General features: G+C 36.3%; 53 protein-coding genes and 1 pseudogene (2 of these 54 cut by a window edge). 20 read left to right on the forward strand and 34 right to left on the reverse strand.

The features are described 5' to 3' along the window. The 3 genes in view from ABD682_RS13505 to ABD682_RS13515 are tightly spaced (at most 21 nt apart) and all read left to right on the forward strand, a layout consistent with a single transcriptional unit that may run on beyond the window. On the forward strand, positions 1-170 hold the 3' portion of the coding sequence (locus tag ABD682_RS13505; protein WP_344742071.1) for an APC family permease. Its footprint begins 1,561 nt before the window's first position; the window shows 170 of its 1,731 coding nt (coding positions 1,562-1,731); its start codon lies beyond the left edge, outside the window; it ends in the stop codon at positions 168-170. 21 nt (positions 171-191) lie between these two features. After that, the gene (locus tag ABD682_RS13510; protein ID WP_344742072.1) at positions 192-473 is read left to right on the forward strand and encodes a protein kinase family protein; all 282 of its coding nucleotides are present in this window, start codon (positions 192-194) and stop codon (positions 471-473) included. Continuing rightward, positions 451-1,743 (forward strand): APC family permease, encoded by a 1,293-nt coding sequence (locus ABD682_RS13515; RefSeq protein WP_344742074.1) that lies wholly within the window; start codon positions 451-453, stop codon positions 1,741-1,743. The genes ABD682_RS13510 and ABD682_RS13515 overlap by 23 nt, the downstream gene beginning before the upstream one ends. Here ABD682_RS13515 and ABD682_RS13520 read toward each other — a convergent pair whose 3' ends face one another. The 12 genes from ABD682_RS13520 to ABD682_RS13575 form a co-directional block, all read right to left on the reverse strand. Next, positions 1,744-2,511 carry a patatin-like phospholipase family protein gene (locus tag ABD682_RS13520; protein ID WP_344742077.1) on the reverse strand — a complete coding sequence of 256 codons (768 nt, stop codon included), beginning with the start codon at positions 2,509-2,511 and terminating at the stop codon, positions 1,744-1,746. It abuts the gene before it with no gap. Between the two features lie 4 nt (positions 2,512-2,515). Further along, the gene (locus ABD682_RS13525) at positions 2,516-5,515 is read right to left on the reverse strand and encodes an efflux RND transporter permease subunit (protein WP_344742078.1); all 3,000 of its coding nucleotides are present in this window, start codon (positions 5,513-5,515) and stop codon (positions 2,516-2,518) included. A 2-nt stretch (positions 5,516-5,517) separates the two neighbouring features. Continuing rightward, entirely contained in the window at positions 5,518-6,417 is a 900-nt protein-coding gene (locus ABD682_RS13530) for an efflux RND transporter periplasmic adaptor subunit (RefSeq protein WP_344742079.1), read from the reverse strand. 11 nt (positions 6,418-6,428) lie between these two features. After that, positions 6,429-7,712: a TolC family protein gene (locus ABD682_RS13535; protein WP_344742080.1), complete on the reverse strand. Its 1,284-nt coding sequence runs from the start codon at positions 7,710-7,712 to the stop codon at positions 6,429-6,431. 140 nt (positions 7,713-7,852) lie between these two features. Further along, positions 7,853-8,251, reverse strand: coding sequence for a heavy-metal-associated domain-containing protein (locus tag ABD682_RS13540; protein WP_344742082.1), 399 nt, complete (start codon positions 8,249-8,251; stop codon positions 7,853-7,855). Between the two features lie 18 nt (positions 8,252-8,269). Then, complete coding sequence (locus ABD682_RS13545; RefSeq protein ID WP_344742083.1) at positions 8,270-10,006, reverse strand: efflux RND transporter periplasmic adaptor subunit; 1,737 nt, start codon at positions 10,004-10,006, stop codon at positions 8,270-8,272. 1 nt (position 10,007) lies between these two features. Continuing rightward, positions 10,008-10,739: a heavy-metal-associated domain-containing protein gene (locus tag ABD682_RS13550; RefSeq protein WP_344742084.1), complete on the reverse strand. Its 732-nt coding sequence runs from the start codon at positions 10,737-10,739 to the stop codon at positions 10,008-10,010. Positions 10,740-10,741: 2 nt separating this feature from the next. Then, positions 10,742-11,971, reverse strand: a complete 1,230-nt coding sequence (locus tag ABD682_RS13555; protein ID WP_344742086.1) for a permease — start codon at positions 11,969-11,971, stop codon at positions 10,742-10,744. Between the two features lies 1 nt (position 11,972). Beyond that, on the reverse strand, positions 11,973-13,208 hold the full coding sequence (locus ABD682_RS13560; RefSeq protein WP_344742087.1) for a TolC family protein: 1,236 nt from the start codon (positions 13,206-13,208) through the stop codon (positions 11,973-11,975). After that, on the reverse strand, positions 13,205-16,921 hold the full coding sequence (locus ABD682_RS13565; RefSeq protein WP_344742088.1) for an efflux RND transporter permease subunit: 3,717 nt from the start codon (positions 16,919-16,921) through the stop codon (positions 13,205-13,207). Before ABD682_RS13565 ends, ABD682_RS13560 begins: the two co-directional genes overlap by 4 nt. Before the next feature lie 105 nt (positions 16,922-17,026). Next, on the reverse strand, positions 17,027-17,440 hold the full coding sequence (locus ABD682_RS13570; protein ID WP_344742089.1) for an HYC_CC_PP family protein: 414 nt from the start codon (positions 17,438-17,440) through the stop codon (positions 17,027-17,029). 146 nt (positions 17,441-17,586) lie between these two features. After that, positions 17,587-19,236 carry a sodium/sugar symporter gene (locus tag ABD682_RS13575; RefSeq protein ID WP_344742090.1) on the reverse strand — a complete coding sequence of 550 codons (1,650 nt, stop codon included), beginning with the start codon at positions 19,234-19,236 and terminating at the stop codon, positions 17,587-17,589. A 205-nt stretch (positions 19,237-19,441) separates the two neighbouring features. Here ABD682_RS13575 and ABD682_RS13580 point away from each other — a divergent pair, with 205 nt between their 5' ends. The 4 genes from ABD682_RS13580 to ABD682_RS13595 all read left to right on the forward strand — a co-directional run bounded on the left by ABD682_RS13580 (position 19,442) and on the right by ABD682_RS13595 (position 24,157). Continuing rightward, the gene (locus ABD682_RS13580; protein WP_344742091.1) at positions 19,442-20,305 is read left to right on the forward strand and encodes an aldose 1-epimerase; all 864 of its coding nucleotides are present in this window, start codon (positions 19,442-19,444) and stop codon (positions 20,303-20,305) included. After that, complete coding sequence (gene galK / locus ABD682_RS13585; protein WP_344742093.1) at positions 20,302-21,450, forward strand: galactokinase; 1,149 nt, start codon at positions 20,302-20,304, stop codon at positions 21,448-21,450. The genes ABD682_RS13580 and galK overlap by 4 nt, the downstream gene beginning before the upstream one ends. Positions 21,451-21,461: 11 nt before the next feature. Then, positions 21,462-22,484 (forward strand): UDP-glucose--hexose-1-phosphate uridylyltransferase, encoded by a 1,023-nt coding sequence (locus tag ABD682_RS13590; RefSeq protein ID WP_344742094.1) that lies wholly within the window; start codon positions 21,462-21,464, stop codon positions 22,482-22,484. A gap of 113 nt (positions 22,485-22,597) precedes the next feature. Next, positions 22,598-24,157: a hypothetical protein gene (locus ABD682_RS13595; protein WP_344742096.1), complete on the forward strand. Its 1,560-nt coding sequence runs from the start codon at positions 22,598-22,600 to the stop codon at positions 24,155-24,157. A 55-nt stretch (positions 24,158-24,212) separates the two neighbouring features. Here the strand turns inward: ABD682_RS13595 and glyA are convergent, their stop codons facing one another. Then, positions 24,213-25,484 (reverse strand): serine hydroxymethyltransferase, encoded by a 1,272-nt coding sequence (gene glyA, locus ABD682_RS13600; protein WP_344742097.1) that lies wholly within the window; start codon positions 25,482-25,484, stop codon positions 24,213-24,215. Between the two features lie 204 nt (positions 25,485-25,688). Here glyA and fahA point away from each other — a divergent pair, with 204 nt between their 5' ends. From fahA to ABD682_RS13615, 3 genes are all read left to right on the forward strand, one after another. Then, the gene (gene fahA / locus ABD682_RS13605) at positions 25,689-26,969 is read left to right on the forward strand and encodes a fumarylacetoacetase (RefSeq protein ID WP_344742098.1); all 1,281 of its coding nucleotides are present in this window, start codon (positions 25,689-25,691) and stop codon (positions 26,967-26,969) included. Between the two features lie 121 nt (positions 26,970-27,090). Next, the gene (locus ABD682_RS13610; RefSeq protein WP_344742099.1) at positions 27,091-28,266 is read left to right on the forward strand and encodes a hypothetical protein; all 1,176 of its coding nucleotides are present in this window, start codon (positions 27,091-27,093) and stop codon (positions 28,264-28,266) included. A 183-nt stretch (positions 28,267-28,449) separates the two neighbouring features. Next, positions 28,450-29,229, forward strand: a complete 780-nt coding sequence (locus ABD682_RS13615) for a hypothetical protein (RefSeq protein ID WP_344742100.1) — start codon at positions 28,450-28,452, stop codon at positions 29,227-29,229. 60 nt (positions 29,230-29,289) lie between these two features. On the opposite strand, the gene ABD682_RS13620 is transcribed toward ABD682_RS13615, so the two are convergent. From ABD682_RS13620 to ytxJ, 3 genes are all read right to left on the reverse strand, one after another. Further along, entirely contained in the window at positions 29,290-30,741 is a 1,452-nt protein-coding gene (locus tag ABD682_RS13620) for an MltF family protein (protein ID WP_344742102.1), read from the reverse strand. 113 nt (positions 30,742-30,854) lie between these two features. Further along, entirely contained in the window at positions 30,855-31,259 is a 405-nt protein-coding gene (locus ABD682_RS13625) for a gamma-glutamylcyclotransferase family protein (protein ID WP_344742103.1), read from the reverse strand. A 62-nt stretch (positions 31,260-31,321) separates the two neighbouring features. Then, positions 31,322-31,741 carry a bacillithiol system redox-active protein YtxJ gene (gene ytxJ / locus ABD682_RS13630; RefSeq protein WP_344742105.1) on the reverse strand — a complete coding sequence of 140 codons (420 nt, stop codon included), beginning with the start codon at positions 31,739-31,741 and terminating at the stop codon, positions 31,322-31,324. 162 nt (positions 31,742-31,903) lie between these two features. Here ytxJ and clpB point away from each other — a divergent pair, with 162 nt between their 5' ends. From clpB to ABD682_RS13655, 5 genes are all read left to right on the forward strand, one after another. Then, on the forward strand, positions 31,904-34,510 hold the full coding sequence (clpB, locus tag ABD682_RS13635) for an ATP-dependent chaperone ClpB (protein ID WP_344742106.1): 2,607 nt from the start codon (positions 31,904-31,906) through the stop codon (positions 34,508-34,510). A 341-nt stretch (positions 34,511-34,851) separates the two neighbouring features. Next, on the forward strand, positions 34,852-35,604 hold the full coding sequence (gene deoC, locus ABD682_RS13640; RefSeq protein ID WP_344742107.1) for a deoxyribose-phosphate aldolase: 753 nt from the start codon (positions 34,852-34,854) through the stop codon (positions 35,602-35,604). 81 nt (positions 35,605-35,685) lie between these two features. Continuing rightward, entirely contained in the window at positions 35,686-36,357 is a 672-nt protein-coding gene (gene deoC, locus ABD682_RS13645) for a deoxyribose-phosphate aldolase (RefSeq protein ID WP_344742109.1), read from the forward strand. Between the two features lie 2 nt (positions 36,358-36,359). After that, complete coding sequence (gene deoD / locus ABD682_RS13650; RefSeq protein ID WP_344742110.1) at positions 36,360-37,058, forward strand: purine-nucleoside phosphorylase; 699 nt, start codon at positions 36,360-36,362, stop codon at positions 37,056-37,058. A gap of 6 nt (positions 37,059-37,064) precedes the next feature. After that, entirely contained in the window at positions 37,065-37,604 is a 540-nt protein-coding gene (locus ABD682_RS13655) for a GNAT family N-acetyltransferase (RefSeq protein WP_344742112.1), read from the forward strand. A gap of 77 nt (positions 37,605-37,681) precedes the next feature. On the opposite strand, the gene ABD682_RS13660 is transcribed toward ABD682_RS13655, so the two are convergent. From ABD682_RS13660 to ABD682_RS13700, 9 genes and pseudogenes are all read right to left on the reverse strand, one after another. Next, positions 37,682-38,521 carry a 5-oxoprolinase subunit C family protein gene (locus ABD682_RS13660; RefSeq protein ID WP_344742113.1) on the reverse strand — a complete coding sequence of 280 codons (840 nt, stop codon included), beginning with the start codon at positions 38,519-38,521 and terminating at the stop codon, positions 37,682-37,684. Positions 38,522-38,525: 4 nt separating this feature from the next. Then, positions 38,526-39,260, reverse strand: a complete 735-nt coding sequence (gene pxpB, locus ABD682_RS13665) for a 5-oxoprolinase subunit PxpB (protein WP_344742115.1) — start codon at positions 39,258-39,260, stop codon at positions 38,526-38,528. 1 nt (position 39,261) lies between these two features. Next, positions 39,262-40,002, reverse strand: a complete 741-nt coding sequence (gene pxpA, locus ABD682_RS13670) for a 5-oxoprolinase subunit PxpA (protein ID WP_344742117.1) — start codon at positions 40,000-40,002, stop codon at positions 39,262-39,264. Continuing rightward, entirely contained in the window at positions 40,002-41,234 is a 1,233-nt protein-coding gene (locus ABD682_RS13675; RefSeq protein ID WP_344742118.1) for an Nramp family divalent metal transporter, read from the reverse strand. Before ABD682_RS13675 ends, pxpA begins: the two co-directional genes overlap by 1 nt. Continuing rightward, complete coding sequence (locus tag ABD682_RS13680) at positions 41,234-42,355, reverse strand: DUF2891 domain-containing protein (RefSeq protein WP_344742119.1); 1,122 nt, start codon at positions 42,353-42,355, stop codon at positions 41,234-41,236. The genes ABD682_RS13675 and ABD682_RS13680 overlap by 1 nt, the downstream gene beginning before the upstream one ends. A gap of 39 nt (positions 42,356-42,394) precedes the next feature. Beyond that, positions 42,395-43,096, reverse strand: a pseudogene (locus tag ABD682_RS13685) (YifB family Mg chelatase-like AAA ATPase); the annotation flags it as partial. Positions 43,097-43,604: 508 nt separating this feature from the next. After that, positions 43,605-44,318 (reverse strand): hypothetical protein, encoded by a 714-nt coding sequence (locus ABD682_RS13690; RefSeq protein ID WP_344742120.1) that lies wholly within the window; start codon positions 44,316-44,318, stop codon positions 43,605-43,607. Between the two features lie 86 nt (positions 44,319-44,404). Then, positions 44,405-44,554 (reverse strand): hypothetical protein, encoded by a 150-nt coding sequence (locus ABD682_RS13695; protein WP_344742121.1) that lies wholly within the window; start codon positions 44,552-44,554, stop codon positions 44,405-44,407. 10 nt (positions 44,555-44,564) lie between these two features. Beyond that, positions 44,565-45,191, reverse strand: a complete 627-nt coding sequence (locus ABD682_RS13700) for a recombinase family protein (RefSeq protein WP_344742122.1) — start codon at positions 45,189-45,191, stop codon at positions 44,565-44,567. Positions 45,192-45,753: 562 nt separating this feature from the next. Between ABD682_RS13700 and ABD682_RS13705 the strand changes: the two genes are divergently transcribed. Continuing rightward, positions 45,754-45,915 carry a hypothetical protein gene (locus ABD682_RS13705; protein WP_344742124.1) on the forward strand — a complete coding sequence of 54 codons (162 nt, stop codon included), beginning with the start codon at positions 45,754-45,756 and terminating at the stop codon, positions 45,913-45,915. A gap of 53 nt (positions 45,916-45,968) precedes the next feature. Here the strand turns inward: ABD682_RS13705 and ABD682_RS13710 are convergent, their stop codons facing one another. From ABD682_RS13710 to ABD682_RS13745, 8 genes are all read right to left on the reverse strand, one after another. Beyond that, positions 45,969-46,454: a hypothetical protein gene (locus ABD682_RS13710; RefSeq protein WP_344742125.1), complete on the reverse strand. Its 486-nt coding sequence runs from the start codon at positions 46,452-46,454 to the stop codon at positions 45,969-45,971. Positions 46,455-46,592: 138 nt separating this feature from the next. Next, the gene (locus ABD682_RS13715; protein ID WP_344742127.1) at positions 46,593-47,924 is read right to left on the reverse strand and encodes a thioredoxin family protein; all 1,332 of its coding nucleotides are present in this window, start codon (positions 47,922-47,924) and stop codon (positions 46,593-46,595) included. A gap of 167 nt (positions 47,925-48,091) precedes the next feature. Next, positions 48,092-49,249, reverse strand: coding sequence for a hypothetical protein (locus tag ABD682_RS13720; protein WP_344742128.1), 1,158 nt, complete (start codon positions 49,247-49,249; stop codon positions 48,092-48,094). 161 nt (positions 49,250-49,410) lie between these two features. Next, complete coding sequence (locus tag ABD682_RS13725) at positions 49,411-50,238, reverse strand: toxin-antitoxin system YwqK family antitoxin (RefSeq protein WP_344742129.1); 828 nt, start codon at positions 50,236-50,238, stop codon at positions 49,411-49,413. 471 nt (positions 50,239-50,709) lie between these two features. After that, on the reverse strand, positions 50,710-51,048 hold the full coding sequence (locus ABD682_RS13730; RefSeq protein ID WP_344742130.1) for a hypothetical protein: 339 nt from the start codon (positions 51,046-51,048) through the stop codon (positions 50,710-50,712). A 203-nt stretch (positions 51,049-51,251) separates the two neighbouring features. After that, the gene (locus ABD682_RS13735; RefSeq protein ID WP_344742132.1) at positions 51,252-51,638 is read right to left on the reverse strand and encodes a mannose-1-phosphate guanylyltransferase; all 387 of its coding nucleotides are present in this window, start codon (positions 51,636-51,638) and stop codon (positions 51,252-51,254) included. 29 nt (positions 51,639-51,667) lie between these two features. Then, the gene (locus ABD682_RS13740; protein WP_344742133.1) at positions 51,668-52,525 is read right to left on the reverse strand and encodes a DUF6090 family protein; all 858 of its coding nucleotides are present in this window, start codon (positions 52,523-52,525) and stop codon (positions 51,668-51,670) included. Between the two features lie 171 nt (positions 52,526-52,696). Beyond that, on the reverse strand, positions 52,697-53,884 hold the full coding sequence (locus ABD682_RS13745) for a tyrosine-type recombinase/integrase (RefSeq protein ID WP_344742134.1): 1,188 nt from the start codon (positions 53,882-53,884) through the stop codon (positions 52,697-52,699). Between the two features lie 305 nt (positions 53,885-54,189). Between ABD682_RS13745 and ABD682_RS13750 the strand changes: the two genes are divergently transcribed. The 4 genes from ABD682_RS13750 to ABD682_RS13765 all read left to right on the forward strand — a co-directional run bounded on the left by ABD682_RS13750 (position 54,190) and on the right by ABD682_RS13765 (position 57,148). After that, positions 54,190-54,960: a DUF5131 family protein gene (locus ABD682_RS13750; RefSeq protein ID WP_344742135.1), complete on the forward strand. Its 771-nt coding sequence runs from the start codon at positions 54,190-54,192 to the stop codon at positions 54,958-54,960. Positions 54,961-55,182: 222 nt separating this feature from the next. After that, positions 55,183-55,455, forward strand: a complete 273-nt coding sequence (locus tag ABD682_RS13755) for a hypothetical protein (RefSeq protein WP_344742136.1) — start codon at positions 55,183-55,185, stop codon at positions 55,453-55,455. A gap of 213 nt (positions 55,456-55,668) precedes the next feature. Then, positions 55,669-56,889, forward strand: coding sequence for a BT4734/BF3469 family protein (locus ABD682_RS13760; RefSeq protein ID WP_344742137.1), 1,221 nt, complete (start codon positions 55,669-55,671; stop codon positions 56,887-56,889). Beyond that, positions 56,873-57,148, forward strand: coding sequence for a MarR family transcriptional regulator (locus tag ABD682_RS13765; protein WP_344742138.1), 276 nt, complete (start codon positions 56,873-56,875; stop codon positions 57,146-57,148). The genes ABD682_RS13760 and ABD682_RS13765 overlap by 17 nt, the downstream gene beginning before the upstream one ends. A 36-nt stretch (positions 57,149-57,184) precedes the next feature. Here the strand turns inward: ABD682_RS13765 and ABD682_RS13770 are convergent, their stop codons facing one another. Further along, on the reverse strand, positions 57,185-57,671 hold the final stretch of the coding sequence (locus ABD682_RS13770; RefSeq protein ID WP_344742140.1) for a recombinase family protein. 1,148 nt of this gene lie beyond the right edge of the window; only the last 487 of its 1,635 coding nucleotides appear in the window; its start codon lies off the right edge, out of view; it ends in the stop codon at positions 57,185-57,187.

Raw genomic sequence — 57,671 nt, forward strand, 5'->3', positions numbered from 1 at the left:
CTTCAATTAATGTTGAATTTATTGAAGAACCCGGAATTTTCGGACCGGAAAAAATTAAAGAATTATCCGAACGCTGGCGCATACCAACTAATTTTATGTTCATCGCCTCTCCCGGATATAAATTTCCCTACAAAATTCAGGAGTTAGGTGAAGTCAGATTAATTATTTAAAAACAAATTGAAAAAAAGAAAATGAGCTTATTATCAGAAAATGTGATCCCCGGGAATTATGGTAAAATCTTTAGCACAGATGCGAAGACTACCTCTGATTTGTTGAAAATTCAAAAAATTATTCTTCAAATTGAGGGCATAAAGGATGTCATTTTAGATGAAACCGTTTTTCCAAGAGAATTTACAGTTCATACATCAAAATTAGTCTCTGTGGAAAGCATCGAAAAAAAGGTGAAAATTCTTGGTTTTCATGCCATTCCAAAGGCGCTTTTAGACTTAAATGCGAAAAAAAGAGACGATTAAATTAAAAGATGCTGTTGCCATTGGTATCGGTGGTATGGTTGGTGGCGGTATTTTTGCCGTTCTTGGGTTAGCCGTATCACTGGCTAAAGGAGGTACCCCTATCGCCTTTCTTTTTGCAGGTATTATTGCCCTTTTTACGTGTTACTCCTACTCCAAACTTTCTCTTATTTATCCGGACCGCGGTGGAACTGTAAAATTTATTAATCAAGGTTTTGGACAAACTATTTTCAGCGGTGGTATAAACAACCTGCTTTGGGTAAGTTACATCATCATGTTATCACTCTATGCCAGTGCGTTTGGTTCTTATGCTACCAATTTTTTTCACATAACAGGAAGTCAAACCGCTGATTTTCACATTTTTGTAACTGCAGTAGTTTTGTTGGCAACCATCATAAATTATTATAGTTTAAAGGTGGTTGGTAACATTGAAAGTCTGGCCGTTTTTGTGAAATTATTTATACTCTTAGCCTTTGTTGGACTAGGAATTTATGGTCTCTTCGGAAATGCAAATTTACATCAGTTATCTCCTGAAAATTGGGTGGCTCCTGTTAAACTGATCACAGGCGGTATGGTCATTTTTGTGGCTTATGAAGGTTTTGAACTTATCGCAAATGCAGTACCAGACATTATCAAACCTAAAGTGAATGTTCCACGAGCTTATTTTATTTCCGTGGGATTTGTAGTATTGTTATATGTTACCATTGCAATAATAACCGTTGGTTCACTAAATTTTGATGTGATCAGCAAAGCTAAGGATTATGTTTTGGCGCAGGCCTCTAAACCTTTAATCGGACAGGTTGGTTTTACGATCATGACCATCGCAGCCCTTATTTCAACGTTCTCGGCCATCAATGCCACACTTTATGGCGGTAGCCGCGTAAGTTATGAACTAGCAGAGGATGATGAGTTACCGCATGCCTTCACATATCAATGGTGGAATAAACCAGTTGGCCTCGTTATTACCGTTGTACTGACTTTATTTACAGCCAATTTTTTAAACCTTGAAAGTATTTCCACTTCCGGGAGTGCCGGGTTCCTGCTCATTTTTGCAACGGTAAACTATGTGGCTTACAAAGAATCCGATAAAATTAAATCAAAAAAATACATAACCCTTATTGCAGCTATTTTGTGTTTGATCGCGTTTCTGGTATTATTGATCCAGCAATTTCAAACGGAAAAAATTGGTGTGTTGATTTCCCTGAGCATTATTTTGTTTTGCTTCATTGTGGAATGGATTTACAAAAGGTACAAACACCATGGTTCAGACTAATTATCTGGCTAATTTTTCTTTGATCTCAGGCATATAATGGATAATAGATTCATAACCTATTTGGAATAATTCATCAGATTTTTTAACATCGAACAAGCCATATTTAAAAGATTTTTTTATTTCGATGGCAACATCACAGGAACTGAAACGATGTTGTACAGTTCCCCAAATAGCTAGCTGTAAACAACGTTCTACAAGGCCTCTTACGCCTTTGATTTCATCTTTGCCTTCATGGGGACATAAACTAATGCCTATAATTTTATCGCAATGTTCCACAAGGGGCTCAACCGGAAGGTTATTTAGCAAACCACCATCCACATAGGTATTGCCCTTAATTTTAACCGATTTGAACAACAAGGGCAAAGCACAGGAAGCTTCAATAGCTTCAAATAAATAATCCCCTTCGGAGATAATTTCAAACCGACCACTGTTCAAATTAGTAGCACAAACGTGCAAGGGTAATTTTAAATTTTCAAATTTATTTTTCTTAAGAAATGTTTCAAAAAAAGTGGTTAAGGCGGAAGGCTCAGTTAGACCTGTTTTAATAAAATTGACCCGAAATGCCCTTAAAAATATTTTTTGATGTACGATATCCAAAATTTCTTTTGGGGTGTAACCTGCACAATATAAAGCTCCTATAACGCTTCCTGCACTGGTTCCGGAAACTCTCTCGGGGAAAATACCATGATCATTCAAAGCTTGTAATACGCCAATATGTGCGGCACCTCTGGCACCTCCTCCGGAGAGGACAATTCCTAAATTTTCCATAATTTTAAGCCTTTATGAGTTTTAAAATTGTTGGTAAAACTACAAGTAATAACGGTAAAGCAAAAATTAAACCGCCAATCACCGCAATAGCCAGGGGTTGGTGTAACTGGGCTCCTGTACCAATACCCAAAGCTAAAGGTGTTAATGCCATGATTGCAGCAAGCGCCGTCATGAGTTTTGGACGAAGTCTAAGAGCGATGGCATATTCGATTTTTTCAAGGTGGGATTTGTCTTCATCCATTTCCTGATACTGCCGATATGTAAAAATTGAATTCTCACCTATAATTCCCACGATCATTATAATCCCTGTGTAACTACCCACGTTAAGTGGGGTTCCGGTAATATACAAACTCGCCAAACAACCTGCCACGCCTAGAATGGCAATAACAATTATAGCCAAGGCAACCTTGACTTTTCTAAATAGAAATAAAATAACAACAAACACCAATAAAACGGCCGAAATCAGGATATACATCAATTCTTTAAATGCTTGTTGCTGCTGTTTATACGCACCTCCGTATTCCATGCTGTAACCCTGGGGTAATGATATGTTATCGCTAAGCCGTTTTTTAATATCTTTTAAAGTTGAACCCAAATCACGCTGATTTAATCGCGCTGTAACGACACCCATAGATTTTTGATTTTCACGATTGATCTCGGCCACACCTTTCCCCATTTTAATAGTGGCTACGCGACTTATAGGAACACTGGAGCCATCAGGAAGCATAATATCGGTGTTTTTTATATCATGAATTGTTGTTTGATAAGCATGAGGATAAATCAATCGAATATTGATCATTTGCTGTTTATCTAGCACATAACTCACCACGGTACCTTCAATCTGCGTTTGTAATTGTAGTTGAAAATCGGACACCGTTAACCCTAATTGCGCCAGCACCGGAACATTAGGTTGGATCGATATCTTTGGTCCGGCAACAATAATACCATCATTAACGTCTGCCGTACCTTTAACTTTATCAATTTCTGAACCGATTTCCTGAGATAAATTTTGAAGTTTATTCACGTCATCACCAAATACCTTTACCTGAATGGGTTGCACAGAACTCATTAGGTCGCCGAGCATATCACTGATTACCTGACCAAAATCTACGGTTAATTGAGGAATCTGTGCTTCTACCTGTTGGCGGATTTCATCTGCGACCTGCGTAGTCGTCTTGTTTCTATTCTTTTTTAGCTTTATCAAATAGTCACCTCTGTTGGGTTCCGTAATAAAAAATCCCATCTGGGTTCCTAAACGTGCCGAATAAGCCTCCACTTCCGGTTGATTTTTCAGGATAAGATCTACAACCTGAAGCATGCGATCGGTTTCTTTTAAGGTGGTTCCGGGCGGACTGTAATAATCCATCACAATACTTCCCTCATCCATTTGAGGTAAAAATCCTGAAGGTAATTTAGAAGGAATTTCGATCATGATGGCAACACACAATAAAAGAAAAGCCAAACCGATCCATGGTCGCTTCAAAATAACATCGATCCAACCGGTTTTTGGTTTATAGGTTTTTTTAGTTTTGGTTTTTCTTGAAAACAAGATAGCGAGCACCGGAACAAGTAGCCAGGTTACCAGGAACGAAGCAGTTAAGGCAATGATCATGGTGAAGGCCATAACCTTGAAATAAGCGCCCGCAACACCCGTCATCAATACAAATGGAATAAAGATTACAATCGTACTTAAAGAGGATCCAACCATGGCGGGAAACAAGTGAGAAATGGATTCATGTGCCACCCAATGCATGTTCTGTTCAGGATGGTCCTCTCGTATCTTATGAACTTGCTCAATAATGATAACGACATCATCTATCATCAAACCAATTGCCGCTGCAACAGCGCCTAAGGTCATGATATTGAATGTATACCCAATACTATCGAGGATTATTAGCGTAAGTGATAGCGATACCGGAATAGTAAATAATACGACCATACTCGCCGAGAAAGACCTTAAAAACAAAATCACCACAACTAAAGCCAAAACCAGCCCGATCCAGAGCACATCGCGAATACTTGAAATGGTAGTATTCACAAAATTGGCCTGCTTATAGTATGGTTTAAGTACCATACCTTTTGGTAATTTATTGGCCAATTCCTTTACTTTTTTCTCGATATTAGTATTGATGTCAATGAGGTTCGCATTAGGCTGTTTTACCACTGCGATAATGGGAACATTTTTACCATTTGCTAGGATCTTGACATATTCTTTAACTTCTGAAATTTCAATATCAGCAACATCCTTTAGCCTAATTAAGTGCGTTGGACTATTGATGATCACCAGATTTTCAAGGTCATCAATACTATCTACGGCGTTATCCGTAAGGGTGAGATACATGCGATCATAATCTGTTAAAAAGCCGTTTGACACTAGTAAATTTGAATTCACAACAGCTTTTTGAATAGCGTCAATGGAAATACCCAAAGATTTGATGACCTCGGGTTTCAGAACCACCCGAAACTCCTTGTCTTTTCCACCCTGAACCACGATATCAGAGACACCTTGAGTGGCTGCTAAATAGGGTTTCACCTGAAATCGGGCTACTTTTTTAAGATCAACCTGGGAATACCCATCACCTTCCAAAGAATACCCCATGACTGGCAGAATGGACGGATTCATTTTTTCTACCGAAAATTTTGTGCCGGGAAGAATGTCTCCTCGAGATTGATTGATAAAAGATTCGATCTGTTGTTTTGCCGTGTAGATATCCGTATTCCAATCCAAGAACACAGAGATCTCACAACTTCCCCTAGAGGTTGTACTTCGGATGGTTTGTAAGCCTTCGGTACGTCTGATAATATTTTCCAAAGGAATAGTTACAGTCGTTATCATTTTATCTACCGGTTGTTGACCGGCATCTGCGATGACCTTGATCTTTGGAAAAGTAATATTGGGGAATAATCCCGTTTTTAGATTTTTGTAGCTGAAAATACCACCAAGAAGTAATAGTATCCCAATAACGAGAAGCGGAAATTTATAATTAGAATGAATTTTCTTCATGATTAATGAATGCTAACTAAAGTTGAATCCTGCATTTGATATGCTCCTTTTGCGATAATTACGTCTCCCGGTTTTAGTTCTTCAGGTTTTACCTGAACCAAAGAGTCACTTTGCAGCATAGGCGTTACCGTTTGTTTTACTGCCAAACTATCGTGAAGCACTTTCATAACCCAAAAATCAGTAATTAATTCGTTGGTTTGTAGCGCACTTTTCGGAATACATACTGCTTGTTTCGCTTCTTTAAAAACGGTTTTGACCTGAACATTTAAATTTTCCGGGAGGTCGCCGTTTGGCAAGGCAATTAAATACACCTGTGATTGTGCCATAGGATTTATGGTAGGTAAAACACCCGTAATTTTCGAATGAATCGATTCACCATTTTGAAGCAAGATCTCACAGGGTGTACCCATCGTGATATAATCCTCATATTCATAAGGCACATTCACTTCAACAACCAGAGATTTGGGTTGTACCACCGCAGCTAAAACATCGCCTTCAGCAACATAATCATTGGTAGTTATATTTAATTGAGTAATGACTCCCGTGGCATTACTTGGAATCCGGATGGGATCTAAGTATTTTCCTAAACTACTATCAATGGCCACGGCTTCCTGTAAGGCATTTTGCTCCTTAGTACGCACAGAAGAAAAAGTTTGTCCTTGTTTTATAGGATCCCCTATCTTAAAAGGCATCCAAGAAATATATCCCGTTACATGAGCTCTTATATTTTCCTTTTTTTGATAGCGCGTAACGCCGTTGAACTCCAAATATTCTTTAATATCTAATGGTTTTACCTGCACACCGGAAACGTTCATAGGAACCTTTTTCTTCGGCGTAGTATTTTCAGTATTCTTACATGCCACAAAGGCACTAAAAAACAGGGTTATAAAGAGGTATTTCATGTGTTTTTTCATTACCAGTTGATGTCGTTATATTGGTTTATTAACAGCCAATAATTGGTTTGCATTTGTAATTTGGTATATGTCTTAAGTTTGTAGCTCTCCACAACTTTTAAGTAATCTACAATGGATACCTGGCCAAGCATGAGCTTTCCTTTGTATATATCCAGAACCTTGGCTTGTTTTTGTATTTGAACTTCCAAATTAATCATATTATTATTTAATGTATTAATTTGATTTTCAATACTTTGAAATTTATTATTTAAAGTGTTTTTTAAATTTTGTTTGTAGTATTCCAGAGTCTCTGTTTTTAATTGGGTTTGCGCTTCTTTAATTTTTTGTTGATGTCCATCATAAATTGGAATAGTTAATTTTATACCGGCACTCGCGCCGAATTTGTGATCGATATTTGGGATTTCTACAGCATTCAAACCCGTATTGGCATAAGCACTTAATTGCGGTTTGTATTGATTATCGAACACCCTTTGATCTGCCACCAACTGCAGACTGTCATTTTCATACTTTTTCTGATAGAAATATTGCTTTGGCTGTGAAGTAAATTCTAAATTTGGCTTAACCAAAGAGTCAAGTTGTTCAACAGGAATACCACTCATACTATACAACTGATTTATAGACGCTTTTGAATTACTCTCAATTTGTTGACGTTCCAGACGTTTATTTTCTACCTCTAATTCCAGTAACATGTAATCACTATGAGCTAAAACGCCTTTTTTAACTAATAAAGACACTACCTGAAGCCGATTTTCAAGATCTTCAATAACCTGCTCTACAAATTTTTTTTGAAGTTGAAATTGATAAGCCATCACGTAAGCATCCTTGATATTCTTCTTTAAATTATGAACTATTTTATCAGAAGATAGTGCTATACTTCTATTTTGAATTTTATTTTGAAAAAGTAAATTATCCGTCTGTGCCTGGTTAAATAGATTTTTAGTGATATTGATTTGAGCAGCATACAGTCCACCATTCGTGATACCCACATCATAACCGAAGGCATTTGGCGACGGATTTGTGGTAATATCAATAACTTTACCTTGATTATTAAAATAAGGTGACACCATGACCTCTGATGTGGCATCAATTTTAAATCCTTGATTTTGGGCCTTGATCATATCATTTTGAAGGGCTCCAACCTTCAGTAAATTGGCATTTTCTTGTAATTGCGGTACATGGGTTTTAGCAGCTTCTACAAAATAATCCAGGGTTCCTGTTTTTTTTTGAGACCAGCAGTAAAAACTTAAGAAACAGGAAAAAAAAAGTAAAAGTATGCGGTTCACGGCGTTACATCTTAATTAGTTACGGGGTAAAAATAACGACGAATTCTTAAGATGTTCTAAAGTGTAAAATCTCCGGAGTTTATAGTATTAACAGAATGCCTTGAAATAGAAAAGCATCCCGAAGGATGCTTTTTTTTAATTTACTTGGATAAGCTCATCTTCATCTCATGATCATATTGGCAACACATCGGTAAATCCTTATAAGCAGCATCATCTGCCATCATTTTATCGGTATCATAACCGACACCGGCGATCGCCTTATGAATGGCCATATCATTGGTTTTTGATGCGTTAAAAGAAACTTCAATTTCTTTGTTGTCCACATTCCAATCGGCTTTTTCTACGCCATCTACACCGTTAACCGCTTTTTCAATGGTGGCTTTACACATGGTGCAATTACCACGTACACCGAAGTGAATGGTTTCAACATCATTTGATGCCATTTCTGTACCGGGTTTGTCATTGTTTTCTTTTGTTGCGTTCTTGCATGAGGTCAGCATGGCCGACACTAAAAATACACTTAAAAAAATCTGTTTCATTGTTTATTATATTTAGGGTTATTGTATTATTTGTTTTACTTCGCCACAAGTTAACATGGCTTTTCCAAAATAGGGATTTCGAATGGCCGCTTCTTTACTCAACCAATAGGCTCCATGATTATTATCGGCCATCGGGCAAAATATGTTATATACTTTTTCATTTACTCCAAAGCTTTCCACAGCCTGCAATAGATCATTGGATAGACGTTTGAAATAGCTTCGCTGTGATTCAATATCTGAACTTTTAGTTAAGCGCTCACTAGTAGCTGTCATTGTCTTCTTTAATGGCATCCAAACTTCGTGAGCTTCCGGTTTTTTCAAAAGCTTCATATCTACCTTGTTCAAAGCGTTTAAAACGTCTTTTGATCTATTATTAACCTTCAAAGCATCACCGGCAACCATTGCATCTTTCAACCTGATATAGGCTTCAAAAACAGATTCCAGTTGATTCTTGAAATCCATAGACACTGCTATTCTTTTTCCTTTCATATTACTTGTAGAATCCATCTCCTTGGAATTCTCAGATTCCTGATTCATCATCGATTTTTTACCTTGTAACTGCGCTGCAGCATCAACTGTAAAGGCGCCTTGGGTAACAATATGCTCTCCTGCATTCAAACCATTTAACACCTCGTAAGTTTCTCCAATTCGATTTCCAAGTTCTATCTCTCGCATTTCAAATACAGGTTCATTAGGATCTGTTTTTACGTAAACTACGGACCGTTCCCCTGTCCATAGCACTGCAGAAGAAGGAATAGTTAAAGCTGTTTGTCCTTTCACAGAAACATCATTTACCGTAGCAGTGACAAACATACCGGGCTTAAATCGATTCTCTGAATTGTTCAAAACCACACGCAGTGTTACGGTTCTTGTCTGGGCATCTAAAACCGGTGAAATAAAATCTACTTTTCCTTTGAATGATTTACCCGGATAAGCAGCCGTTGTTATCGTTACAGATTGTCCCTCATCAAACAAACCGATCTGATTCTCATAAACATCAAAATTGGCCCAAACTGAATTCAAATTCGCGATTTTAAGTAACGGCTGACCTTCTTTTATATAATCTCCTTCAGAAACTAATTTTTCGGTAACCGTACCGGAAACCGTGGCATAAACAGGCAGATTTTCCTTGATCTCACCGGTTTTCTCAATGGCATTGATCTGGGCGTCGGTAAGTTTCCATAACTTCAATTTGTTGCGCACGGCATGATACAACTCCGGTTGTGAAGCTTTCAAACGTTCGGCTGTTAACAATTCCTGTTGCGCTGCATACAATTGTGGCGAATATAAAATAGCCAGAAGCTGTCCACTTCGCACGGATTCACCTTTATAATTCACATAAAGTTTATCCAGTCGTCCTGAAAAATAACTCGCCTGAACCGTATTGGCTTCTTCATTTTCCACAATTTTTCCGGATAATTTTATTTGATTTTCGGCCAACATACCATTTCCAACCACTGTTGTTTGAATATCAGCTAAAGCCATAGCATTGGCTGAGAGTTCAAATGAATTAGGACCAATACCGCTTCCTTTGGAATCTGCCGGAATTAATTCCATACCGCAAATCGGGCAGTTTCCGGGTTCGGGCTGCATGATCTGTGGGTGCATGGAGCAAGTCCACATTTGAGTCTGCTCAGTTTCTGCATTGTGGTCATGGATTTCTTCGGAAGTATTGGAAGCAGACCTGCCAAATAACAACCAACCCAATAGCAGACCGGCTATTAAAACACCAATATAAATACCTATTTTTTTCATTTTAAAGCATATTAATTAGCATCAGGATCGCCATAACGATCATGATAAAGTTTTCTATAAATGTGGCCTCCGTCATGGGGAGTTTAAGTGCTGTACCTAAACAGGCACATTGAATCGCTTTTTTATCGAGCAAGGTTCTGGTAACGCCAATAGTCGTGATACCCAAAACAACTAGCGTTACAACTAAAGCGATGGTAATTTCAAAGCGCATTAAAAACATGAGTCCTAGAGCCGTTTCAATAAAAGGATATACTTTACCATAAGCCGAAATTCGCTTAGCTAAAGGGTCATACATACTAAAAGATTCCGGAAAACCTTTCAGATCAAGCATTTTAAAGAAGCTGAAAACAATATAGAACAAGCCCATAAAATCGAGCATAAAAGCAGACCAGCCCCAATTATTATAATGCAACAAAATACTGGCTGCACTGATATAAAAAATAATCAGTAACAAGGGTTTTAACTGTTTTAGTTTACTCTCTTCCGCAGGCATTCCCACTGTGTTTTCAGTATTAAAGACCTGTTTTTCATGGGCAGCCGAGATCGTGTATTTATCTGGTAAAGCCTTATTTAAAGTGGCTGTATCCACGTGAGAATCCATAGTGAGCTCAGCAGCACCTTTTTCCAGATCCACTTTAACTTCAGTGATATGATCCACCTTTTTCAGGTATTTTTCTACGGAAGCTTTACAGCCTTCACAAGTCATTCCAGTGATATTATATTTATGTGTCATATTTACAGTATTAAGAATTTTAAAATCCAACCAATTATTAGCCATGCATAACAGATCATCGCTAGTATTTTCAATATTTTTTCAAACAACTGGCTTTTAGGAGCCATGTGTCCCATACCTTGTTTTACATCTTTATGTTTAAAAAATCCAATGTAAACGAGATATCCGGTAACGATTAAAAAGCCAATATTCAAAAAGGTGGTATAATTCCATTGAAAATAGTCACTGCTCTCCATGCGTACTCGCGATGGATCGGGCATCAAATGGAACCACTCAAAAACATACTGCAGAATTAATGTTGCTCCTACCAAAGACAAGAACAATAAAAGCAACATGAACAATGACATTTTCCAACCGTAGTATTTCGCATTAATACGCAATACAGGAAACACTACCAAATCGCTAAAAATAAAGGCCATAACACCGGCAAAACTCACCCCTTTTCCAAATAAAAGTGCCGCAAGCGGAATATTTCCCATAGAACCAATAAAGGTCATAAAGGCAGCGACTGGACCTACAACTACATGTTCCAGGATTTCTAAAAAGGAATAATGTGTTACATCGGGACCACTGTTTATAAATAATGTTTGAAAGAAGGAATTCGGCACAAAAACGGCTATAATACCGGCCACAGTGAAACCCAGCGTGACATCTTTCCACACCATACCCCACTCCATCTTATATTTTTTAGCCACTTTGGCCCAGCTCGTTTCTTTAACGATCTCTTTTTTCCAGTCTTTGGAATCATCCATAGCCATATCATCATCTTCTTCCTGGCGCAACTTTTCACGCGCTTGTTTTACCAATTTCTTTGGTTTTATCAGTTTGATGAGTAACCAGCTAAATAATATCACAATAATGCCGCCAATGTATTCACCAACGAAAAATTGCCATCCCAGAAATATCGCAATGATAATTCCTAATTCGATCACCAAATTGGTTGAGGCGATCATGAATGCTACAGAAGACACAAAACTGGCGCCTTTTTTAAACAAAGATTTTGTAGACGCCAAAGCCGCAAAACTGCATGAGCTACTAATGAATCCGAAGAAAGTTCCCAAAAGAACACTCTTAGACTCGTTAACGCCCATCGTTTTTTGCATGCGTTTTTCGGTGACAAATACTTGAATCATACTACTTATGACATAACCCAGAATAAACGCCCAAAGCGCCATCCAGAAAAATCCAACAGAAGTGTAGGCCGCCTCGGCCCATTGTTTTAAAAAGGTCATATTAACTTGCTATATAATTTATGTTTGTTGTTTGTATATAATAATTTGTAACGGCTTCGATCATCTGCAACTGGAACTTTAATTGAAGCTCCTGAATGTCTAATACATCGTTAAAATCGATCGTTCCTGTTTCGTAATTTTTTATGAGGATTTTTTCAGCATTCCTTGCCTGATCTAAATTTTCTTTTTGCGTGTTATAGGTTATTCGCGCTGCATTTCGGTCTGCGATAGCTTTCTGCAGCAAACTTTCTAAAGTATTCCTGCGATTTTGCTGTGCCGCTTTCAATTCTTGTTGTTTCAGCGTATGCTGCTTCGAGGTCGATCTATATTTCTGATTGAAAATGGGGATCGATACCGATACCATAGGCATTAAAATATCTTTACCATTATCAGAGAAATCCATATTCGGACGCTCAGCAACATTGATGTAATCCAGGCCAAATCCCAGCATCGGTTGGCTTTCGCTTTTGTTAACCAATTCCGATTGCGCTACGGAAGCGTATAATTTGTCGTATTTCAATAATTCAGGATGCATATCCAGATTTGGTGAAATACTATCCATTTCAGCATCAGGTAATTCCAATACTTTTGGAATTTTGATCTTAACTCCGGAATCACGATTTATTAACTTATTCAAACTAGCTTGTTCCGAGGTGATATCCTGTTTAATCACGGCTTTTTGTTTTTTCAAATCATTCTCACGCATTTGAAGTTTTAATACCGCTACCGCGGAACCTTTTCCGGTTTCAACGGCGTTCAGGGCCATGGTTCTGTACGTTTCTAAAAGTTCAATATTCTCATCTAAAACATTTTGTTTCGCGTGAAGCGCATACAATTTGTAATAGTGCTTCGAAACTGAAACAACCAGTTGTCGTTTTGCGATCACCAGATCTTCATACTCGGCGTCTGCCATGGATTTTGCATAGTTCTCTCGCGCAGTAATGGTCCCAAACCATGGAATCATTTGTTTTACCGAGACTTTGAAACGCTGCGGTCCTGTGCGGGTTTCGGGTTCGCTCACAAAATACCCAAGTCCAAATTCCGTATTTGGTAAGGTATTTACTTCGTTTACCTTCTCTGAACTCAAATTATACTGCAGTTCTACCTTATAAATCTCGGGATTGTTCATGATGGCTTGCTGAATGAATTCATCCAATTCCTGAGCGTTCATTGAAAGTACGCTTCCAAAAACGGCCAGTACAGTACATAATTTTATATTTCTTGATAGTTGTTTCATTCTTGTGTACGTTTTAGTTGAACTTCTTGTCTCCAGCTATATAGAACCGGTACTACAAATAATGTTATTAAAGCCAAAAGCATACCTCCAAAACTAGGGATTGCCATAGGAATCATAATATCGCTACCACGACCTGTAGAGGTAAGCACTGGTAATAGCGCCAAAATTGTCGTGGCAATAGTCATAAGACAGGGGCGAATACGTTTCTCGCCGGCTTCAATTACTGACGCTCTAATACCTTTTAGAGATTCGGGAGTGTTGCGTTCAAAAGTTTGATTCAAATAGGTTGCCATAACCACACCATCATCTGTTGCAATTCCAAATAAGGCAATAAAACCAACCCATACCGCAACACTTAAATTAATGGTATGCATTTGGAATAGGTCACGAAGATTCTCCCCAAAGAAACTAAAGTTCAAAAACCAGCTCTGTCCGTATAACCAAATGAGAATAAAACCTCCGGCGAAAGCAACAGCGATCCCTGAAAACACCATTAAAGAAGTACCTACCGAGCGGAACTGGAAGTATAATATCAAAAAGATGATCAATAAGGCCAGTGGCACTACAAGCGATAAGGTTTTTTCCGCACGCAACTGATTTTCATAGGTTCCTGTAAATTTATAACTGATGCCTTTTGGAACAACCAGATTTCCATTTTCGATTTGTTTTTTAAGGAAAGCCTGAGCCTTTTCAACCACATTTACTTCAGCATAGCCGTCGAGTTTATCAAACAAGACATAACTCACCAAAAAGGTATCTTCACTTTTGATTACCTGCGGACCCTTTTCATACCGAATACTGGCTACATCACTTAATGGAATTGGGCTACCATTTGGCACAGGAATATAAATTTGTTCCAGATCCTCCGGATTATCGCGTAATTCCCTTGGATATCGTACACGAACGTCATAGCGTTCCCGACCCTCAACAGTTTGGGTAAGCTCCATACCGCCAACAGCTACTTTTAACGTGTTCTGAACATCCGCAATTGTCAGTCCGTATCGGACCAGTTTATCTCTGTTTATATCAATAAGTAAATAGGGCTTCCCGACGATCCGATCAGCGAAAACAGCTTCTCTCTTAACACCTTCAACTTGTTTTAAACTATTCTCCAACTGCAAGCCAAAAGCTTCCATTTGTTTAAGGTTCTGACCTTTAACCTTGATTCCCATGGGTGCACGCATTCCTGTTTGCAACATGATCAAACGGGTTTGGATGGGTTGTAATTTGGGTGCTGAGGTAACTCCGGGCAGTTTTGTAGCAGCCACAATAGCCTTCCAAATATCGTCGGGTGATTGGATTTCCTTTCGCCAATTGCGGAAAAACTCTCCGTCCTCATCCGGAATCAATTGCTCTTTAGCATTTATAAATTTCCAGGCCGATTTCGGTTCCCCCGAAAGGGTATCTCCGCTTTTTAAAATAAAATTACCCTGATCATCCACTTTAAACCGTTGCCGTTCACCTTTATCATTCAACATGTATTCAGGTTTATAAGCAATAATATTTTCATACATCGAAAGCGGAGCGGGATCTAAAGCCGACTCGGTGCGTCCGGCTTTTCCAACAACAGTTTCAATCTCAGGAATACTGGCCACGGCCATATCTAATTGCTGTAATACGCGTTTATTTTCTTCCACACCGGCGTGAGGCATAGATGTGGGCATTAATAGAAAAGATCCTTCATTTAGAGATGGCATAAACTCTTTTCCGGTATTTTTCATGATCACAAAACCAAGAATAACCATAACAACCGGTATGGAAAGGAAAAGTAATTTGTGGTCTAAGCACCAGCTTAAAATCCGTGTATAATAGCGGCGGAAAAGCACAAAAACTCCAAGCAAACCAAAACAAATAAAGCCAACAAAAATGACATTTATAAAAATATTTTGTTCCACGCCTAAAGGACGCCAATATTTAGCCAATAAGAATACGATAGCTAATACAGAAATAATCATATTGCCTAAATTGGCTTGTTTTTCAGTAATTCTATTTTGAATCCGAAGTATTCCAACAGCGCCGAAGGCCATTAGCATGATTCCGAGACCATAACCGAAACCTAATCCCACAAGACCAAAAATTATCAAAGCTATTTGAATGGCATATTGCGTGAAACCTTTTAGTTTACTTTTTCTGAAGATGAAGGCTGCAAATGGTGGAATTAAGAATAATGCCACGATAATAGATGCCGTTAGAGCGAAGGTTTTAGTGAACGCTAAAGGTCGGAATAATTTACCTTCTGCCCCGATCATCGTGAAAACCGGAATAAAACTTATAATGGTAGTAAGCACGGCTGTCACGATCGCTCCTGATACTTCTGCAGTTGCATTATAAACTACCTGGTTTACAGATAATTTTTCTGAGTCTTCCAGAGCTTCGTTCTCGTCTAAATGCCTAATGATGTTCTCAGAAAGAATAACGCCGACATCCACCATGGTCCCGATAGCGATAGCAATACCGGATAAGGCCACAATATTGGCATCAACACCAAATAATTTCATGGCGATAAATACCATTAGTACCGCAACCGGTAATAAGCCAGAGATCAAAATGGAAGCTCTTAAATTATACACCATGATAATAATCACGAGTATGGTGATTAATATCTCCATGGTTAAGGCCTCATTTAAGGTTCCCAGGGTTTCTTGAATAAGTTGCGTTCTGTCATAAAAAGGAACTATGGTAAGTTGTGAAGTTCTTCCATCAAGTAAAACCTTTGAAGGTAGTCCGGAGCTTAATTCTTTAATTTTATCCTTCACATTAGTGATTACCTCCATTGGATTAGCGCCATAACGGGCTACCACCACACCACCAACAACCTCCGCACCTTCTTTATCCAAAATGCCACGACGAGCTTTCGGGCCCAAATTCACTTTAGCAATATCCTTTATTCTCAGCGAAGTAAAATCCTTGGAAGCGATCACTGTATTTTCAATATCCTTGATCGATTTGATATATCCCAGACCACGAACGAGATACTCGGCTTTATTGATCTCCAGGGTTTGAGCACCAATATCCTTGTTTGTTTCCTTAACCGCTTTTACAACCTGATTAAGTGACACATTGTATTGTCGCATCATTTCAGGATTAACATCGATCTGATACTCCTGAACATAACCACCTATGGATGACACTTCTGAAACACCACCGGCAGATGACAGACCGTATTTCACATAAAAATCCTGAATACTGCGAAGTTCCTGTAAGTTCCAGCCGCCGGTTACATTTCCATCCTTATCGCGTCCTTCCAGAGTATACCAGAAAATCTGTCCGAGACCGGTAGCATCCGGACCTAAAGTAGGATTTACACCCTCCGGTAATACACCGCTAAGAAGCGAGTTTAGTTTTTCAAGAATCCTGCTCCGACTCCAATAAAAATCAACATCTTCATCAAAAATGACATAAATACTAGAAAACCCGAACATGGAAGAACTTCGAATGGTTTTCACACCCGGAATACCCAATAAAGAGGTTGTTAAAGGATAAGTAATCTGATCTTCAATATCTTGAGGTGACCGACCGTCCCATTTGGTGAAAACGATCTGTTGGTTTTCACCGATATCCGGAATTGCATCTACAGCAACAGGCTTGGTTGGTAAAAACCCAAGATCCCAGTTAAACGGTGCACTGATCGTGCCCCATCCGATAAATAGAACGAGTAATAAAACGGAAACGAGTTTATTCTCTATTAAGAATTTTATGCTTTTATTTAGCATACAATGTGATTATTAAACAGTTAAACAGGACGTGTAAAAACACGACATACGAGGTTTGTCCTGAAATACACGTAAATCAGGAAACATCTGAGTAACAGTTTAAAATCAAATTAAATAGGTCTCGTCAAGTTTGTATATGTTCTTGACGACAAATGGCGGAGAATACGCTGTATAAGAAGAAACTTCTTTTTCGGAAGTTTGAAATAAATTATAATAGGTTTGAACAAAAGCAGCTACAAAAATCTGCTTTTCAAAGGATATTTTTTGAAGATTAAGTTGAAGTTCGTCCTGACCATTTACAAGGGATTGCTTTTCACTACAACAATTCTTTTTAACAGTGGAGCAATCGTTAGTTGCCGGCTTTTCCATGGTCATACCACAACCTTTAGCTTTATGAAAAAAAGCGGTCTCTACTAATTTATCACCACAAAAGTGCATATCCACGGTAAAAGAAAGCGTGGAAAAGAACACCAGCAGTGCCATAGTAGAGGCTAATATTTTGAACAGGGCTTTTTTCATAATTGAAACAAAGTTACAAAATTTTAAAATAATACGCTTTTTTTAACAAAACATAAAGATTTAAGGCGCTACGAATAAGCTATTTATAAATAAAAAAACGCCATGGAAACCACAGCGTTCTTTCAATAATATTTATTTTAATTCTTTTACCAGAACAAGCTGTAAAGCACAGTAAGAATGATCATTACTGCAAATGCTCCGATATTGAATACCGGTCCGGTTTTGAAATAACCTTTAGATAATAGTATGCCTTTAGGATCATCTTGTCCTTTATTCTGAGTATAGCTCACCAGGGCAATAACACCCATAGTAAGTAAGAAGGTGTAACCCATTTGATTCATAAATGGAATATCAACGAATAATGGTGAATCTACCCATCCATTTGGGCCTACTTTAAAGTACATCGCAATAGGAATAGATGCCAATGCACCGATGATCGCTGCCTTGTTTGTAGTTTTCTTCCAGAATAAACCTAAGATGAATACTGCTAAAATACCCGGGCTTACAATACCTGTATATTCCTGAATGAACTGGAATGCCTGATCTAGATTTCCTAATAAAGGTGCAATAGCACAAGCAATAATTAAGGCCACAGCAGCAGAAGTACGTCCTACGTTTACAGTGGCTTTATCACCTGCTTCCTTATTGATATACTGCTTGTAAATATCCATGGTGAAGATGGTAGATGTTGAATTCAGCATCGATGCTAATGAGGATACAATGGCGGCGGTTAATGCAGCAAAAGCAACGCCTTTTAATCCAACGGGCAAGAATTGTAATAACCATGGATAAGCTTTATCTGCCTGACCAAGCGATGGTAAATTATGCTGAGCTACATCGCCTAAACGAGCCATAATTGCAGGATCGTTTACCATTAAATAAGCTGCAATTCCGGGAATAACAACAACTAATGGAATAATCAATTTTAAAAAGGCTGCTAAAAGGATACCGCGTTGCGATTCTTTAAGTGATTTTGCCGCCAATGTACGTTGAATGATATACTGGTTAAATCCCCAGTAATATAAGTTAGCTACCCACATACCTCCAACAAGAACACTGATACCGGGTAGGTTACTGTATTCAGGATTGGATTCATCTAAGATCATCTGAAAATGATCTGGAACTTCATTTACTACCATTTCCAAGCCTTTCCAAACACCTTCTCCATTAGAGACTGTGCTTAAGGCCAAATACGTGGTCACCAAACCACCAATGACCAAAAACACCACTTGGATCACGTCGGTCCATGCTACGGCAGAAAGTCCACCATAAAGCGAATAAGCGGCTGCAAACAAAGCTAAACCAATAACACCGTAAACTAATGGAATTCCTAGAATAGTATTTAAAGCTAAGGAACCAAGATACAATACGGTAGTTAGGTTAACGAATACATAAAGCGCAATCCAAAAGACCGCCAGGATCGTTTTTAGGTTTGTAGAATAACGTTGTTCAACGAATTCCGGAATGGTATATAAACCTTTTTTAATAAAAATGGGTAAAAAGTATTTACCCACAATAATCAACGTTAAGGCTGCCATCCATTCATAGGAAGCAATAGCTAAACCGGATGCGAATCCGGAACCGGACATTCCAATAAATTGCTCTGCTGAAATATTGGCTGCAATCAAGGAGGTACCGATGGCCCACCAGGGTAAAGATTTACTCGCTAAAAAGTAATCTTCCGCATTTTTTTGGTGGCCCTTTTTATCTCGGGAAACCCAAAGTCCAACACCTAAAATTAAAACGGCGTATGCGATAAAAACGGCGTAATCCCAAAAATCAAATCCTGTAGTCATATTTATTAGTTTAGTTAGTTTTACGAATCAAATATAACCAAATTATTAATACAGAAAATAATTAAATGTAAAAAATACATTTAATTTCTAAAATTTTAACTACATTAGCTTCGAAAAAAGACATTTATTGAACTAAATTAGACTAAAATTATACGCATTGTTTACAGGAATCCAGAAATATAACAACGATAAAAACCAAAAAATTTTGGAATTATCAAACGATCAAAATTCGGCAATAGCTAAAATTTATTTAAATGAAGGCGCCAGTTTACAGGAACTAAGTTTGAATAACCTAACCCTGATTGAAAATCTGGAACCTTTAGCCTACAGCGATGTTTACGCCTCTTCGCTCTTATTTCCCTTTGCCAATCGTATACGAGATGGACTTTATAAGTTTCAAGGAAAAACATATCAGTTTCCTATTAATGAATCTGGTAATAACAATGCACTGCACGGTTTGGTCTTTAATAAAACCTTTACGGTTTCAAATATTACAGAATCTGAGAATTCCGTAATAGCTGTTCTGGAATACACGGAATCAAATCCTCCGGAAAGCTTTCCTTTTCAGTATAAAATCGAATTAAAATATACGCTTACAACTACAGAACTTTCACTAAAGGTTTCAATTAAAAATTTAAGTGATAAAACATTTCCATTTACCCTGGGCTGGCATCCTTATTTCATTACAGAAAATTTGAACGCTAGCAGTCTCCATTTCAAAAGTTCAAAAAAGATGGTATTTAACGAGCGTATGATCACAAAAGGAACGAAGCCTGTAGATCAGGATGGCCATTTTTCATTAAAAGAAAAACAACTCGATGATTGTTGGGAGTTAGATGCCACGGAAGTGCTTTTTAAAACACCCGGTTATACCCTGTTAATTAACTCATCAGAGGCAAACAGCTATTTACAGGCCTACACACCACCACGAAAAAACACAATCGCTATCGAACCCACTACCGGTGTTTCTGATAGCTTCAATAATAAAATAGGCTTAAAGGAATTACATCCGAAAGATACTTATAGCCTAACTTGGCGACTACAACTAAACAAAAACGAAGCATTATGAACAACGAACTAGCTGAAACAATTACAAATGCATTTCAAGACAAATATGCGGCATCGCCCCTACTCATTTTTTCCCCCGGAAGAATCAATATTATTGGTGAGCATACCGATTACAATGACGGTTTTGTATTTCCTGCTGCCGTAGATAAAGGTATTTATGCGGCCTTTAGTAAAAGTAATTCCGGAAGATCTGAAGTTACTGCTGCAGATTTTAACGACACGATTAGTTTCTCTGTGGAAAGTTTGTCTCCAATGGAAAAAGAAAGCTGGGGCAATTACATTCTGGGTGTGGTATCGGAAATTCAGAAAAAAGGTAAAACGGTGGAAAACTTTAATATGGTCTTCGCCGGTGATATTCCCTCGGGATCAGGTATGTCTTCCTCTGCAGCCCTCGAGAATAGTGTGGTTTACGGCTTAAATAATTTATTCGATCTGGGTTTAAGCAAAACAGAAATGATCCTCATTTCGCAAATGGCAGAGCACAACTATGTTGGTGTAAATTGTGGTATCATGGATCAATATGCAAGCATGTTTGGAATTAAAGATCATGCCTTACTTCTTGATTGCAGAACGGTTGAAGCTAAACCTTTTAAAATAGATTTTGAAGATTACGAATTGATGCTCATTAACACCAATGTGAAACACAGCTTGTCGGATAGTGCTTATAATGATCGAAGAACCGTTTGTGAAAACATTTCCAAAATGCTTGGCGTTAAAGCCCTACGTGACGCTACGGAAGCTGATTTGAAAACGATCGAGGATAAAGTAAGCGATGAGGATTATCAAAAAGCGCTTTTTGTAATTCAGGAAAATAATCGAGCTCAGGCAGCATCAAAAGCCATGGAAGCCGGAGACCTAGAAGCTTTGGGTAAATTGATCTACGGCTCTCATGAAGGTTTGCAATTTCAATATCGTGTAAGTTGTGCAGAGCTTGATTTTCTGGTAGAAAAAGCGAAAGAACACCAGGGAATCCTTGGCGCTCGTATGATGGGCGGCGGATTTGGTGGTTGTACCATCAATCTGATATCCAAAGATTTTGTAAACGAATTTAAACATGATATCGCCCGGGAATACAAAGAAACGTTCAATAAAGCTTGTTCCATTTATTCTGTTGAATTAGCTGATGGAACACATGAAATCAACTAACTAAACATATTATGACAACTGATTTACAAGACTATTCACATAAACGCTTGAATATTTTAACGGGCGAATGGGTTTTAGTTTCGCCACATCGTGCTAAACGTCCTTGGCAAGGACAAAATGAAGCCGTGAGTAATGAAAAGCGCCCTACTTACGATCCTAAATGTTACTTGTGTGCAGGAAATACGCGCATTAACGGAGAACAAAATCCGAAGTATGAAGATATATACATATTTACGAATGATTTTGCAGCCTTACAATCCGATTCGCCTTCATTTTCTGTTGAAGACGGTCTGTTGGTCGCTCAAAGCGAGCAAGGCATTTGCAAAGTGATTTGTTTTAGCCCGGACCACTCCAAAAGCTTAGCCGATATGGAACCGAAGGATATTGAAAAAGTAGTTCAAGCCTGGCAGCACGAATACAAAACACTCGGTGAAAAGGACCTTATCAATTATGTTCAAATTTTTGAAAATAAAGGCGCTGTCATGGGTTGTAGTAATCCGCATCCACATGGCCAGATCTGGAGTCAATCCACACTTCCCAACGAAGTTGATAAAAAGAATACGCAGCAATTAAACTACTTTAACAAACATAAAAGCAGTTTACTGGGAGATTATTTAACTCAGGAATTAGAGAAACAAGAACGCATCATTTATGAAAACGATGCTTTTGTGGTACTCGTTCCTTTTTGGGCTGTTTGGCCTTTTGAAGCGATGATCGTTCCAAAACAGCACCGCAGACATCTTTTAGACCTGGAGAACAACGAACCCTTTTTATTTGCTGAAGCTATCTCTGTTTTAACTAAGGCCTACGACAAGATTTTTAATACCTCATTCCCCTATTCCAGTGGGATTCATCAAGCACCAACAAATGGTGAAGATAATACTCATTGGCATATGCACATGAGCTTTTATCCGCCATTATTGCGCAGTGCCACGGTTAAGAAATTCATGGTGGGTTATGAAATGTTTGGATCGCCACAACGCGATATCACGGCAGAATCTGCAGTAAAAATGATCAAAGCGTTAATAGCATAATTTCATTAATTAAAAAAAGCGGGTACATTTCACGTTGAATTTAGGATTATTAAAATGACTTTTAATTCTTAAACTGAAAAGTTCTATTTTAGCTGAATCAATTGTGATGTCCCATGCTGAAAAAACTATTTTATTTCATAGGCCTGATGAGCTTTCTGATGTTTTGGAGTTCCTGCCGAAAGGATTTCAATTTTACGCCGAGTTCCGGTCAGCTCAGTTTTTCAAAAGATACTGTATACCTTGATACGGTTTTTACCAATATTGGTTCAAGCACCTATAACTTAAAAGTTTATAATCGCAGCTCAGATAATATCGCTATTCCTTCTATTAGGTTGTCAAACGGATTGGCTTCGAATTACCGACTTAGTGTTGATGGTATGGCCGGAAAGGAATTTGAAAATGTAGAATTATTAGCCCACGACAGCTTATACATTTTCATTGAAACCACAGTTGATATTAATAATTACGCCAGTACAAATGGTCGTTTTTTATATACAGACGCTATTGAGTTCGGCTCTGGAAATAGCATTCAAAGTGTGCCTTTGATTACCCTGGTTAAGGATGCTGTTTTTATATACCCAAACAGAGATAATACAACGAAAGTTATTGAAACGCTTACCCTGAATGTTGATGGACAACCTACAGAAACCGATCTTCAAGGCCGGGAATTATTACCGGAAGAACTTCATTTTACTAATGAAAAACCTTATGTGATCTATGGTTTTGCAGCAGTTCCCAGCGGAGAAACCTTAATCATTGATGCCGGTGCGCGTTTACATTTCCATGCCAATTCCGGACTTATTGTGAAAGAAGGTGCTAGTTTACAGGTGAATGGTTCATACAGCAATGACCAGGATTTATTGGAGAATGAAGTTATTTTTGAAGGTGATCGTTTAGAACCTCAATATGCCGATGTTCCCGGACAATGGGGTACGATTTGGTTGTATGATGGCAGTATCGATAATAACATTAATTACGCTACCATAAAAAATGCTACCATTGGAATTTTGAGTGATGGCAATCCTAATGACACTAACGATAAATTACATATTTCAAATACACAGGTTTATAACAGTTCCAGTTTTGGGATTTTGGGCAGAAACACTTCTATTTCAGGTGAAAATGTTGTTTTGAATAATGCCGGTTTATCGGCTTTCGCCGGAACGATCGGTGGTAAATACAACTTTACGCATTCCACTATTGCTAATTACTGGTCTGGAAGTTTCAGGCAGTTTCCTGCTTTATTATTGAATAATTATGTTTTAGATGAAAACAATAATGCAACGTTAGCAGACCTCACCGAAGCCAACTTTAATAATTGTATTGTTTACGGAAATGACAATCCTGAATTTATTTTAGATGAAGTTGAAGATGCTGCTGTGGTGTTCCATTTTAAATTTGATCATTGCCTCCTAAAATTTGATAATTCGAGTAATGCTTTCACCGGACCAAATTATGATTTCAGTGACATCTTATTATACAATAGTAATACATTCAATGAAGATCCTGATTTTAAAGATCCTCAAAATAATCAACTTATTATTGGCGAAAATTCAGCCGGAATTAATCAAGGTTTATCAGACTTCGCCACGCAAGTTCCTTTAGACATCCTTAACGTAGATCGTACAACATCTCCTGATCTAGGTGCTTATCAGCATATTACTTTTCAATAAAAAAACGTCCGGCAAGTTGCCAGACGTTCTTTAGTTTATTGTATGTATTCAGTCTTTAAACGAATAATGGCTTATCTTTCATCATGGCGTTCACTTTGGCTTTAACAGCTTCCAGCGTCGCTTCGTCTTCATAATTTTCGATCACCTCATCAACCAGATCAACGATAACTTTCATATCATCTTCCTTTAAACCACGGGTCGTTACGGCAGCTACGCCCAGACGAATTCCGGAAGTCACAAAAGGTGATTTATCATCAAACGGCACCATGTTTTTATTGGCGGTGATATCTGCTTTTACAAGCGCCTGTTCGGCATCTTTACCGGAAATATTTTTATTGCGAAGATCGATAAGCATCATGTGGTTATCAGTACCTCCGGAAATGATGTGGTAATCTTTTGCAACCAATGCTTTTGCCATGGCATCAGCATTTTTCTTGATCTGTAATTGGTAATGCAGGAATTCATCTGTTAAAGCTTCACCAAAGGCAATTGCTTTAGCCGCTATAATATGCTCTAAAGGTCCGCCTTGATTTCCGGGAAATACAGCAGAATCTAAAAGTGAAGACATTTTTCGTAAACTACCGTTCTTCAAGGTAATTCCGAAAGGGTTATCAAAATCCTTACCCATCATGATCATACCGCCTCGAGGCCCACGTAACGTTTTGTGAGTCGTTGTAGTTACAATGTGGCAATGTGGCAACGGATCATTCAAAATACCTTTGGCTATTAATCCGGCCGGATGAGAAATATCGGCTAATAAAATAGCTCTAACACTATCAGCTATAGTTCTAAAACGTTCAAAATCGATGTCTCTGGAATATGCAGAAGCACCTGCAATAATTAATTTAGGTTGCTCTTTTGTGGCGATCTCTTGAATTTTATCATAATTCAAAACACCGGTTTCTTTTTCAACGCCATAAAAAACAGGATTATATAAACGCCCGGAAAAGTTTACAGGAGATCCGTGGGTTAAATGTCCGCCATGAGACAAATCAAATCCTAAGATCTTATCCCCGGGTTTTAAACAAGCATGATAAACAGCTGTATTAGCCTGACTTCCCGAGTGTGGTTGCACATTAACATACTCGGCTCCAAACAAAGTTTTAGCGCGATCTATGGCTATCTGCTCTACTTCATCTACCACTTCACAGCCACCGTAATAACGTTTTCCGGGATAGCCTTCAGCATACTTATTAGTTAAAACGGAACCTGCCGCCTCCATGACCTGTTCGCTAACAAAATTCTCAGAAGCGATGAGTTCAATACCATGTAACTGGCGTTCGTGTTCGGCTTCAATAAGTTCAAAAATCTGTTCGTCGCGTTGCATATTATATAGTTCTTTTATGATGATGTGCAAAAATAGCAAATACAATAGTTTTTCGCATTAAAAAACACCTATTAGAAATTAACTTTTCAACTGTTTTATTAACGATTGAAGTAAGTTTAGATTTTTGACGATTTTTTCCTTTAAAATAAAAAAATTGTGTAGGTTTGATGAGAATTGAATAAAAAGAATAAATTACAGATATATATGCCAATATCCGCTAATAATCCAGATAGAAAATCGTGGTTACACGTTGATAAGAATTCAGATTTCCCGATCCAGAACATTCCTTTTGGTGTGTTTTTAACCCGGGACGATATTATTACCATTGGTACGCGTATAGGAGATACAGCTATCGATCTTGGAGCCTTGCATCAGCTTGGATATTTTGACGGTATTCCTTTAACGGATGATATATTTTTACAAGATACCTTAAACGATTTTATAGCAGACGGACGTAAAACCTGGCGTGCCGTAAGAAATAGAATCGCTGAGATTTTTGATAGCAATAACACTACTTTAAAAGATAACAAACACCATAAAGAAATTGTTTTATTTCGATTGGATGAAATAGAAATGCAGGTTCCTGTGCAAATCGGTGACTACACTGATTTTTATTCAAGTATGGAACACGCTACGAACGTTGGAACCATGTTTAGAGGACCTGAAAATGCGTTGATGCCAAACTGGTTGCATATTCCAGTAGGCTACCATGGTAGAAGTTCTTCGGTGATTCCATCGGGTATTCCGGTGCATCGTCCGCAGGGTCAAACACTTCCTGAAGGTGCAACAGAACCAGTGTTTGGACCAAGTAAATTAGTGGATTTCGAATTGGAAATGGCTTTTATCACGACAGATGCCAATGATCTGGGTGAACCTATTCCAACCGAAGAAGCAGAAGAATATATTTTTGGATTGGTATTGTTGAATGATTGGAGTGCCCGAGACATTCAAAAATGGGAATATGTACCATTAGGACCATTCCTGGCTAAAAACTTTGCCTCCTCTATCTCGCCCTGGATCGTAACGCTGGATGCTTTAGAACCTTTCAGATGTGAAGGTCCGAAACCTATTAAACCTCAACTGGATTATTTAAAATACAGGGGTAAAAAGAGTTATGATATCCATCTGGAAGTAGCCATTCAACCGGAAGGTGCTAAAGAAACCATTGTAAGCCACTCCAACTTCAAATACATGTATTGGACCATGGTACAGCAACTAGCACATCATACCATAAACGGTTGCCCTGTAAATTCGGGTGATATGATGGGTAGTGGTACCATTTCCGGGCCTACGCCGGATTCTTATGGCTCTATGTTGGAACTAACCTGGAGAGGTGAAAAACCATTGAAAATGAAAGATGGTACAGAGCGTAAATTCATCAATGATAATGACACCGTGATCATGCGAGGTTATTGTGAGAAGGATGGCACGCGTATCGGATTTGGAGAAGTTTCAACAAAGCTATTACCTATCTATAAAAAATAAGATTTTACGCACAATACCTTTATAGATTTTACATTTTAACTGATATATTTGCGTTTTATCTATGTTTTAAGTACTTTGGCACCGATTTTGGATCAATCAACCAAATCTTAAAACATGTCCCATGAAAAAAACACTACTTTCTACTCTTGTATGTTTCATTGTTTTGTCTTGCAGTACAAGGCGACAAATGGAAAAGGCCGTAAGCGTCGGTAATTACGATCAGGCCATCTCCAGTGCTATTGATAAACTTAGAGTAAATAAGGATAAGCGCAGCAAATCTGATATTATTGTGCTTTTGGAAAACTCGTATCGAAAGGCCACCGAACGCGACCTGAACGATATCAAATATTTAAAAGCAGACACGAATCCGGAAACATTTATCAAAATCTATGATAAATATGTGGCTCTGGATAATCGTCAGGAACGAATAAAACCTCTTCTGCCATTATATGTAAATAATCGTGAGGTAAATTTCAATTTTAAGAATTACAACACTAATATTGTAGCTTATAAAAATAAAGCGTCTGATTATCTCTACGATAAAGCGCAAGGCTTATTGGCAACAAACAACAAGTTAGACGCCCGGGATGCCTATAACAGTTTAAACACCATTCAGGACATCAACCCGAACTACAAAAATGTGCTTCAACTTATGGATGTAGCACATCAAAAAGGATCTGATTTTGTTTTGGTAGATATGGTAAATGAATCCGGTAAAGTAATTCCGCAACGTTTAGAAAATGACTTATTGAACTTCAGTAATTATGGTTTAAACAACTTCTGGACAGTATACCACAGTGCGCCTGAAGAAGGTGTTAATTACAGCTATAATATGAAGGTTGGATTCCGCCAGATTAATATTTCACCGGAACAAATTAAAGAACGTCAGTTTACCAAGGAGAAACAGGTTGCAAACGGTAAAAAAGAACTGATTAAAGATGGTAAGGTGGTAAAAGATAGTTTAGGAAATGCCATCAAGGTAGATAACTACAAAACGGTAAGCTGTACTTATTATGAATACCGTCAATTCAAATCATCTCAGGTGGTAGGTAATGTTGAATATTACAACTTACAGAACAATCAGCTAGTTGATGCCTTTCCTATCAGTAGCGAATTTGTTTTTGAACATATTTACGCAACATCAAATGGAGATCGGAGAGCCCTGGACACGAATTTAATACCGTTTTTAGAACGTCGAGCGGTGCCTTTCCCTACAGAGGAACAAATGATCTATGATACTGGCGAAGATTTCAAACTCAAACTCAAGAGTATTATCAACAGTTATACCTTCAATTAAGTATTAAAAGGGTTCTATTAAATTTGAACCCTTTTTTTTATTTCATGTTAAAAAAATACGTACATTTAACTCTCTTCTTCTATCAAAAGAAACTGACCTTCAATAGTTTGGTACCCAAAAATAATCGTGTTCTACTTACTTCACGTTAGGGAAATTATTCAACAATAACCAAACTAAAATCTTATGAAAAAATTCGTAGTAATTATTCTGTTTGCTTTTTTTAGCATGCCCCTACTTGCTCAAAACGACCTTTACATCGTAATGGAGCTGATGCATGTAGACAATACCCAGGAAGGCGATTATGCCCAGACCGAACAGTTCTGGAAAAAAATTCATGCCCAGCGGGTTGCAGATGGCAGTATTCAGGGATGGGATCTTTGGTCCTTACTCCCGGGAGGCGAAGATCAGGGCTATCAATATGCGACCGTTACCCTCTTTAATTCTCCGGAAAAAATGTTCGCTCCCGTTGATTTTATGAAGTACGCCAAAGCGGCTTATCCCAACATGTCTGAAGACGAGCTTAACAAAAAGCTTTGGGGTGCCTCAAAAACCCGGGATCTGGCCGTGCGGATCTTTATGCATCAAATTGCAACAACTACAGGAGGTCCAGGACTAAAAGTTGGCACAGTTGCTACTTTTGATTTCATGAAAGTACCTCTTGAAGGCTATAATGCCTACGAAACTGCGGAAAAAACACTCTTCCAGCCTTCGCATCAAAAAATGGTGGATGACGGCGCTAAAGCAAATTGGGGCCTTCTACGATTTATGATACCCATTGGAAGTGACACTTACGCTTCTCACCTAACGGTTAACATGTTCGAAAATATGGAACAGTATTTAAATGCGGGTAATTATCAGGGGCAACAACCCACTGAAGATCAGCAAAAGGCCATGATAAAAGGTATGGCAACACGCGATATGAAGTTCGTTTATGTAGCCACTCTCAATGAAATGGTTCGTTAATCAAACGAATTTCTCTTTTAATCACCCGAAGTATTGAAGGGATTGCTTTGGGTGATTTTTTTATTCTTTGATAACCTGTTTGTAGAGTTCGTAACGTTCGAAAATTTGTAAAACGTAATTATAAGGTTCAATACCACGGACATAACCGTATTTCACAACAGGATCGTTATAGCTTTTAGGTTTACTCATACTTAAAATCATTGATTCCACATTATCATCCCATTTTTCACTATCCAACCCATGCTTTAAAGCTAAACGCTGTGCATCTTTCACATGAAATAATCCACAATTATAGGACGCCATGGTAAACTTAATGCGCTGAATCGTATCGGTTACCGTTTCGAAATTCGACCATAATTGCTCTAAGTATTTGGTACCACCTCTAATGCTTTGCTCAGGATCTGTTCTATCGGTAACCCCCAGTTCTTTAGCTGTTGCGGGCATAAGTTGCATCAAACCTTCAGCGTTGGCCCACGAACTGTCATTAGGATCAAATCGCGATTCCTGATAGATCTGCGAGGTAAGCAATCGCCAATCCCAATGCAGTTGTTTAGCATATTTTTTAATGATCTTATCAAACGGACTTATTTGCTTTTCATTCAAACTATAAAATTCGCTTTTTACCCTGCTGCGGAAGGCCTTTTTATTTTTAAAATACTTGTTGTAAATCACATTGTAATCAACCTTCCTTTTCATGATTTTCAACCAGGCATTTGCTGCTTTTAACAGTTGCGGTGAACTAAAACGTGTTGCCCAGGCTATACGTTGCGAAAAACTAACCGGAACACTAATATCAAGCACCGGATAATTCGCGGCCATGATACTGGCGATGTTCTTATCTGAAATCGTATACTTGAATTGGCCTTTTGCAACTTTTTCAATAATCTGATCTGTGGAGAGCTCTCCGGGCAATTCTTTAATATAAATGGGACCGCCTAATTCTTCCGAAAGATTCTGAATGCGTTCTTTATAAGCTGAATTGGAACGAATATAAACGGTATCATTCAATAATTCAATGGCATCATGTACCAGAGCATTTTCCAATTTATGCCAATTCATGGTGCGCCAGGTATCAGGTTTCTTTTGAACTAAAACCTGTTTGGTAAGATAGAGGTAATTTGTGAAAGCGACTTCTTTTTTTCTTTCTCTGGTAATCGTTAATCCATGAGCAATGATATCTCCTTCTCCATTATTTAGTTTTTCAAAAAGTTCATCAACGTTATTAACAACAATTAATTCCAATTCTACATTTAACTGTTTCGCGAAACGCTTTAGTAATTCGTATTCGTAGCCCATTGGTCTTCCTTTGTATAAAAAATAGGTTGTTGCGCTGTACACCGTTAATGCGCGCAGTTTCCCCAATTCTTTAATGTCCTTGAGATCCCAGTTAATTTCAGAGTGCTTTTTTTCACTCGTTTTAGTTTTGGCATCAGAGTTGACGCAGGAATTTATAATCAGGAAAGTACTAAAAAACAGTATAAGACTTTTAAGGAGAGGTAATTTTGAAATCATGGGTGGTTGGCTTCACTATACAAGCTCATTTAAGCCTGTGGTTATCTCTCAATATAACCAAGTTTAGCTTCTATTCCAAAATTCTAATGTAACACCTTGATAATGAGAGTTATTTATTTTTTGAATTCTAAATAATTCCCTGAAGTAATTTGTTGAAGTCCATCAACCGAAAGATTATAAAGATAAACCCAACAAGGGAGTTCTGTGATTCTATCCAGGATGACCGATACTAAGACTTTTTTAAATAAATGAGGCTTTTCGTAGGCTTCACCTATGCCTTCATAATCATCCAAAACAGAAAATACCTTGTTTTCATTTTTAAGTCGAAAAACATGCCCGTAAACAAGATCAGATTCCCGATCGCTCAATACAGCTCCCGGGAACCAGGAGACATTGAATAATTTTCCTTGAAAATAACCCTCGCCCAAATAGTCACTATGCGCCCGAAGAAACCGGGCCATATCGTTACTTTGATTCCTCAGCAAGGATCCATAAACAAAAAGACAGGAATTATTCATCTTAATTTGTTTTTTTAAAGATAAACAGGATTCCTAAAACTTTAAAAAAAGCGTAAACGATTTTAGATGTACTCGTCTAAATTGATCTCATTTATTCCGCTATGCGAATCGTGCTTAACCACCGAACCATTTCTAACAATTAAAAGCTGTGGTGATTCGTGGCGGATACCAAAAGTATCAGCAACTGCATTTGAAACACCTCTGTTTTCAATCAGATCCAAATAAAAAAGATCAGCCTGGTTTTCAGAGAGATCATAAGCATTCTTGAATCGATTCATGACCATACTACTGATACCACAACGCGTAGAATGCTTAAAAATAATCTGGGTTTTTGATTTTGAATTTTCTTTGATTTCAGCTATTTGAGATGCTTCCGATAAAGGAGTCCAGGGCAAATCCTGATCCATTGAAGCACTGTTTGAGCCTTTGAATAATTTACGAATCAAACTCATGTTTTGAATTTTTCTTTTACAATTTTTCATTAAGTCGCAACAATTTTGAAAGCTTACAAACTGACGAAAAGTCACGATATTCTTGAAACTAGAGGACATTTTGTCTTACCAAGTACCATGGTAAGGTTATTGACCATAGTACGCTGAACAAAAAGATATAAATCCTGTTTCAGGAGTGCAAATATAAAAATTATGAACTTAAATAATTATACCATAAAATCGCAGGAAGCCATACAGCAAGCGCAGCAACTTGCACAAAGCTATGGTCATCAGCAAATAGAAAATGAACATCTTTTCAAAGGTATCTCTGAAGTAGATGAAAACGTGTTGCCCTTCTTATTAAAAAAACTCAATGTGAATGGTATTACACTGCACCAGGCTTTAGATAAACAATTAGAAAGTTTTCCAAAAGTTTCCGGTGGCGACCTTATGTTATCCCGTGAAGCTGGAAAAACATTGAATGAAGCGGCAGTCTATGCTAAAAAAATGAAGGATGATTTTGTGTCTATAGAGCACTTGATCCTTGCCATATTAAAATCGAGTAGCCCTATCTCAAGAATGTTAAAAGATCAAGGGGTAACAGAAAAAGATTTAACTGCCGCTATTCAGGAATTGCGAAAAGGTGAAAATGTGACTTCTCAAAGTCAGGAAGAAACCTATAATGCCTTGAATAAATACGCTAAAAATTTAAACCAACTGGCCAAAGACGGAAAGCTTGATCCGGTTATTGGACGTGATGAAGAAATCCGACGAATTCTACAGATCCTATCCAGACGTACCAAGAACAACCCAATTCTTGTTGGTGAACCTGGTACCGGTAAAACGGCAATTGCTGAAGGATTAGCGCATCGTATTGTTGATGGCGACATTCCAGAGAATTTAAAGGAAAAACAAATTTTTGCTTTGGATATGGGAGCTCTCATTGCGGGAGCCAAATATAAAGGCGAATTTGAAGAGCGTTTAAAAGCCGTAATTAAGGAGGTAACATCAAGCGAAGGAGATATCGTATTATTTATTGATGAGATTCATACACTGGTTGGAGCCGGTGGCGGTCAAGGCGCTATGGATGCCGCAAATATTCTGAAACCTGCCCTCGCCAGAGGAGAACTTCGAGCCATTGGCGCAACTACTTTAGATGAATATCAAAAGTATTTTGAAAAAGATAAAGCTTTAGAGCGTCGTTTTCAGAAGGTAACCGTTAACGAACCCGATACCGAAAGTGCCATTTCCATTTTACGTGGTATTAAAGAAAAATACGAGACGCACCACAAAGTGCGCATCAAAGACGATGCTATTATAGGCGCCGTGGAGCTTTCTCAACGTTACATCACAAACAGATTCTTACCTGATAAAGCAATCGATTTGATGGATGAGGCAGCCTCCAAAATGCGTATGGAAATAAATTCTAAACCAGAAGAATTAGATGTTTTAGATCGAAAGATCATGCAATTGGAGATCGAGATCGAGGCCATTAAACGTGAAAAAGACGAAAATAAACTTAAAAGCTTGCGCGCCGATCTGGCCAATTTTAAAGAGCAGCGTAATGAGATCAACGCGAAATGGAAAAGCGAAAAAGAAGTTGTTGATAATATTCAAAATACCAAACAAGATATAGAAAACTATAAGCTTGAAGCCGAACGTGCTGAACGCGAAGGTGATTATGGGAAGGTAGCAGAGTTGCGCTATGGTAAGATTAAAGAAGCCCAAGAGCAACTTGAAGGCTACCAAAAACAATTGCAGGAACAGGCTGATAATTCGCTAATCAAAGAAGAGGTTACTTACGAAGATATCGCGGAAGTCGTTGCCAAATGGACAGGTATTCCTGTTCAAAAAATGCTACAAAGCGATCGAGAAAAATTATTGAATTTAGAATCAGAACTACATAAGCGTGTCGTTGGTCAGGATGAGGCCATTGAGGCTGTAAGTGATGCTGTAAGACGCAGTAGAGCCGGTTTACAAAACCCTCAGAAACCTATTGGAACCTTTTTATTCCTGGGAACTACAGGCGTTGGTAAAACGGAGTTGGCAAAAGCTTTAGCCGAATATTTATTTGACGATGAAAAGGCTATGACACGAATTGATATGAGCGAATATCAAGAACGTCATGCCGTGAGCCGATTGGTTGGTGCGCCTCCCGGATATGTAGGTTACGACGAAGGCGGACAATTAACGGAGGCTGTTCGTCGTAAACCCTATTCCGTGGTACTACTGGATGAAATTGAAAAAGCGCATCCTGATACCTTCAATATTCTGTTACAAGTATTAGATGAAGGGCACTTGACGGATAACAAAGGACGTTTAGCCGATTTTAAAAATACGATCATTATCATGACTTCGAACATTGGTAGCCAGATCATCCAAAGTCATTTTGATGCAGCGAAAGACATCGATACAGCTATGGAATCTGCTAAAGTTGAAGTTTTAGGATTATTGAAGCAAAGTGTACGTCCGGAATTCCTGAACCGTATTGATGAAACCATTTTGTTCACACCTTTGAGCAAGGAAAATATCGAGGAAATTGTAAACTTACAGCTTAAGTCGGTAAGTAAAATGTTGGCCAAACAAGGCATTACTTTTGATGCTACTGCAGAAGCCAAAGCCTATTTGGCAGACAAAGGCTATCATCCCGAATATGGTGCGAGACCTGTAAAACGAGTGATCCAGAAGGAAGTGCTAAATGCTTTAAGTAAAGAAATACTTTCAGGTAAAATTACCACGGAAAGTATCATCCTACTTGATGCCTTTGATGATCAATTGGTGTTCAGAAATCAAGGTGATTTAGTATCAGAAGAATCATGAATTCAAAAAATTATTGGCGTGTAATGTAACTATTTGTTAGATAAAGCGTCATTAAATTGGTTGGTTAGTTGAAAAGCAACATAAATCTTTTTTGAAGAGGCGTGTTGCTTTTTTTTTATGCGTAAATTATGTATAACTCATTATTTTAAAAGTAAAATAAGTAGGTATTTGAAATTTATAATTTTGTGCATTTCAACCTATTACCAACTAGTTATCAACACGTTTTGTCGATAAAATTCGACTGTTTAAACGGATTTTTCGAGTAAAATTATTACCTTAGCCACGTAAAACCCCAATTTTACACAAAAACCTAAACCTAAATCTAAAACCTACTTATTACAATGAACATTTATCAACACATTGATTTCACCCTGTTGGAACCTACAACCACAGAGAGTGAAATTATCGATTTATGTGTTGAAGCCAAAAATTTTGGTTTCAATTCTATTTGCATTAATAGTTGTTATGTATCCATAGCAAAAAAGTTACTCAAATTTACTGATGTTAAAGTAAGCACCGTAATTGGCTATCCCCTAGGAGCCATGGCAACAGCTTCAAAAGTATATGAAGCTCAAAAAGCCCTTGAAGATGGTGCTGATGAAATTAACATGGTTATCAATCTTGGATATTTAAAAAGCGAGAAATACATTTCCATGCTTCAGGATATCAGTAAGGTTAAACAAGCTATTGGCACAACCCCCTTAGTTGTAATTATTGAAATTTCTGAGCTTAATAAAAATGAAATTATCAAAGCTTGTGAACTATGCCTTGAAAGTAAAGTTGACTTTATCAAGACCTCTACCGGTTTTTCCAAAAATGGAGCAACCCTAACCGCGGTAAAAATGATCAAAAAAACCTTAAAAGATCAGGCCAAAATAATTGCCTCCGGAGGTATTGAAGACTTTGAAACAGCCATTAAATATGTTGAGGTTGGCGCGGACCGCGTAGCATCATCGTATATCTCGGGGTTAAAAAAAAAGTCTCAACAATTAAGGAACAAAGCGATCTTTGAGAAATACATGGAAAACAAGAAAAACAATGATCTCATTTCTGAACCTCAAGGGCAAATTGCCTATCGAAAGGAATCACGTTAAATTAATAACAATATTTCCCGTAAACCAATTTATGTCATAATTGTTTAATACATTTGAGTAGTGTCAAAGACTTTTTTCACTATGAAATCGTTAAACAGTTACATAGATCATACCCTTTTAAAATCTACGGCTACAAAACAGGATATTCAGATTCTTTGTAAAGAAGCAATCGATAATCAGTTTTTTTCCGTTTGTTTAAACAGTTGCTATGTCGCTTTAGCAAAATCAGAGCTTAGCGACAGCGCTGTACGGGTATGTTCAGTAGTAGGATTTCCACTGGGCGCCATGAGTTCACAGGCCAAGATAGAAGAAGCCAATGGCGCTTTATATGATGGCGCTGATGAAATTGACATGGTCATGAATATAGGGCTTTTTAAAAGTCAGGATTACAAGGCTGTGGTCAAGGATATTCAGGGTGTTAAAAATCTCATGCCAGATCGGGTTCTAAAAGTTATTATTGAAACCTGCTACCTCAAAGATTTTGAAATCACTAAAGCTTCAGAACTAGTCATTGAAGCCGGAGCAGATTTTATAAAAACATCTACCGGTTTTGGACCAAGAGGCGCTTCCATTCACGATATCAAACTTATCAAAAGTGTTATCCGACCTGAAGATCGGATAAAAATAAAAGCTTCAGGTGGTATCCGAGATAGCAAAACTGCTATGGAATACATTGACCTGGGGGTTGATCGTTTGGGAACCTCTTCGGGTATCGCCATGATGTCTAATCAAACCTCAAATTCAGATTATTAATCATGAGTGTACACATTGAAGCTAAAAAAGGAGCTATCGCAGAAACCGTTTTACTTCCCGGAGATCCTTTACGTGCAAAATGGATTGCTGAAACTTTTTTTGAAGACCCCGTATGTTTTAACACAGTGAGAGGTATGTTGGGCTATACAGGTCTGTATAAATCAAAACGCATTTCGGCAATGGGCACCGGTATGGGCGTGCCCTCTATTTCTATTTATGCTCATGAGCTCATCACAGAATACAAGGTTAAAAACCTTATTCGTGTGGGAAGCGCCGGATCTTATCAAAAAGATATAAAGATTCGCGATATTGTCATCGCCATGTCCGCCTCCTCTAATAGCAGTATTAACCAAATACAATTCAACGGCTCCAATTTTGCACCCACTGCTAATTTTGACTTATTTCAAAAGGCGATCGAAACAGCCAAACTTAAAAATATTTCTGTGAAGGCAGGAAACATTTTAACTTCTGATGAATTTTATAGCATAAATCCGAAGGATTATAAATTTTGGGCTGAATACGGTGTTCTTTGTGTTGAAATGGAAACCGCAGGGCTCTATACCATTGCAGCCAAGCTCAAAGCCAGAGCACTTTCTATTTTAACCATAGCAGACTCTTTAGTAAGTGGAAAACACACTAGTTCTGAGGAACGCCAAACCACCTTTAAGGACATGATAGATATTGCTATTGAACTTGCTTAAAATTCCATGATCCAGGTTACAAACCATCTCTTTTTAACGCCTATTGACAACCAACATCAAAAGACATTGATGGAACTCATGAAGCAGATCTATCCCCCGCCATATAAACATTTATGGGTTAACGAAGATTCAAGCTGGTATCTGGAAAAGTGTTTTTCCAAAGAAAACCTAATCACTGAACTTAAGGAAAAGGATTCATTTTACAGCTTTGTAATTTTCAAACAACAACCCATCGGTATTCTACGATTCGTCTACAATTCACAAATTCCCGATCCAGGTAATTCAAAGGGCGTTTTTTTACATCGGTTGTATTTACATCCTGATTTCCACGGGAAGGGCATCGCACAAAACTTAATGGGCTTTGTTGAGGAAGAAGCCATTCAAAATGACAACCATTTCATTTGGTTAAAAGCGATGGATACGCAAATGCAAGCGATAAAATTTTATAAAAAATTAGGGTTTAAAACTATAGGCACGGAACGGCTCGATTTTAAATTAATGCTTAGAGATTTTAGAGGTATGATCGTTATGAAGAAAGCTTTGTAGAGGTGTTTTCTATTCAATTAAGCCTTGGTAAAATATTAAATTTAAAGTTGAATTAATTATTTACAACTTTCTATTTATCAATATTTTAATAAATTAAATTTTATTTTTTGACCCTGATACTTTTGTGCTAATACAGAAATTGCTTCTTTAGTTAATTGCATTACCCTTGGATAACCACCTGTGGTCTGACAATCCTTCATTAAAACGATCAATTTTCCTGAAGGCGTCAACTGCACAGTACCGGGAAAAACACCGGAAGTTAAAATGGGCTCTAAATTATTAGAAAACGTTTCATCCAATTGATAAGCCATACGACTATTGTTTTTTGAAATAAGAAAAGACATATCTAAAAGTTTCTTTTTCTGCTCAGAATCTAAATACTCGTATTCCGGCCCTTCATGAACATCAATAATGTTAGAATCTAAGTAAGCAGTGTCGACTTTTAAATGAGAGTGCGACAGGGTTATACTTCTTTCTACCTTAGAAATTATTAAACCATCTCCTTTTTTAATAACATTCTCCCGGGTTACGGGACTATACATGCTTCGACTTTCTAAAATATTCGGGCTACCAAAACCCCCTGAAACACCTAAATAAGAACGAAAACCGCGTTTAGAAGCACTAAAAGACAAGACAGAGCCCTGAGACACCTTTACGATCCTGTTAAGCTCTACAGGCCTCTCATCCAACTTAGGTTGCATGTTCGCCCCTGTAATTGCGATGTAAGTATCCACATCAAAACGCAGTGTTGATCCGGTCATGGTTTGCTCTAAAACAGCATCTTGAGGATCATTTCCCAATAATGCATTAGCTAATCGCGCAGCGCGCTCATCCATAACACCCGAGTAAGGCACCCCAAACTCCTGAAATCCAAAACGGCCAAGATCCTGAACTGTAGTGTAAAATCCAGTCGACAAAACTTTAACCATGTATCACCTCACTTTCTAGCTCATAAACACCGCTTTCAACAAGAATCTTTACATCGTGGTATTTCTTTTTATCTACAGGTACGAACATCACCTGGTCTCCGGGTTCAGCAAAGCACGGCCGATCTTTTTCAACATCAAAAAAGTTTACAGGCGTATTGCCAATAATATGCCATCCTCCGGGACTTTCAATGGGATATACCCCGGTTTGATTTCCACCGATAGCAACGGCACCTTTAGGTACTTTTAATTCCGGCGCGGATTTACGAGCCATATGCAATTCCTCAGGAAGACCACCGAGGTATAAAAACCCCGGCAAAAACCCAATAAAATATACAAGATAAGGTGCTGCCGTGTGCGTTTTAATAACAGCTTGTTTAGACCTATTTTTTGAACGCGCCAAGACATCCAGGTCTATACCAAATTCAGCTTCATAACAAACTGGAATCTTCCATAGTTTTGAGGTTTTCTTAACCTGTTTTTTTGTGTTGTTATAGATTTTGTCTATATACGCAATTTCATGGTTTAAATTTATTATTTTTGAATCATAACTTATTATTAATGAATTATATGTATGTTTTAATTCAATGATTTGTTTAATATTGCTATTTTGGATTTCAGCCTTTAAACTAAGGATATCCATTAAAATATTTCGATCAATTTTCTTTTCCCACTCCACCAAAATAGCAGGGTCTCCGTAAGGTTTATAAGCAGTGATTTTAGACTTCATTTTAACGAATTTTATACCCTAATCGAGTTAATTTTTCATGAAGATATTTTATTAAATCCGGAGCATTGGGATGATCTCCGTGAACGCAAAAAGTATCGGCTTCAATAGGAATTTGATGTCCTGAAACGGTCACCACCTGATGATGCAGAACCATATTTTGGATGTGTTCAAAAACAGCATGATTATCGGTAATGAGGGCATTGGGTTCAGACCTTGAAACAAGTGTTAGGTCATCATGATAATTTCGATCTGCAAAAGCTTCAAATGAAATTGGAATCTTTTGTTTTCTTGCCAGGTCTGCTATTACCGATTTATAAGGAACATATAATTTCATAGGCAAAGCGATACTTTGCACCAATTCAATAATTACATTGGCAATATTCTCGTCAACTGCTGCCAAATTATACAAAGCACCATGTGGTTTAATATGATGCAAACGTGCATGAGTTTCCTCTAACACATCCATAAAATCATCCAGTTGGTGTTTTAAAGCATAAAAAAGGGCGGAATATGAAATATCCATAGCTTGCCTTCCAAAGTTCTCTTTGTCAGGAAACGAAGGGTGTGCTCCTATTTTAACACGATGCCTTTGAGCTAAACCGACTACTTTACGCATACTCTCTTCGGTTCCGGCATGTCCGCCACAGGCGATATTACAAGAAGCAATAAAAGGCATTATCAGGGCTTCGTTTTCTAAACCTTCACCCATATCCACATTTATATCTATGGTTTGTAAGTCCATTAAAAAAGATTTAATTCAAAAACCGAACTAATGGTTTTTAGAGACAATAAGATACTAATTCCTAAAATGAATACCGCAAAAACATTCTGAATATTCGTATTCTTAAATTGTCCTAATAGCTTTGATTTATTTACGATCCAAACTAAAAAAACCGCAATTACCGGTAGTAATATACCATTGGCAACCTGCGCAAAGCGTATGATATCAATGGATTTATAACCCAAAGAAGCGCTTAACACACCAAGAATTATGATGATCATCCAAACACCTCTAAACCGTTTTGATCTTAAATCTGTAGACCACCCCAGACACTCACAAAGAACATATGCTGCTGCCAATGGTGCCGTAACAGCACTGGTAACCCCTGCTGCCAATAAACCCAGGGCTAAAAAATATTTCGCGTTGATGCCAAACAGCGGTTCCAGGCTTTGAGCCAGACCGGCCGCATCCTGAATATGGTTCCCTTGAAGCGCGGCTCCGGAGATGATGATGCACATAGATACCACGCCTCCTAAAATAATGGCAATCAGGGTATCCTTTCGAACGTAAGGAAGGTCTTTTTCTGAAGACCATTTGTTTTTCACAAGTGCCGCGTGTAGAAAAATATTATAAGGCACCACCGTTGTTCCGATCAATCCAATGATTGTTAGAAGACTTTTCGAATGAGATAAATTTGGTGTAAAAATTCCCTTTAAAATTGAAATAACATCAGGTTTCGTTATGACCGCGGTTATAATGAAAGCAAAACTCATAAAGAATACCAAAGCCATTAATACCTTCTCCAGGGTCTTATAATTGCCTATATACAATAACCCAAAGGCCAAAAAACCAATGATTATACTCAGAACATTAAATGAAAACCATCCCAGCTCTATATAACTGTTTCCTGTTATGGCCTCAAGGCCTAAAACAGCTCCAGAGATATTCCCTGCTTCGTAAGCGGTATTGCCAATTACAATGGCCGATAGAATAAGCAGAATGGCAATAAATTTAAGTAATGGATTTTGGATTTCCGTTTTTATAATTTCAGATATCCCTTTTTGGGTTACCAGCCCAATGCGTGCAGACATTTCCTGTAGCACCACAGTAGCAAAAACGGCCAGAACCATAGCCCAAAGTAAGGCATAGCCAAAATCTACTCCGGCCAACGTACAGGTGGTTACAGTTCCCGGACCAATAAATGCGGCTGCTACCAGAGGCCCGGGACCTATATTTTTAAACCATTTTAGCATTACTTAGGAACGGTGTTGAGCGCATAAATAGCAAAACTTCCCAGCCAGTGGCCACCTTCATAGCTATCCCCAACAATACCGGGCAGCGAGTAATTTATATGTTTGTTGGCTATACGTCGTAAATGACTATATTCAGGTAAACCCTCGGCAATTTCATTAAGGCACCAGGCACGGGAAAAGTTCACACCATCCAAATGCACCAACTGCCCGTCAGTCCTGTCAGAAACCAGTCCTACTTCCAGGTCGTAGTTCTTATCTTTTAATTGCGGCAGGAAATCGTTCATCCAGGAACGAAATTCTTCCTTAGGAAGTAAACGTTTCATTAAAGCCGCCTCTTCCAGACAAGGCGATAAGAAATCACTCCCACTAGGTTCCCAGGACATCGGACAATGAGCATCGTTCATAAAGAAATATTTTGCGCGATCAGTAATAGCTTGTTTTAGGGCTTCGTTATTAAATGTTTCAGCATAATCGTAGGCAAATATTAAACCAAACGCTGTATTGGCATGAGTTCCCACACGAAGCGCATAGTTTAATTTTGGTAGAAAATCAATATATTTTTGAACGATCACATCTGTTAAAGGCTGCAAATTCGCTTCTAATTGTCTCGCCAAAGGATCATCCCAGTTATGCAATTCTTCTGCTAATTTGAGCAACCATGCCCAACCGTAAGTGCGCTCAAAGGATCCATTGTGTTCACCTTTAAAATATGCAACTTCTTTTTCAATATTTTCTTTTGAAATGTTATTCAACAAACGCTCGCGCACCTCTTCTGCTTTATCGATATCAGGAAACTGTTTGAGCAAACTCACTAAACTCCAATGGCCATGAACTGACGAATGCCAGTCAAAACAACCATAAAATGCCGGGTGTAACGTCGTGGGTGATTTTAGATCGTCATCACTACCCAAAGTTTGAGATAATCGGTTGGGATACTCAATATTCATACAATGCAGCGGTAATTCTACAAGTCGATTGGCTTCCTTAATATCTAATTTTGGAACAGGAATAGCTTCAGGTGTTGTCATTTCTGTGGTGGGTTTAGAAGAGTCTTCAGTGGATTCAGATTGTTTACAGGCTGAGAACAGCACAATGAGTAGTAATAGGAAATAAACTTTCATTTAAATTTGAATTGGTTAGTACAAGTTCATTCATTACAATCAACCCAACCAACCATCTCGATCCAGACTTCGATATTGAATGGCCTCGCTAATATGAGATCCTAAAACATGTTCGGATCCTTCCAGATCAGCTATGGTTCTGGACACCTTCAAAATGCGGTCATAGGCTCGGGCAGACAGGTTCAACCGTTCCATGGCAGTTTTGAGCAATTGTTTTGAATGCGCATCTAAAATACAAAACCTTCTGATTTGTTTGGTATTCATTTGGGCATTATAATGAATAGAATCAACATCTTTAAAGCGTTCTGTCTGAATTTCACGGGCTTGCGTTACGCGTTTCCTGATAATAATTGAAGATTCTCCTTTTCTATCGTCTGATAATTTATCGAAAGGTACAGGGGTCACTTCAATATGAATATCAATACGATCGAGTAAAGGCCCTGAGATCTTACTTAAATAACGTTGCATTTCCGCCGGACTTGAGGTTACCGGGGCGTTCGGATCATTAAAATAACCACCCGGACTCGGATTCATACTCGCCACCAACATAAAGGACGACGGATAAGTTACCGTAAAACGCGCTCTGGAAATGGTCACTTCCCGATCTTCCAATGGTTGTCGCAGTACTTCTAAAACCGTTCGTTTGAATTCCGGTAATTCATCTAAAAACAAAACGCCGTTATGAGACAGGGAGATCTCACCCGGTTGTGGAAAGGAGCCACCACCCACGAGCGCCACATCTTTGAAAGCTCATAATGTGTGGGTAAAAAATTAGCGAGTTTATTTAGTTTTGTAAAAACACAAGATATACTGTAAAAATAAGATTAGTGTGGAGGCAAAAATTAAAATATGTGGTATGTAAGTTGGCCACGCCCCCATCAATATTACAACTAGGATGTAAATTGAAAATAAATTAAATATTGTTATTACCGATGAATATAAATAATTCGCAAAACTTTTATTTGATTTAGTAATTCCTATCGATTTCCAAATAACTATTATCCCGATGAAAATTGGCGAATACAGATAAACTATACTTTCAAATTTCATACTTCCTCCTTTTGAATTACATACCTAAACTATATTTGTGAATATATTAAATGTATAAGAGAATAAATCTAAAAAAACCAATTAAATCTTTCTATTTCACTAGCGGGAGGTCCTGAATTATCGAACGATTTCATTCAAGATTTTATTATGGTTTACAACTTTAAAAAATATTAAGGACCGTTTTTAATTATTTATTTACTCAACCCAATAACAACCTTCTTAAACCCTCTACAAATATATATTGAATTCCAGCATCGGTACTGACTTTTATAATTCTGTTAATAGCGTTTATACCTTTTATTTGAAGTCTCGCAAAAATCCAACTAATTTGTGTTTTTAATTGACGCTGTGTTAATTGTGGTATAAGTTTATTCAATTCACAAATATCATTTAACAGAACCTCATCCACATTTTCATCTTCTTTGTACTCTTCAATAAGTAATTTTAGAAACTCTGATAATTGCCGTTGTATTTTAAACTCTAATGGCGAAGCATCCGTTTCTTCATCTATAAATTCAAATGATTCATAAAATTGTTCTTGATAATCTTTAAGTACCTTGCTTGATGGATGAATATTAACAGTCTGATATTCGCTTAAAGTATTTAACCAATTCTTGAATACTTGTAATACCTGATTACCTTTTGAACTGAATTCACCAGAATAATGATTTAGGACATTAGTATTTTGAGGTTTAAATTCAACTTGATAGATAACAAGTCCCTTATCTAAACGAGGCAATTCAATCGTAAAACTAAAGTCTGACTGAATATCTAAATCTTCAATTATGAGTTTATAATTTTCGTCATGTGTAATTCGAACCAACCTATTATTATTGGCCACTTCTGTTCTAATGTATGAAAATATCCTTTCAATATCCTTTAATAATCTGATTGGTTTGTTTTTTATGTACATTTTGCTGTATTGTTACCAAATCAAAGTTATTAAACCTATTTCATAATCGGAATCTGACATATTAGAACTTATGAACATCTAATTGTCTAAAACTTACTCATCTGCTGAACCCAATGCCGAACCTTATATTGATTTTCAATGATTTTCTTTGCCCCAGATGGACTATTTGCATAGGTTGAGACAGGAACCGCTGTTCCCACACCTTCAATTCTGATTTTGCCGTAATATTCTGTCATAACTTAAGATTTATGCTGATTTTAAAACTATTTTACGGACCTTCTGAACGGTACCACTACTTTTACCTGTAAGCTTCATAATATTGCGTACCGATTGATTTTGACGCACGTATTTAACGATATCTGAATGTTCGTTCAATAACTGGTCGGTCGGTTTTACAGAACCTACAGCCCTTCCCAATGTTCCACCATTTTTGATGTACTTTTTTCGGCCAGAATCGAGCCTAGATTTAATCAATCTCAACTCTGCCGAGGCGAATGTGGATGCGATTGAGAGCATGGTTTGAACCATCCCATTAATTTCTCCGTTTTCAAGTAATGTGTGGAGCTTATAGTTGTCAATTATAATATTGATGCTATTAGCATTACATTTCTCCAGAAATAAGGCAAATGATGATATTTTACGGCTAATCCTGGATATCTCTAAGGCGATAATATGCTTTACGCCATAGGATAAGGCATATTCCAAAATTTCGTCGTTTACGGCGTCGTTTTTAGTTCCCGATTTGTAGTAACTAAATTCTTTGATAATTTGGTAGACGTTCCCATAGTTCAACCTCAACTCTTCACTTTGGCGGGTGATATCTTGTTTGCGCTCGTTGGTTGAGCATCTGCTGATTATGATTGCTTTTTCCATGCTGTAAAGATACGGAAAGAATGATTAAAAAACTATTTAAATACCTGGTTTCCAGGAATTTGTATTATTTTTTATCAAAGATTTATTATGATACAATAATGCGTATCAAAAAATGGCACTTATAGATTTAAAATGATACACTTTGACTTTTGATACATATTTAGAATGAATTTGTTTGGTCAACAATTATTCTGATTTGTATATACAACTTTCTAAATAGTCAAAAAAATTCGAGTCAAAAAAATTTATGTATATACAAACTAATAAAATTAGTCCATTTTAAATCTACATATAAAATTCGTGAGGGACCCCCAGTATATACAATTAACTAATTAGTCCCATTGTAAGAAAGGATACATGGCTGAGGTTCTTAAATTTTTCAAATTTTAAAGATTATTTTCGGACCACTCCCTTAGTATGTTCCCATTATGCTCAAAAACGACACTTTATTTAAAGTATATACTTTATTAAGGGTGATAGGGTAAGCCCAAATGGAACATATTAAATGGATTTTTCCGAAGTTTTATATAAATGAACATATTTATATACAAACTATTATTTCATGTCTAAACTACCAACTACTGAAAATACCGAAACATTTATTATGAGGATATCACCAGAGCTTAAAAATAAATTGAATCAATTAGCTAGGCAAAGCAAATATGGTGGGAATGCATCATCGGCAATTAGATACCTTATAGAAAATGCGAGTAGATATAATTAATCAAAAATACAAGAACCTAGCAATGAATTTTACATGTTGTTGTGGCTAGTTTTTTATATTTCACTTAATCCAATTAGACTTAAAAATCCAACAATGGTAAGGACAGTATCTAAAGTGTTCAATTTTCGGTTATCTTTTGGTGAAAACCAAGCTGCAACCATAAATTCTTGTTTTGTAAAAATTAAACTTATTATTCTGAATAACGTTAAAAGGATTACAAGTCCAATTAATGTTTTGTCATAATTTGCATAAGAACCAACTACTGAATCAAAATCCGAATTTCTTTTTAGCTCGTTTAATATATACCATTGCAATAGTCCAATTCCGAACCAAATTAGTGTAATTGACTTTTCTCTAAATCGTTGGTAATACATCCAAAAAAGAGATAATGGTCCGCCGAAAGTCAATATCAGAAGTAATGTGTTAATATTCTTTTGAGGTAAAAGCGAGAACTCATAAAAAAAGTATATAACTCCGCCGAATAAAAGATAAATTCCGATGCAGATTAAATCAATTATTTTTACTTTACTTTCGGTCATTTTAAATTAGCCACAACGTTTATGTGTAAGGATAGTTGCGTGTTTAAGCAACTAACTTACTAAAAATGGAACGAACCAGAGGAAAATCCTACGGATTTTCCAAGTAAGCGAGAACCAAGCAATTATTTTTACACGGTGTTATAGGACGTTTTTTATTATCTCTTCTTTATAATTAATAATATCTTTGTCCGACACATTAATTTTGGATAAAAAATCATTTGCCCAGACTTTAGAAACATTATGTGATTTTGCCAGTATTCTTAAAGCAATAGTTAATTCTTTCTTACTGTTTTCACTTTGTTTCTCACTTGATACGAATCTCTGAACTGTTTTAATAGATAAGCCTTCTGCAAATTTATTATAATCACTTTCAGTCAGTCTTGATTTTGCACGTTTCAGAATTGTTTCATTATAATTTTTTATCTCTAAATTATTTGGGGTTATTTGCAAAGCTCTATAATACCAGTTATTAGGAAAGTTATGCCATTCTTTATCAAAATGTGAATAATGCTTATTATAATATTCGCCCTTAGTAAATAGTGAATTCCAGATTTCGGTATCGTTATAATTTTCTTTGACATTCATAGATACTAACATTATTTCATGATTAAGTCTATTCTTACTTGCAAAAACAGAGTCAATTTTTGCTAATTCACTAAATAACAATTTATTTATTTCATCATCAGAAAGGCTGTTATAAGGTTTACCATATAAATCTTTTGGAGTCTCAAATGCAAATAGCATAAGCCCACTAATAAATTTATCGATTCTTTCTTTGCCATATAATTCTGAATATTTATTCCTATTTACAATAACAAATTTGCTTAAAGGAGAGAAAATTGAATAAGAGTAGTTCTCAATTAGGTGAAAGTATTGTGGCTTATACCATTTATCATGAGGAATGTCCTGAAAATAATCAAATAGAAATGAGTCCTTTTCAGTTGGACTTAAATAACCAACAAAGGAACTGAATTCAGTAATATCTTGTATGTTTAATTCATAGTCAGATAAAGAATTCGGAATCGTATTATATGAAAATTCTTTATTTACAACTGTATAACCTAATTCTAAAAATTCCGTAGGTCCTTTATACCCAACATGCTTAAGTTCGATTTCTAATTGAGGAGAAAAAAATAATAATGTTGGGTAGGCATTAACTTCAAATTTATTTGCCAGAATAATACCTTCTCCTCTTTCAGCGTCATATTTAAGACAAATAAAATTCTTGTTGTAGAAGTCTCCAATTATTGAATCTGTAAAAACGAAGTTATCCATTTTTTTACATGGTCCGCACCAAGATGTTGAAAAATCTATGAATATTGGTCTATTCAGTTCTTTAGAGATTTCTATGGCTTTTTCAAAAGATTCTGAGGAAAATTCAATTCCGATTATAGAATGATTTTGTTTTTTTGTTTTATTACCACAACTAAATAAAATTAGAGAAGCTAAAATAAATAGTAAGTTTTTCATAATTTAAATTGGATAAACGTTAAATGCCCTATAACGGTTTTGTGTATGATTAGTGGCGTGTTTAAGTACCTAATTTAGCAAATAAAAACCGAATAGAAAATCCGCGAGGATTTTCGTAAGTAGGCGAGGACTAGCCATTAATTATACACGGTGTTAGGGCAAGTTTTTTATTTTCTATGGAACAAATAATCTAATTCAATTTCAATTCGTGGTTTTTCAAATTGTTTGTCAGTTAATGGCGAAAACAGAATTTTATAAGGTAGTCTCAAATCCTTAAAAGTCTTGAAATATGCAATATAATTTTCTCTCTCAACATAATCTCCTCTGTCAATCGATGAACCGTGAATTAAAAGAGTTGCTGTAATATTCTCGATTTCTCCATCTGAATTTTTTAAGACGACAATATTTTCTAAATACTTATCAATCGGTTTATTGTTTTTAGTCTCAACTTTATATTTTGAGTATAAACTATCCTTTTCGATTAAAATTACTTTGTCAGTTGATTTGAAAAACGGTAAAGAAACTACATCTCCAATTCTATTCATTTTTCCAATATAGGATTTGATATCCTCATCTGTATTTAACCTTGGATATTCATTTTGAATTTCTCCATTTTGGTCATAAGTTCTTACATACGTTTTTTTAATTCTTTCGATTTTGAAATATTGGTCGACTTTTTCTTGATAATCGAAAAATGAGTTTTTAAATTCTTCTGTGTTATTTGCTATCCATTCAGTTTCTATTTCTCCAAATAAGTCAAAACCTATTAAAGTCATTACATTATTCTGGATTGTGGAATAAGGGATTTTTAATCTAAATCTACCAAAGAGGTTTTTACCTAATTTTCCATCGTTATCTTTCAGTAGTTCCATATTCTCGAATAGTGTTCCATAAAAACTGAACTTATCGATTGTTTTATCAATCATTTTTGAATAGTCTGATAATCTATAAAAATTAATGTTCTTTTTATGATTTACTATATCTAATAAAAAGACATTATTTCTAGTTAAATCTTTTGGGTAAATGTCTTTCGATGAATTTCCTCTTAAAATATAATGTTTAACAATTTTCTTTTTTTGAATTAATTGAAAATCATAAATGACATTGTTAAGTAAATATTTATTCCAAATTTCTCCTTGTTTTAGAGAGTCAAGATTTTTGAATTCAGGATTTTCTGAAACTAAATTTTCGTAAGGGTCAAAAAATATAACTTTAAGTTCATAATTCTCAAACTCAAGTTTTTCAATTGTTCTATATTTCTGCGCAAATGAAGTATTTAGTCCGAATATTAAGAAGGTAATTAAAAGGACAAATTTTTCTTTCATAGTTCAATTTTGGGTTTTTTGGCAAATTTGCCCTAACGTTCGTGGCTATGAGTAGTTGCGTGTTTTAGGTTTTAACTTTACAAGTATACAAAAAGCTGAAAATTCCGCAGGAATTTTCAGGATAAGCGATAACAAGCAATTACTTATAGCCGATGTTGTGGTTAGTTATTTTGTGTTGCTTCTTTAAATTTAGCTCTTAATTTTTTGCTTAATTCAGATTTTTTGCCATTGTCAGAAACATATACTTCTTTTTTAAAATACCTGTATCGGTCAGAGATAGTTAATGAAAGTGAATCTGAATTGATTGTGTCAGTTTTCAAAGTCTTTTCTTCAATTTTACCCTCGATAATTTTCTTTCCTATTTTATCTCCATAAATTCCAAAAAATATATCATTAGAATTGTCAGTTAAAGTTGGAAAGGTATCTGTTTTTTTTCCAGAATCAGGGTAGTAATTTTCAATTATGACACTCAAATATCTCGTATCTAAATCGTTTACATTACTTACATAATTATTTATTCGTGCCATATTTTTTCCGATTTGTATGGTATCGGGAATTTGTAATTCGAAGAATGTACTGGCTGGAATTTTTATCTTACCATTTGAGTCAAAATGAATTTCTTGATTTTTATAAGTGCTATCTCGTAAGTGAAACCATTCTATTTTTTTAGTCAATTTTCCATTCTCATCATTGTAGCTCCACCATCCATAAACCATATTGTCTTTAACTAATCCTTTTTCTTTTATTTTTCCATTTTCGTAATAGTAAAACAATGTGTCGGCTATAATTCCATTTTTTATATATGACAAAGATTTTAAATTTCCATTTGGATAATGTTCTCCACCATACCCAGTAAATGTTGAATCTGCTCTTGAATCATCAAATTCGACTTTCACTAATTGTCCATTGTATTCCTGAAAAATTTCTTTTTTCTCGGATTTACAATTCCAAAGTAGTATTGAAATTAATATGTATGTCAGTTTTTTCATAATTAACCACAACGTTTCGTATAAGATTTGTTGCGTGATTAGGTAACCAATTTAGCAAATAAAAACCAACCGTAGGAAAATCCGCAGGATTTTCCGGATAGGCAAAAACTTAGCAATGAATTTTATACGCTGTTGTAAAACGTTATTTTATCATATCATAAGTCGCCATAAATCGGATATATAAATCAAAATTGAAATTAACGACAGACTTAAACTTAGGAAAAAAGTTCGTTTTTTTATTTTTTTAAAAGCTGAAATAATAGATAGGATTAAGGCTCCAAAGCCAAAAAAAGTAAATTTTAAATAAGCTAATTGATTGAGTGTATATAAGGCTCTAGATTTGCCCGTTGTAGTTTCGTATCTTAGTGATAAATGGTATTGAATGTATAAGCCAATAATTATTCCAACCAAGCTTAAAAAAATTGAACATCGGCTAAAAAACAGTTTATCAAATTTCATCCAACAATTATTTTATTCACTTACGTAAGTTTGATTAAAGGATTTTACTCTATTCCTATCCTCTTTATTAAATACTCCATATATTGATATTGGAATCAATAGTCCGCTTGCTACTGCAAGAATTCCAATCACTGTTTTCATTTCCGAAATTATCTGCTTCAGAAAATATAATCCAACAAAAGTCCCTACAAAAAAGATGATTCCAGCAAGTACAGAAATAAATTTAGATTCCTTTGCGTAAAATTTATTTACGATTATAGTAGATTCCTGATGACATTTTTCACAGTTAGTTTTCCTGATTTTTCCATTTTCCATTGCGAATTCAATCCGAGTACAAGAATCTGTTTTCAATCGGTTTTCGTGGTTACAATTCGGACATTTAAAATATACTCTCAATTTCGGTGGAAATGTTTTACAACGTTTCGTGTAAGATTTGTTGCGTGTTTAGGTAGCCAAATTAGCAAATAAAACCGAACCGTAGGAAAATCCGCAGGATTTTCCGGAAAGGCAAGAACCAAGCAATGAATTTTACACGTTGTTGTAGCACGTTTTTTTTAATCCATTTTCTCGTTTTCCAATTCCTCAAATTTTTGTTTGTCGGTAGGTTTTATGTCGGTTAATACAAATCGGTTTTTGTCCAAAATGTCAAAATTGACTTTACTCAAATAAAGGTCGACAACATTTCGGTCAATCATTATTTTTCCGCCACCAACCCAATGTCGGTCAGTTCCATTTTTCTTAATTCCAGATATCCAATATTCGTCTCCGTTTTCGATATCGTAATAATTTCCAGTAATTCCTTGTGCCTTTGAATTTTTAAGAGCTCTTCCATTAAAATACACAGTTCGACCAGATTTTGAGAATTCCGCCATTCCAATCCAAGCAGGTCCAGTATTTTCAAATCCGCTTTTTAATTCGATATATCTTAATTCAGGTTTCATTGTTCCTCAAATGTGCTACAACGTTCAGGCTATGAGTAGTTGCGTGGGTTAGCACTTAACTTTGCAAGTACACACCAAACTGAAAATCCGCGAGGATTTTCAGAAGTAGGCGAGAACAAGCAATTACTTATAGCCATTGTTGTGCTTTCGTTATTTTTTAGTTTGTTATTTATTATTTCAGTAATAATGTCAATTTCTGCAATTAGCTCTTTTAAACTTTTGATTAGCTTTTTTTCGTTATCGTTTTTCAATCTAAGATAAGCGTCTATTTTGAGGAATATTTCCGGGTATCGTTTCTCCATATTGAGAACTGTAGCTAATTGTGCCTGATTATGAAGCATTGGAATTAGAACTCCACCATCCATTGCCACTTCTTCAATAACATTAGCCATATGGCTTTGGTTAGTAGCATATACAGACACCAAACGTTCTTTTTTCCTATGATAGCTTATTGTATTATGACGAATTTCAGAATCTAATAATTTTATTTCTCCACTACTGATAAGAGATTCAGAGGTAGTTGATTTAAATTGAAAAAGTAATGACACGGTCATATTCTTCAGAACATTTTGAAAAGTTTGATTGAAAGTTAAATTGGGTTCTTTAAAGGTTTCAGAATAATTATTAAATATAGTCAATGATGAGTCTATTCTGCTAATCATAGATTCAGCATCGCTCTTATCAACTTTTAAATCCTCAAGGATTTGATGATAATAGTTTTGCTTTAAGTTATTTTCCTTTCTTGTTTCATTCCAGTTATTAATCTGCAGCGCAATTAAAATTCCGATTACAACCAGGATAATTTCTCCAACGGCATATTTTAAATACTTTCCAGTTTTCCCTTCTGCAAGTAAGTTTTGTCTAATTTTTCGAAAGAATTTTATCATTGGTTAGTGGTTTCTGATAATGAAGCACAACTCGTTATATGTGCACAATATATGTTTTTATCCCGACAATTTCACCCAAAAACAACAATTATTGTAGTTTTTATCCTTCAACTAAAATACCTCGAATCTACCAATAAATTGATTTCATGGGATTTTTTTGTTTAAAGCATATCATTTCTCAGTTGAAGGACCGATACTTAAAGTATCATTACCCTTATCTTTAACCAAAAACTTCCTTACAGCCACGTCCAGAGGGTTATTTACAGCTTCTAGGGAGCTTTGGGAAACATGTGTATATATCATGGTCGTTTCTGGTTTACTGTGGCCCAAAAGCGTTTGTATGAGCCTTATATCGGTGCCGTTTTCCAATAGATGTGTTGCGTAACTGTGCCTAAGCGAATGTGGGGTAACATTCTTTTGAATTTTGGCAAGTTTTAATGACTTCTTCAAAAAACTCCGAATGCTATTTGCAGAATACTTTTCACTGGGTTTTCCCTCAACAAAATATTTGACTGGTTGATAGGTCTGAATGTAATTTCGTATTAGTGGAATTAAACTCTCAGCCATTTTAACATATCTATCCTTTCTACCTTTGCTATTTCGAATAACCAATTGCATTCTTTGTATATCAATATGTCTTAGCTCCAAGTTGATAAGCTCTCCTACCCTTAAACCACACGAATAAATAAGTGCCAAAATGGCTCGGTGCTTGAGATTTTTGGTACACCTTAGGATTTCCAATATTTCCTGTTGAGAGAGTACAGTTGGAAGTTGTTTGGATTTTTTAGGCCTGTCCAATTTCAATTTATCAATTTTGCAATCAGGATGTAAATCGGAAAAAAGTTTCATGGCACTAATAAATTGTCTTTGAGTGCTGATACTATACTTCCTAGGAATAAATACATTCTCAATAAACACCTCAACATCACGGTTGCTTATATCCCTGATAGATTTATCACCGAGGTACCTCAGAAAATCAGCTATAAAGCTTGTATAAGTTAATACTGTACTTTTACTATACCTCTTACCAATTAAATATTTCTCATAGGCTTGTATCCTCTCGTTTTGCACATCCGAAACCTCAGGTTTATCTCTGTATTGGTTAGGAATCGGAGCGTTATAAATCGAAACATCTTCAATTAGTGTGGCAACTTCTTGAAAGGCCACTCTAACTGCTTTCAGATTCTCAGGAGAAAAGGGTCCATACCAACACCTCATCTTCGGACTCCATTTAAACTTTCCTATGGTCCGTATAATAGTTAATAACTTATCATTATACCTGAAGTACATTTTTAGGTTATCTCGATTTCCAACCAATTCTCTTTTGATAGCGACTTCTGGTTTAGGGGTATTTGTCATGATTATGGGGCATTTATTTAGGCTTATATCTTGTAGTTAATTTCTTTCAATTTATTCTATTCAACACATTGCAGATGTGATACCAAACTGTGGATTGATAATTCGAATGGGCTAGACCTATGACGGTCAAACCTAAAGCAAATTATGTCAAAATAAAAATTTTTTAGGTTTTATTTATCTGTAAATCAAACAAATATAAGAAAAGTCATGTTAGTATGTGACTTTTTTGTTTCTGGTGGATATTTATATACGTATAGGATTGGTTCGACCTATGCATATAACAAAAGGACTATAAATTTTTTTTTATGATTAAAAATTATGAGAATGGAATTCAGGGTTCGTTGATAGAATGGACAGACGTGACCTGGAATCCTTGGCATGGATGCCACAAAATATCCGATGGGTGCAAATTTTGCTATATGTACCGTGATAAGATGAAGTATGGTCAAAACGCAAAATTGGTTGTTAAGTCCAAAACCAAATTCAAGTATCCGTATAAGATAATTCAGCCACTAAGGGTTTTTACTTGTTCATGGTCGGATTTCTTTATTGAAGATGCGGACCAATGGCGAGGCGAAGCTTGGGAAATAATCCGAAATACCCCACATCTAACCTACCAGATTTTAACCAAACGTCCTGAAAGGATTATGGAATGTTTACCTGATGATTGGGGCGATGGCTATGATAATGTTTGGTTGGGAATAACGGTTGAAAACAATGCTACTAGGCATAGAATGGACACCCTGTCTCGAGTGCCTGCCAAAATTAGGTTTATATCATTTGAACCCCTTTTGGAACAGTTAGAATTGGCCGATTATCATAGCTTATTAACCAATCATTTCCATTGGGCTATTCTCGGCGGGGAGAGTGGGAATGATAATGGAAAATACCGTTATCGTCCATGTCGTGTGGAATGGTTGGAATATTTGATAGACGTATGTCTAATGTCAAAGGTGGCCGTATTCGTAAAGCAATTAGGAACCCAATTGCACAATGAACTCAATTTACGTGATAGACACGGTAAAAATATCGATGAATTCCCAGATTCATTAAAAGTTCGGGAATTCCCGAATTAGTTTTAGTAATGGTAACTCAATGGTGTTGGTGAAAATATTATGTTCCAACCCATTGGGTCCATTTTTTAGAAAATAAAAGGACTCATTTTTATCAAATATTAAAAAATAATTAGCGCAATAAATTGTATTTGAATTTCAATTTGAGATTACTCATTTCGATTCGGTACATTAAATATGTGACTTTTTATTTCTTCTTGATATTTATTAATAAAAATACATGTTATGGAATACGATAAAAACGAAAAATGGGGTTTAAACACCCCTTATGAAAATCTAACCTATAGGCAACGAAGAGATGCCTTTGTCCTATTATATTTTCTTAACGAATATAAGGACCAAAACACCGCTTTTGAGAGGCTTAAAAAACATTGGACTAATATAATATATAAACTTCCAAAGACCTCTGAGAAGCGATATAACAGCGTTAAAAACGGCAGATACACGGTCTATAATAGGATGAAAAAACTGTTCGAAGAACATGTGGTTGAATTATAATGAGTTTAGCCATATCAGAAATAAAGGAAGGGTGATATTCACTTGCTTTAAATACCACCCTTTCTCTGGTCAATAGACCATATAAGGTCTTGTTTGCGAGTCAGATTGTTAGAGCAATCTGGACAAGATATGAGAATGCGAACTCTATAATAAATAGTTTAAAATAAAGTAAAGTACTATTTGAATCAGCATTCTACAATTTAATAAGAAACAATGATTAATTATTTTAAATGCGCTACCAATTCAAGTAAGGTGCTTGGGTCAATCAGCATCCAAGAGTATCTGAACAAAATCCAAAATGGAGATGATAACTTAAATTACATTAAAAAGGCCAGAGATTTATATTTTGATAAGGCGAGTTATTCCAAAATAAAAATAAATAAATTACCATGTTATACTCTAAATTTCACATTTAACAAATACCGATGGGATGAAAATATCATTGATAGTACAGGTTTTATTTATATTGATATTGACGGTCAAACAGAGATAAACCTCAGCCATACGCTTTTATACGCTTCATGGATATCATTATCTGGAAAGGGAAGAGGAGCACTTGTTAAGGTTAAAAACCTAAACCCAAATAACTTTTTTTACACTTATGATAAACTTTCAGAGGAATTGGGAGTGACGAGCGATAAAAAAGCTAAAAAAAGGAACCAATTAAATATATTGTCGTATGACCCTGATATCTATATAAATGATAATTCAGAATATTGGACCTGTAAATCTAATAATTTAAATTACCCCCATTACAGTGATAAAATTAAAAAAACCATTATACCTACTGTACTGGGGGAAAATTCTAATAAGGATATTAGGTATGATAATCTTGATATGCTATTACCCAAAATAGATTTTGATGGTGAAGTCTTATATGATTTTAAAGAAAAGATAAACTTCAGCAAAGTCAAGATTCCTTTTAAAGTAATTGAGAATGGTTCACGAAACAATATACTCTCAAGTATTGCCTATCAAATAAGAGCGTTAAATCCATTCATGGAATGTGATTACCTATCAAGGATAATGCACAAAATAAATAAAGATAAGTGCATTGAACCATTACAATCAAGTGAAATAAACGGTATGATAAGGTCTATCATGAATGTTGAATTAGAGGATTTAAAACCGATTATAAACGCCTCTAGAAGATTTATTTATAATGAAGACTACGATATACCATTAAAGGAAAAAAGAAGTCTTACAATGACGGCAATTAACGCTGACAGAGTAAAGAATAGCAAACAAAAGATTGAGAAAGCTATTGAGGAATGGAACTTCGAAACGGATGGGAAAATCACGCAAAAGTCACTTGCTACTGCAACTGAAATGAATAAAAAAACAATTGAAAAATATTATCCGCTTTACAAGTCTGAAATTCAATTATTAAATAAGAAATACCATAAAAACCAAAAACATGATATTACCAGATAAATTATTAAAATCAAAGGAATTGACACCAATACAAAAATTGATTATTGGTTTAATTATTAACGAATCTCCTATTGTGATGAGGTTCACTGATGGCTACGACAAAACTTGTGGGGAAATTGGCAAAGAGCTTGGTTTATCTAGAAGTAAGGTTAGAGTGGCACTAGATGAAATGGTTGAAAAAGGATACATCAGCACGGAATATGGAAGAGCCTGGAGAAAGACTAATCTTACCACAGAGGGAGATAACTTTAAAGATTGAAACTTAAGTTATTATTGTTTTTTATTATTTAATAATTTATTTAAATTCAAAAATATCTGATGGGTATAATTCAATGGGAAATGCATATGCCATTTCTTCAATAAGCTCTCCTTTGGCGTTATATTTCAATTTTAGTACTAAATTCCAAATGTCATATGGTTGTCTTGTTGTAACCATTAGAACTTCATAGAGACCTTTAAAATATATATGTAATCTGAAACTACCGTTATCTCTTGAATAGATAATTATATTTTCAATTATACTATTTACGGCTGTTTGATAAGTTTTAAAATCCGTCTTATGTTTGACCTTAGACAATTGGCCCTCATAATTACGAAGAGCAGTAGAATTAGTAATTGATTTTTTTTGATTATTTAATTTTGAAAGTATTACATTTAGATTTTTAAGCTTCTTTTGTGAATTGGTATATTCAGTTAATACAAGTTCATCATCTATAAGTTCATCTCCCAATAATTTGGCATATTTTTTAATTCTACTAGAAGTTGTATTTATTTCATTTTCA

This window comes from Gaetbulibacter aestuarii (assembly GCF_039537665.1).
Lineage (GTDB): Bacteria > Bacteroidota > Bacteroidia > Flavobacteriales > Flavobacteriaceae > Gaetbulibacter_A > Gaetbulibacter_A aestuarii.

Bases quoted from the DNA above. Each gene is read 5' to 3' on its own strand.
- ABD682_RS13720 (WP_344742128.1), bottom strand. From the start codon at position 49,249: ATGAAAGAAAAATTTGTCCTTTTAATTACCTTCTTAATATTCGGACTA.
- ABD682_RS13705 (WP_344742124.1), top strand. From the start codon at position 45,754: ATGTCTAAACTACCAACTACTGAAAATACCGAAACATTTATTATGAGG.
- ABD682_RS13525 (WP_344742078.1), bottom strand. From the start codon at position 5,515: ATGAAGAAAATTCATTCTAATTATAAATTTCCGCTTCTCGTTATTGGG.
- ABD682_RS13615 (WP_344742100.1), top strand. From the start codon at position 28,450: ATGAAAAAATTCGTAGTAATTATTCTGTTTGCTTTTTTTAGCATGCCC.
- ABD682_RS13735 (WP_344742132.1), bottom strand. From the start codon at position 51,638: ATGAAACCTGAATTAAGATATATCGAATTAAAAAGCGGATTTGAAAAT.
- ABD682_RS13675 (WP_344742118.1), bottom strand. From the start codon at position 41,234: ATGCTAAAATGGTTTAAAAATATAGGTCCCGGGCCTCTGGTAGCAGCC.
- ABD682_RS13560 (WP_344742087.1), bottom strand. From the start codon at position 13,208: ATGAAACAACTATCAAGAAATATAAAATTATGTACTGTACTGGCCGTT.
- ABD682_RS13700 (WP_344742122.1), bottom strand. From the start codon at position 45,191: ATGGAAAAAGCAATCATAATCAGCAGATGCTCAACCAACGAGCGCAAA.
- ABD682_RS13765 (WP_344742138.1), top strand. From the start codon at position 56,873: ATGATATTACCAGATAAATTATTAAAATCAAAGGAATTGACACCAATA.
- ABD682_RS13750 (WP_344742135.1), top strand. From the start codon at position 54,190: ATGATTAAAAATTATGAGAATGGAATTCAGGGTTCGTTGATAGAATGG.
- ABD682_RS13530 (WP_344742079.1), bottom strand. From the start codon at position 6,417: ATGAAATACCTCTTTATAACCCTGTTTTTTAGTGCCTTTGTGGCATGT.
- ytxJ (WP_344742105.1), bottom strand. From the start codon at position 31,741: ATGAAAAATTGTAAAAGAAAAATTCAAAACATGAGTTTGATTCGTAAA.
- ABD682_RS13595 (WP_344742096.1), top strand. From the start codon at position 22,598: ATGCTGAAAAAACTATTTTATTTCATAGGCCTGATGAGCTTTCTGATG.
- ABD682_RS13625 (WP_344742103.1), bottom strand. From the start codon at position 31,259: ATGAATAATTCCTGTCTTTTTGTTTATGGATCCTTGCTGAGGAATCAA.
- ABD682_RS13515 (WP_344742074.1), top strand. From the start codon at position 451: ATGCGAAAAAAAGAGACGATTAAATTAAAAGATGCTGTTGCCATTGGT.
- pxpB (WP_344742115.1), bottom strand. From the start codon at position 39,260: ATGAAGTCTAAAATCACTGCTTATAAACCTTACGGAGACCCTGCTATT.
- ABD682_RS13540 (WP_344742082.1), bottom strand. From the start codon at position 8,251: ATGAAACAGATTTTTTTAAGTGTATTTTTAGTGTCGGCCATGCTGACC.
- ABD682_RS13590 (WP_344742094.1), top strand. From the start codon at position 21,462: ATGACAACTGATTTACAAGACTATTCACATAAACGCTTGAATATTTTA.
- ABD682_RS13680 (WP_344742119.1), bottom strand. From the start codon at position 42,355: ATGAAAGTTTATTTCCTATTACTACTCATTGTGCTGTTCTCAGCCTGT.
- ABD682_RS13655 (WP_344742112.1), top strand. From the start codon at position 37,065: ATGATCCAGGTTACAAACCATCTCTTTTTAACGCCTATTGACAACCAA.
- deoD (WP_344742110.1), top strand. From the start codon at position 36,360: ATGAGTGTACACATTGAAGCTAAAAAAGGAGCTATCGCAGAAACCGTT.
- ABD682_RS13740 (WP_344742133.1), bottom strand. From the start codon at position 52,525: ATGATAAAATTCTTTCGAAAAATTAGACAAAACTTACTTGCAGAAGGG.
- ABD682_RS13715 (WP_344742127.1), bottom strand. From the start codon at position 47,924: ATGAAAAACTTACTATTTATTTTAGCTTCTCTAATTTTATTTAGTTGT.
- deoC (WP_344742107.1), top strand. From the start codon at position 34,852: ATGAACATTTATCAACACATTGATTTCACCCTGTTGGAACCTACAACC.
- galK (WP_344742093.1), top strand. From the start codon at position 20,302: ATGAACAACGAACTAGCTGAAACAATTACAAATGCATTTCAAGACAAA.
- glyA (WP_344742097.1), bottom strand. From the start codon at position 25,484: ATGCAACGCGACGAACAGATTTTTGAACTTATTGAAGCCGAACACGAA.
- ABD682_RS13565 (WP_344742088.1), bottom strand. From the start codon at position 16,921: ATGCTAAATAAAAGCATAAAATTCTTAATAGAGAATAAACTCGTTTCC.
- ABD682_RS13510 (WP_344742072.1), top strand. From the start codon at position 192: ATGAGCTTATTATCAGAAAATGTGATCCCCGGGAATTATGGTAAAATC.
- ABD682_RS13725 (WP_344742129.1), bottom strand. From the start codon at position 50,238: ATGAAAAAACTGACATACATATTAATTTCAATACTACTTTGGAATTGT.
- ABD682_RS13710 (WP_344742125.1), bottom strand. From the start codon at position 46,454: ATGACCGAAAGTAAAGTAAAAATAATTGATTTAATCTGCATCGGAATT.
- ABD682_RS13555 (WP_344742086.1), bottom strand. From the start codon at position 11,971: ATGACCTTTTTAAAACAATGGGCCGAGGCGGCCTACACTTCTGTTGGA.
- fahA (WP_344742098.1), top strand. From the start codon at position 25,689: ATGCCAATATCCGCTAATAATCCAGATAGAAAATCGTGGTTACACGTT.
- ABD682_RS13520 (WP_344742077.1), bottom strand. From the start codon at position 2,511: ATGGAAAATTTAGGAATTGTCCTCTCCGGAGGAGGTGCCAGAGGTGCC.
- ABD682_RS13695 (WP_344742121.1), bottom strand. From the start codon at position 44,554: ATGACAGAATATTACGGCAAAATCAGAATTGAAGGTGTGGGAACAGCG.
- ABD682_RS13545 (WP_344742083.1), bottom strand. From the start codon at position 10,006: ATGAAAAAAATAGGTATTTATATTGGTGTTTTAATAGCCGGTCTGCTA.
- ABD682_RS13755 (WP_344742136.1), top strand. From the start codon at position 55,183: ATGGAATACGATAAAAACGAAAAATGGGGTTTAAACACCCCTTATGAA.
- ABD682_RS13550 (WP_344742084.1), bottom strand. From the start codon at position 10,739: ATGACACATAAATATAATATCACTGGAATGACTTGTGAAGGCTGTAAA.
- clpB (WP_344742106.1), top strand. From the start codon at position 31,904: ATGAACTTAAATAATTATACCATAAAATCGCAGGAAGCCATACAGCAA.
- ABD682_RS13690 (WP_344742120.1), bottom strand. From the start codon at position 44,318: ATGTACATAAAAAACAAACCAATCAGATTATTAAAGGATATTGAAAGG.
- ABD682_RS13745 (WP_344742134.1), bottom strand. From the start codon at position 53,884: ATGACAAATACCCCTAAACCAGAAGTCGCTATCAAAAGAGAATTGGTT.
- ABD682_RS13570 (WP_344742089.1), bottom strand. From the start codon at position 17,440: ATGAAAAAAGCCCTGTTCAAAATATTAGCCTCTACTATGGCACTGCTG.
- pxpA (WP_344742117.1), bottom strand. From the start codon at position 40,002: ATGGACTTACAAACCATAGATATAAATGTGGATATGGGTGAAGGTTTA.
- ABD682_RS13620 (WP_344742102.1), bottom strand. From the start codon at position 30,741: ATGATTTCAAAATTACCTCTCCTTAAAAGTCTTATACTGTTTTTTAGT.
- ABD682_RS13610 (WP_344742099.1), top strand. From the start codon at position 27,091: ATGAAAAAAACACTACTTTCTACTCTTGTATGTTTCATTGTTTTGTCT.
- ABD682_RS13760 (WP_344742137.1), top strand. From the start codon at position 55,669: ATGATTAATTATTTTAAATGCGCTACCAATTCAAGTAAGGTGCTTGGG.
- ABD682_RS13575 (WP_344742090.1), bottom strand. From the start codon at position 19,236: ATGACTACAGGATTTGATTTTTGGGATTACGCCGTTTTTATCGCATAC.
- deoC (WP_344742109.1), top strand. From the start codon at position 35,686: ATGAAATCGTTAAACAGTTACATAGATCATACCCTTTTAAAATCTACG.